Raw genomic sequence first — 52,427 nt, forward strand, 5'->3', positions numbered from 1 at the left:
TCATTGACTGAACCACAAAGAGAGTCGAACTCATCATTTCGTTTGTGATTAATCGCAAGTCTAGCCGTCAAATCACCGCTCTTAACTTTACCAAGGTCACGTATGATTTGGCTTAATGTTTTATTCACGCTGCGGCCAATTCCCATCATCATCATGCCGGCAATGACAGCAACAATCACACTTACCACAATAACGCTGATGCTTGCTTGTTGAGATTGAGAGGCTGCTTGTACTCGAGCATTAACCACTGCTTTCTTCAGCAAGTCTTGTGCTTCATTGGTAGCGTTGTTGTATTGAGTTCGTAACTCATCGAATGTAGTTTGCAGTGAATATAAGTTTGAAATGAGGATGCCGTACTCTTGAACCTTATCGTAGTAAGCTTTAACGACATCTCCAAAGCGATCTTCTAAGCCAAAGTTCACCACTCTCTGGTAGAAGTTATTGTAGCGTTCTTCAAATTGAGCTTTATTTTCTTCAGTCGGCTCAAACATGAAGTTCTTTTCAGCTTCACGTACTGGTAAGAACTCCTGTTTTACCAAGCTTAAGAATGAAACTTTTTCAATTACATCTTCACCCAGTACATTAATGTCACCTTTCATACCAGAATTGGCCGTGAAGCCAAGTGTCTGATTGAGCTTTACAAGCTCAGCGAGGGACACTGAATATTGTTTAAGCAGTTCACCGATATTGGTCAGAGCTGCGACGGTTTCTGTTTCATTAACGGCTTGAGCATCTTGCTCAATGATTGCAGAGAACCTTGATTCGTTTGAGCTAAGTGTTTCGAGGAACGAAGGGTAGGTTTGATCATCAAGTCTGTCTAACTGTTGATAAAGCTCCATATTGGCAATAACCAAAGAAGAAAGGTCATTTTGAACTTTGGTCATCACTTCAAATCGTTCAGATGCCGCGGTTTGGGCACTCATTCCGTTCAGTGCCACAAATGTGACCACTACGAAGCCCAACAAGCCACAGGCAAGTAATATCGATAATTTGGCTCTAAAACTTAAATTTGCCAGCATTGTGTCCACCTAAGGTTGCATTGTATTTATAATTGTTCTTAATACTTTAGTATCATTTTCGTAATTAGAGTATTTAACCTTATGTGGCTTTTGTAAATAGAAAAAAAGCAGGTTTATGTGATGTTTTTATATGCTTTGTATATAAATAATACAATTTAAAGCGGGTGAGGGTCGAAATACGTACTCATTTGTTGCATGCCTAGCATTTCTATTTTGCCTTGGTAGCGGCCTTCTCCAGTCGAGGTAAAGTAGAAGTTATAGTGTCTGATAACTTTAAATTGTCCATGTGTGTAAGTAGGTCGCCAGTAGATGCCATGAATTGCGCCGTCGAGTAGCTGTAAGTCCAGTTTCTTGCATTGAGCTCTTACGCATCTGAGGGTGTGTTCTCGGACCTTTAAATGAAGCCAAACGAAGTAGGCGACCGCAAGTGAAATGAAGATCAAGAAAATATCAAAAAGAGAAATGTTCATTCAGCAATAATCGTGATGTATTTATTGCAAGATTACAAAAATGAGAGAAAAAAGAAAACACGCTTCCCCAAAAGCAGGAGAGAGAAAGGGGAAGCGCGTTTTATGCAGAAATTTAACCCTTGGTTAATCACTATTTACACTGATTTGGTCATTCGGGGCAGCGAATGAGTGGAAGCCAAACGAGTCGTGCGTAAAATCGTGAGCCAGTCTATCTAACCTTAGGCGGCTGCCAGTGCCTGCTCTGCATAAAGTTGTATAACCCACTGTTCTACCCTTTGATCAGTTAGGTCAAATTGTTGGTCTTCATCGACAGCTAGGCCTACAAATTCCGTTTTGTCAGCGTTCGCTCCACGAGAAGCCTCAAAGTCGTAGCCTTCAGTTGACCATTGGCCGATAAAGGTTGCGCCTGTATTCATGAGTTTTTCATGTAACCATCCCATAGCGTCCACGAAATAGTCACCGTATCCGAATTGGTCACCTAGCCCATAAAGCGCAATCACTTTGCCGCTAAGGTCTAATTCAGATAAGGCATCACCAACTTCTTCCCAATCACTTTGGATGCCACCAAAGTCCCAAGTTGGGATACCAAGAATCAAAAAATCGTATTCTAATAGTGTGCTGATATCAGAGTCCTTGATGTCATGTAATTCAACAGCTTGATCCAGCTCAGCAAATTGTTGTTGAATTTTTTGGCCCACCATTTCGGTATTAGATGTGTCTGTACCGTAAAAAAGGCCAATCATATTTGTGTTGCTCATATTTTCCTCAAAATTACTGCATGCTGCCTAGTTGGTGGCTCATGACACCAAACCTTTTAAGGCAGGCTTTTTCGATATCTTGTTTTGTCCAGCCAGTGTCAGCAGTGAGTCGATTTGCTAACGACAATCCTGAACTAGGTTGTGCCATGGCTTTACGGAAAGCGACTTCAATTTGATACTCGCCAACTGTCATACCAGTGATTGCATTGAAACCGATTTCTAAAGCGGTTTGAGTTAAGCCGATAGATTTGGCCATTTCTTCGCTTGATGAATAATGGTTTGCTTCAATCTGATTTTGCGCTGTAAACAGTTTCTTTTGGCAATCATCACATTGGTTAATGTGGTGTTGGATCTGTATGTGCTCGACCGTTTGTAGCACAACATCATACAGCTTGCCGACTAGCACCAGTTGCTTACCTTGGCGGTGAATCAACTGATTAAAATCATTGATCAGAGCTTGAGTCAGAGTCAGGTTAAGTGGAGCGCCTGTTTTATTACTGACATGGCGCTGAAAAAAGTTCTGAACGTGCTCAACTTTTTCACCCGTTATCGCTGCTAGCTGATCCCAGCTGATATAAATTTGAGTCCAGCTGAAACAAGTCTTGCGGGTAACTTCCCAATCAACCAATGCATCTTCGTAGACAGGTAAAATCTGTACTGGCGATGCTTCTTGCAATTTGTGGTGAGTCGTTGCTGTGTCAAAGGTGATGTAAACACCTGCCTTCACTTGCTCTTGAATCACAACAGGTTGTAGAACGTGTAATTGTTGTTGGATGAAGTGCAGATCCTGCAGAGGCTTTAAAAGTTTCTGCTGGCCAGCAAGGTAAGAAGCGTAGATTGCATTAACGCAACCTGTCTCTTCAAATAAGTCTTTGGCCTGTAAGATCATGAGTAATCACCCGTTCATCGTGAGAATGATTACTATTTAAATGCCAATTGCAATTAAATGCAAGTGCTTCTCATTTAAAAAATGAAAAATTTACATTAAATTGAAGGCTTTTAACAATGTAACCCCAAGGCTGGTAGTTAATAGCGAAAATATAGTGGTTAGGACAATAATGTTTGCGGCTAGAACTGCATTGCCGTTCATTGCTCGCGCCATGATGTATCCTGCTGATGCGGATGGGGAAGAAGACAATAGAAATAAGATGCCCAGTTCGATGCCTCTAAACCCCCATATATAGCCACCTAGTGTCATCAGAAAAGGCATGAAAGCAAGTTTACCAACCGTAGCAATCATTGCTGGAGTGATATCGTTTTTTAAGGCGTTAAAGCGTAAGGATGCTCCCGCACATAATAAGGCAAGTGGTAATGTCATTCTGGCAAAGTAATTGCCGGCTTGTGTGACGACATCAGGCAGGGTTAGGTTCACTTGGGTAGCAGCATAGGAAACAACAATTGCTATGATCAGTGGGTTTTTGGCAATTGCTTTTAAAGAATCCGCCACACTCTTTTGTGCGTTCATTGAGCGATTAATCGTTATGACGGCTAAAACATTGTAGAGCACCATAACGCCACCAATATAGATTGAGGCAACGGCGAGAGCATCATCGCCATAGGCGTTGAGACAATAAGCCAGCCCAATGATCGCCATATTTGAACGAAAAGCACCTTGTACAACAATGCCACGGTCACTCTTTTGTGGCACGGTTTTACTGACTATCCACTCGAGTATGAGATACCCGATGACAGTGGCAATAAGAGCGTAAATAAGAAGGGGGAGGTGTGCCCCTGGGTCTTTACTGTTTTGTGTAATGCTAATAAAAATTAAGGCAGGCATGGTAACGTTGAATACGAGCTTTGACGCTACTTCAACGAAGTTGTCGTTGATCATACCAATGCGTTCCAGTATGACCCCAACAATCAGTACCAAAAATATGGGGGCAGTAATGGAAATAGAAAATTCCACCACTGCTAAGAAATCGTCCATGTCACCTGCCTAATTTTTAAAGAGTGTACTGAGTTGTCGCGTTATTTAGTCGTTGTTTTCGAAACGGTAGCCAGCACCGTAAACAGAATGAATAACGTTAAGCTCAGGTGCCACAGCTGCGATTTTCTTACGTAGTTTTTTGATGTGGCTATCAATCGTTCGGTCACTTACGACACGGCTATCTGTGTAGATACTCTTCATGATCAAGTCACGGCCAAATACACGACCTGGCTCTTTGATCAAAAGTTGTAGTAGTTGGAATTCAACTGTGGTTAGGTCGATTAGCTCGCCTTTGTATGTTGCACGTAGGCGGTCTGCATCTAAATCGAAGCCGTCAGTTTTTGGTGCCTCTGTTTGGTCAAGCTCAACACGACGCAGGTTCGCTTTAACGCGAGCAACGATTTCGCGAGGGCTAAATGGCTTACAAACGTAGTCGTCAGCGCCCATTTCCAGACCAATTAGGCGGTCGATCTCTTCTGCTTTCGCTGTTACCATGATGATTGGCATGCCGCTAAATTGACGCACTTGTTTACATACTTCAACACCATCAAGGCCAGGAAGCATAAGGTCAAGTAGCATCAGGTCAGCTTGATTGTTTTTTAAATAGTCAATTACTTGGTCACCACGATCAATATGGTGATGTTCATATCCCGCTTGTTCTAGGTAGGCAGCCATTAACTCGGCCAATTTCGGTTCGTCTTCTACAATCAGTACTTTACTCATAGTTATCGATTCCATATCAATTTAAAGGAAATTCTACACGTATCCCCAACCCACCATTAGGAGAGTGGTAAGCGGTAATCGAGCCTTGATGTCCATCGACAATATTCGTGCAGATAGCTAGACCAAGGCCACGTCCGCCGGTTGCACGATTGCGTGAATTCTCCACGCGGAAAAATTGTTCGAAAATGTGTTGGATGTCTTCATCACTCACGCCTGGAGGCGTGTCTTCTAAGAGAACAACCGCTTTTTTACCTTCGCGAGTTAATGTAACAGTAAGTTTACCCGGTGCATTAGTATATTTAAGGGTGTTGTTCATTAAGTTTGCAAATAGCTGATGTAAACGATCATCATCACCGTTGATTATGATGGGTGCTTTTTTGGTAATTACAAGTTCTAGGTCAAGACCCGCTTCATCATAGGGAAGTTGCATGGAGCTTACAGTCTGTTCAAGTATCTCGTTTAGATTCGCATCTTCCATGCAGTAATTTAAACTGCCCATGTCATGCATAGATAGCTGATTTAGGTCGTCAATTAAGCGAGCAATATGAACAGCTTCTTGTTGCAAAGAGGCTAAGGAGTTGTCATTAACTTTGATGATGCCATCTTGCATTGCTTCAATTTCTCCGCGAAGTATTGCTACGGGTGTGCGCAGCTCATGTGCGGTATCAGCAACCCATTTTTTTCGTGCATCACGCATGTGTTCAAGCGTGGACGCTAGATGGTTAAAATCACGCCCTAGGTCTGCTAATTCGTCTGTTCCCTTGATCTTGATTCGTGTTTCGAATTCCCCTGCAGACAGCCGCTTAGTTGCTTGCCTAACAGTACAAATCGGACGGCTAAGCCATTGAGCTAAAGGCCATGTTAATAAAGCAGCAATGGTTAACATGAAGGCTGAAATTAACAGAAATGCTTCGCCTTGCTGGCGCACAAAACGTAAGGTTTGATCTTGAACTAAAGCCCTCATAGACCTCAACCCAACATAACCAACCAGCTGTTCATCAACTATCACGGCATGAGTTTCTGCATCAGCAAACTTTATATCACCGATTAACGGTTGCTTGTCCTTATTAAATAATAAGAATCTCTGTCGGTAATATTGCGAAGGGTAAATAAGGTCCAAGTTTGGTGTGCTTGGAGGTGGAATTAGATCACGAATGTTTTCTAGCTTAGCTTGTTGCCACTCTTTTTCTAAACGGCTTTCCTGTACTAGAAAATACCAATCATCATAATAAATGTAGAGGTTAGCGGTTCGGTTTGCCATCTGTTGCAAAAAATCACGATCTCGCTCAGTTGCATAGGTGACAAAGCCTCGGTCAAAGCTCCACTGAAAAACTTGCCACATAGACACAATTAGTAAGATGTTACTAAGAACAAAGACTAAAAATAATTTGTGTCGTATCTGAAAACCTTTCATGTTTACCATAATCGCCTATGCAGCTGCTTGCTCATCCAAATATAATTAACTATTCATTCAGATATACTATATTGATATTGTTCGCCTGACTATTCATCACCTCAGCAAATAATGTGGAGCAACTATTAATATTTATATACTAATAGCTCTCTTTTTTAATCATTGCTTCGCCCTCTTTCTTCCGTCGCACACATTCATCGAATACAGAGTACTCACATCGAGCACACTGGGATAAATCCATATCTCTTTCAATCTGCTTAATAGCAATCCCTTTACCGGGGTAGGTGTGTCGTGCTCCCACTTTCTCTAGTACTCCAAAGCGCTCTAAGCGTTCGAGCTGCCATAAATAGCGAACAACAAGATGCACCTGAGTTCCGGCCGCTTTTCGCTGATCAACCAGTTGCTTCAAAAAATGGGCTCCTTGCATGTCAATAGCAGACAATCCTCGACACAAGATAATCCAGTGATCTTTGTGCGGATAGTCACTTTCCAGCAATTGAAATTGCTTATTCATGTAGTCAACGGAGCCGAAGTAAAGCGGTCCATCTAAGCGAATGAAATGGATCTGAGGGCAAGTGTCTAGGTTGAAGTGCATGATATTATGAAAATAACGGCCTTCGTCTGTGGTCATGGGGGCAAGCAATCTGACATTAGGCTTTGCAGTTTGGTTTAAGAACAATGCCAAACTTAATCCAACACCTACAAGAATGCCGAATTCCAAACTGATGCCAATAGTGCTGAATAACGTGACCAGAGCTATGCTCAATTCAGCTCGACTGGTTTTTGCATAATGAATTAACTCTTTGAACTCGATTAGCCTCCAGCCGACCAGAATAATAATGCCTGCCATAGCTGGGATCGGAAGATGTGAAAATAAGGGGGCAATGAGACTTAGGATCAGCAGCAAAATAACGCTTGAGAAGATAATCGCTAGGGGCGTGCGAGCTCCGGCTTCGACATTAATACCGCTGCGGGTAAATGAGCCTGAACTCATGTAATTTGAAAATAAGCTGCCTACCATATTGGACATCCCTTGACCAACAAACTCACGGTTGGTATCGATTTCTTGTTGGGTTTTCAACGCGATGGCTTTTGATATTGAGGCCGCTTCTAGCAGTCCGATGAGTGCAAGTACTACTGCGCCGGGTGCTAACTCTCTAAGTGTGTCGCCAGATAGCTCAATAAGTGCAAACGGCGGAATGGCTTCATGCAGCTCTCCAACCAGAGGTACGTTATGCAGATCAGCTTGTACTAAGTAGCCAAAAATGCTCCCCAAAATTAATGCCATCAGATAGTGAGGTAGCTTGCCAGAAATACGCCGAATAAGAATGGCTGAGACAATGGTTACTGCGCAAATAGACAATGAATAAAAGTTCATTTGCGAGCCGACATGAAGCAGTGCGTTAAAAAAACTAAGTAGATTTTCCGGCCTAGGTAGGTTGGCGGTTAAAGCGTGTTGTACTTGGCTTAGCATGATGAGAAATGCCGCGCCTGTAATAAAACCTACCATAACAGCATGCGAAACAAAGTTTGTGAGGTTGCCCAGTTTGGCAAGCCCCAGTGCAAGTTGAATGACTCCGGCCAAAAAAGTGATAGCCAAGGCAGCTTGAATAAATTCTGCTGACCCAGGTGTGTATAAACCTGATAAAGAAGAAAACAAGAGTGCTGAAATAGCAGTTGCTGGCCCACATACCATGTGCCATGAAGAACCAAATAAAACGGCAATAATGGGGGCTACCATCGCACTGTAAAAACCGTATTCGGCTGGCAGTCCTGCAATGGCTGCAAAAGCGATCCCTTGCGGGATCGACATAGACGCACAAGTAATTCCTGCAATGAAGTCTGCCTTTACGTTTGAGCTGTTGATCAAGGTAACCCAAGGCAGCCATTTATGCAGAGTTCGTGACATCATTGGTCTCCAGTCATTTTGCTTGATAATGTCTTTTTATTAAACGATCGTTTAGTAAAAGCAGATTAACACGTTAGGGGTGAAATATATAATTGGTCCGAAAATATGGTCGCTATTGTAATGGGATTGAGTGAATTTTGTCTCAAGTATGCTGTTTTGAAAATGAAATCTTGCTTAGGGAGTTTCCTATCGCAGCGCTAAGCGTTAGAATTTCGGCTTTCTAAACGACTTAATAGAGTAGGAATATCTAATGGGCAGAGCCTTTCAGAACCGAAAAGAGTCCATGGCGAAAACCTCGGATCAAAAAGCCAAGGTTTACAGTAAGTACGGACGTGAAATTTATGTATGTGCGAAATCTGGCGGTATTGACCCGGCGGGTAACCTAGCACTACGTAGCATGATCGAACGCGCTAAGAAGGACCAAGTACCAACGCACGTTATCGAAAAAGCCATCGACAAAGCGAAAGGTGGTGGTGGTGAAGACTTTGATACTGCACGTTACGAAGGTTTTGGCCCAGGCAACACCATGGTAATCGTAGACTGTCTGTCTGATAACCCGAACCGTACTTTTGGTGATGTTCGTACTTGTTTCAACAAAGTTAAGAGCAAGATCGGCACGCAAGGCAGTGTGTCTCACATGTTTGACCATTCTGCTATTTTTGTCTTCGCTTCAGAAGATGAAGATGCGGTGATGGAAGCATTGTTAGAGGCTGATGTTGATGTGTCTGATATTGAATCAGAAGACGGCAAAGTTTCTGTGTTCACACCAAACACAGAATACGGTAAAGCGCGTCAAGCGATCATTGATGCTTTCGGTGAAGTGGACTTTGACGTGGATGAAATTCAATTTATCCCACAAATGACAACGGAAATTTCAGGTGAAGATGTTGAGCAATTCGAGCGCTTCCTTGATCTACTGAACGATCTAGACGACGTTCAACGCGTATACCACAACGCTGAATTCTAAAATTCTATAAATCCCTCGTTTTAGGTGGTGGTCATCTGACTCATCCTTTATGACGAGGGATTTTTATTTTAGAGATTTAGAGTTTACTGAGAAGAGCAATGAAAAATACGAATCGTCAGAAAGCGTCAGCTAAACAAAAGGCAGTACGCTCCCCTTGTATTAATGTCTGCAGCTTAGATGAGAACGACCTGTGTATTGGTTGTTACCGTACTGGACGAGAAATCAGTTACTGGGGGCGTATGACCTATAAAGAGCAACTGGCAGTCATGGAAAAAGTCCGCCAGCGTGAAAGCGATAGTGGGTTTGTAAGTTAGCCTTATTATTCTGTCTCAGTATTAGCCTGTTTGTTTTTAAGGGTAATCCACTGAGACATATATTGAGTACTTTTCATAGAATGGTGGCGCACTAACTTCCCTAAAAAGAAATTGTTTCTTAACTGCTCTTTAAGCTGTTGTTGAATGCTTAAGCGAGTTACCAGCTTGTCTATCCATTCATCTTTTTCGTATCGCTGTTTGATAATAGCGTGGCCATTTTTCTGCATTAATTCAAAGCTTTGTTGGTCCTGATAAAGACTGACAGATGCATTAACAAACTCTTCATCATCATCGGTAATAATGCCATTCCATGGTAGGTTTCCATGCATGGCTTCTGCTCCAACAGACTTAGTAATGCTAGGTGTGCCGACTTGCATTGCTTCTGCCAGCTTTCCTTTGATGCCTGCGCCAAAGCGAATAGGGCTTAACATAATGCGAGCGCTTTCAATCACAGCCAAGGCATCTTCAGCCCAGCCTTTTACTAGGAACCCTTCTTTTTCATTATGGAGCTGAGTTGCCTTTGGTGGCGGGTAGGCACCGTAAATATTCAGTTTTGCATCAGGCAATTGTTTGCGGATCTTGGGCCAAAAAACTTGCTTTAACTGAAGCACGGCATCCCAATTAGGGGCATGACGGAAGTTGCCAATAAAAACAAAATCTTGTCGTTGTTCGAAGGGAGCAGCTCGGAGGGTTTGCGTATCCAGCATAAATGGCAGGTGCATAACGTGCGTTTCAGGAACGTTAAACTCTTGCTTTAAAAGTTCTGTCTCGTATTCAGAAACCATCAATGTCAGATCGCTTCGATAGATGGCTGCTATTTCTCGAATACCAAGATCGCTGTACATGTCTGACTGAGTGAAAGGGCGACCTTGTTTGATTGCGGTATGGCGTGCATCCCTTAGAGAATGCAGGTCTTCCGTATTTAAAACGCGTAAGGCTTTCGGAGCAAATTTCTCAACACGCCACCCAAATTGCTCCTCCATCATAAAGCGATCAAACATTACCATATCTGGATTGTAAGCTTCGAGATAGTCATTAAAACTATCATTGTTAAGTTTGATATTGGTGGTGCTGATGCCATATTGGGAAAGGTCTTCCATGTGGTCTGTTGTTTGCGCTGGGGAGGCAAATTCAACCTTCCAGTTCTGCTGGCAAAAGGTTTTGATGAGTTGCATCATGCGGCTGCCTGCAGCAGAAGAGTTCGGCTCAGGCCAAACATAACCAATGATTAAAATTTTCATAGAGGCTGAGTGATTGATCTATCTAGAAATAAAGAAAAGGGACAAGTTTTGCTAGGTATTGTATCATGTGCGCCAACTTTGTGTTGCTGCACAGTCATTGGACGCAGCAACATGCTATGGAAACATGACGTTGAGACTTAACTATGATCATTAAGCCGAAAATTCGTGGATTTATTTGTACGACGACTCACCCAACAGGTTGTGAGAAAAACGTTTTAGATCAAATTGCTAAAACGAAAGCCAACGGCGAAATCAAAAATGGCCCTAAAAAAGTATTGGTGATTGGTTCATCAAGTGGTTACGGCCTTTCATCTCGTATTGCTGCGGCGTTTGGCTCAGGCGCAGCAACTATAGGTGTATTTTTCGAGAAGCCTGCTACTGAGAAAAAGCCTGGCACAGCGGGTTGGTACAACGCTGCGGCATTTGACAAAGCGGCGCACGAGGCAGGCTTATATGCGAAGAGCATTAACGGCGATGCATTCTCAAATGAAGCGCGTGATAAAGTTATCGAGCTAATTAAAGAAGATCTTGGTGAGATCGACCTAGTGGTCTACTCACTAGCATCACCTGTTCGTAAACTGCCTGAGTCTGGTGAAGTGATTCGTTCAGTGCTTAAGCCAATCGGCGAACCATACCGCTCAACTGCCATCGATACTAACCGCGATGTCATCATCGACGCAGAAATTGAGCCTGCGACGGAAGAAGAAGTTGCGCAAACGGTTACGGTAATGGGTGGCGAAGATTGGGAACTTTGGATGTCTGCGCTTTCTGAGGCGGGTGTTCTTGCTGAGGGTGCACGTACGGTTGCTTACTCTTACATTGGTTCCGACATCACTTGGCCAATCTACTGGCACGGTGCCCTAGGTAAGGCAAAAGAAGATTTAGACCGCGCTTCTCAAGCAATCAATGCTGATCTTGCTAAGCAGGGTGGTGGTGCGAACGTAGCGGTACTTAAATCAGTTGTGACACAGGCTTCTTCTGCGATCCCAGTGATGCCGCTTTACCTATCTATGGTATTTAAAGTGATGCGTGAAAAAGGTCTTCACGAAGGCTGTATGGATCAAATTTACCGTATGTTTGCTGAACGCTTATACAACGACAATAACCCAGCTGAGTTGGTAGATGATAGCAATCGTCTTCGTCTAGATGACTGGGAGCTTCGCGAAGACGTGCAGCAGGCTTGTCGTGACCTTTGGCCACAAGTCACAGACGAAAACCTATTTGCTGAAACAGATTACCAACTTTACAAAGATGAGTTCTTGAAGTTGTTTGGTTTCGGTGTTGAAGGTGTGGATTATGAAGCTGAGGTTGATCCTCAAGTTGAGTTTGATGTAATTACACTTTAAGACATTCGTTAACATGACGATAAACAAAGGAGACCAATGGTCTCCTTTTTTTTATTTTGAGATTCTTCTATAGTGGTGAAAGTTGTTTGGGAGTTTAATGATGTTGCCTTTGAAATTCACATTGATAGGTTATGCGGTACTACAGGTGAGTGTATCATTGGCTCAGACCATTACTAGCCAGCCGGTTGAGGTTTTGTATGGTAATCAAGTCTATCGTGGAGAACATCAAGTTGTGCTGAACTCGCCAGAATCCGTAACGATTATCCCAGCTGAGCAGCCTAAGAATATTAATTTGCCGAACATGGTTGTCTCGGCCAATCCAAATAAACTCTCTTATCTAGAAGAGTCTGCAATTGCCAAACGTGAGCAAGAAATCTATCGAGAAGTGAATAGACGTACAGAAGAGTCGCCATTCACCGTTTTGTTTACTGGCCACATTCCAGAAGAGATACAGAAAAAGCGCCTCAGTATGATGCCTGAAATAGGTATTTTTGGTGATCAGAAAGACAAGCTGGATCAGGATCAGAAGGAGCTTCATGGTGAAAGCGACGTTATGCCTGATGAAGGCGAGTTTAGTGAAGTTAACCCCGGGAACCTCGTTCAGCCTGCTGATTCACAAGAAGAGCCTCCGGTGAATCAGGCAGAGTTAACAGATGAGCAAAAATTAGAGCAGCTAATAGGCGGTTAATCCTCGATTTGAGTTTACTCGATGTTTAGAGGCTGCCAGTTCTGAGTGTCTTGCCATTGGTTGGTCACTAATAATCTCGCCGCTTGGTTGTTTTCAACTTTCTCCTGCATATACGATAAAAACTCTTTCTTGGTCATGGTTTCTAGAGCGTTAATCCAGTTTTGGCGATCTGCAAAATTATGTTCTGGTTCAACAATATGTGGCCACTCTTCAAGGGCTTGTTCTTTGATGCTAGTCGGCTGCTTTTGATAGGCTCCCAAAACGGCCGCGCGAGCTTTTTCAAACTCATCGTCTGATATGTCATTGTTTCCCCACTTTCGAGCTTTAATAAAACGCTCAATTTCCGCGACCAGTTTTTCTGTAGAGGTATTGGGAGATTGCACCAAAAAACCAATAGAGGGCGTTTTTTCAATGGTTTGATTGGTGACGGCTACGATGTAGCCAAACTGTTTCTCTGTTCGAAACTCATTGTAAAATTGAGCACCGAGTAGTTGGCTTAGTACTCTAATGTAGCACCGCTCCAGATAAGAGGCATTATTGTTGTCGGTGGCGATCAGTGAGTAAAGTACAACGCTGTCAGCACTCTGTGTGCTGAACTGGTAAAGGTAATGTTGTCTTGCTTGAAAGTTTTTGAGTTCCACATGACGGTATTTATGGTTGTAAAGGCATGTGACAACTGCATTTTTGACACGTTTAGAAAGGCTTTGAGCATCTTTTAGTACAAAATTACCTGTCATGTACCCAGAGAACTCAAAGTGTTGCGAGTGTCTCTCTATGAAATTGTTGACATCATTAAGTGAGATTTGAGTAACCAGCTCTTGAAGGGTGTGTGTTGGAGCGTTTCCTTTGATAGCAACTTGGCTAAAGTAGTGTCTTGCAAGAGCATAAGGCGGCTGGCTTTCTAGGTTGCTAAGGCCTTTTAAAACGTCTTTTTTAGCGATAGATAAGCGCTCCTTAGTAGCTCTAAACTCTAATAAATATTCTACCAAGGAATAAAAAAAGTCATCTTGCTTGTCGTTATAACCGCTGGTGCGCAAGGTTAAGCCATTGCCATGGGCGTACAGTTGATAGCCAAGGCCTGCCATATATGGTTGATAGGTTCGTTCACTGGCTGCATCGTTAAACAGCTTCGCCCATAGTTGAAGTAAGAGTCGATCTTTAGTTGATGGGTTCTCAAGAAAGCCAAAGTAGCCAAAAATCATTCCCGTCGGTTTTTGAAAGTGAGTGTTCTGCTTAAACCAAAAATTGAACCCTTGGTCTTGTTCTATCGATGTGTTTTCTTGCACATCAGAAGGTGGCAGTAAATCCAAATTATCTGGCATGAACGGATTGGCTTTTGGTAAGCCAAAGTGACTATCTAGTTCGCTGTGTTGAACGATTTGATTGATATTAAATGCAATATTGCCATTTGCATATTGGCCGTTGTAAAGAGGCTCATGAGTCCACTCAATACTCTCTTTGAGCCAGTTCTCTGGAAAGTGCTCTGGGTTTAACCATTGAATGATTAGATTTTCTTGGGTAAGTGTGTTGAGCAGTGACTTGATGCTTTCGCTGTTGGCGTTTTGACTGATGTGAAAGCTGGATAGCAATGACTCTATACCAACGTCTAGGGCTCTACTAGAAAGAATCTGAGACAGCTTTATCGGCTGAATGTAGTCATGAAAATTATAATTTAAGGCGCTGAGTGTCTTGGTTTCATTGAGATACTGTTTGGAAATAGGGGATGACTTTAGGTTGTCAATGGTTTTGAACAGTGCCTCAGAAATTTTATCTCGTTGAGCGATGCCCTCATCAGTTAATTTGATGGTGATGGTAAATAAGGCATGGGTGCCATCGTCTTGATTTATGCCCGCATGTAGAGCTTGCGCCCAGTGCTGTTTCTTCAAGTATGCAAATAAGGAGTTTTCAGATTCATCACCTAATACGTATGAAATGTATCGTATAGGTTGTGAGCTATAACTGTTTATTTGACTCGGTATTTGAAATGAGAATTTTACAATGCTTTTCTCAGTGTTGGTCTTAAAGAGCTGAATTTTACCATCTGCGTTAGATGTGAACTGCTTTGGAAGTGTAAGGTGAGGTAAGGGCTGGTGTGACTTTATGCCTCCAAAGTGCTTCTGGGCGATTTTAGCTAAGGCATCCGTTGACTCATTTGCTGTAAGCGTCAGAACCATATTACTAGGGTTGTAGTAGTGTTGATAAAGTGTAACTAACTTCGAACGTAATTCCTCGGCCGATGTGTTGGCTAGGGTATCTTTATTGCCAACTGTAAATCTACTACCGGGGTGGTCAGGGTTAAGAAGAGTTTTGAATGCTTGATTGCTGCGCCTTTGCTCGTCACTTAGTTTTGCTCGATACTCAGAGTCTACAGCGTTGATTTCTCTTGCAATGTACTGCGGGTCTAGTTTCGGGCTAATAAAGAATTGAGCAAACCGGTCTAGGGCTTCTGAGTAGGCGCTTGGCAATATATCAAAGTAATAGTTTGTGACTTGTCCGCTAGTGTAGGCATTGTGCGAGCCACCATGCTGGCGAATGAACTCTTGATAAGCATTTGCTTCAGGGTATTTTTCTGTGCCAAGAAAGAGCATGTGCTCCAATAAATGCGCTAAGCCCAAATGATCGTCGGGATCTTGGTAGCTACCGACTTTGATAGCAAGTGCTGCAGCTGGTTTCTCAGCTTTGGGGTCACTGACTAATACGACGTTAAGGTCATTATCAAGTTGAATGTGTGCATATGTGTTTTGGTCGGACTGACCTTTACCAGAAATAATTTGCATAGGGGTTGCGAAGGCCTGAAGGCTAAAGAAAAGTGCCCAAACAAAGAGTGGGGTAAGTATTGGTCTTTGATGAAGACGGTAAGATATGTTCAGCATAGGAACAGGTTAGCGTGATCCCATGCTGAAATTCAAGATGCTCCAGATTATTTAGGTTGGGCGTCTAAGGATTGGCCGTTAATATTTGCACTATCGTTGCCAATTAAGTAAAGGTAGAGTGGCATTATGTCTAAAGGTGTTTTGAGTGTATTTGGGTCTTCCGCTGGGTAAGCGTGCGCTCGCATGTTTGTTCTTGTGCCACCTGGGTTGATGGCGTTGACTCGAATGTTGGAAATGTTTTCCAACTCATCGGCCAGTAATTGCATCATGGCTTCGGTTGCAAATTTTGAAACAGCATAGGCTCCCCAATAGGCTTTGGCTTTTCTGCCAACGCTTGAGCTTGTAAAGATAATGGAAGCATCAGGTGCCTTTTGTAACAAAGGTATAAGGGCTTGGTTTAATAAAAATGCTGCAGTGACATTGACGCGCATAACCCGTTCAAACGTACTCGGCTCAAAGTTTGCCAGTGGCGTTCGGTCTCCGAGGATGCCAGCATTATGAAGGATGCCGTCAAGCTGTCCAAACTCACTCTCAATGGTGTTGGCAAGCTCAATGTAGTCATGCTCGGCAGCTGTGTCTAAGTTAAGAGGAACAATGGCTGCTTGTGGATAGCCGAGATTCTCTATCTGGTCATAGACTTCTTCAAGTTTCTTAGTGGTTCGGCCCAGTAAGATGACGGTCGCACCATGTTCAGCATAGCTAAGGGCTGCCTGCTTTCCTATGCCATCACCAGCGCCAGTTACTAGGATTACTTTGTCTTTTAATAGATCTTTGGGTGCTTGATAGTTCAGCATCACAGACCTCCTAGTTTTGTGTTGGTTTTTGCGTGTGCATCAAATAGTTTACGGATACATCGCGCTCGTTTAACTTGTATACTTTAGTCAATGGGTTGTAAGTCATGCCAGTCATGTGCGTCACATCTAGGCCTGCTTGACGTGCAAAATTGCTTAACTCGGCGGGTTGAATGAATTTTGCGTAGTCGTGAGTGCCTTTTGGAAGCATTTTTAATACGTATTCAGCCCCTACAATTGCAAATAAGTAGGCTTTCGGATTGCGGTTAATCGTTGAGAAGAATACGTGGCCACCAGGCTTGCAGAGCTTCATGCACGCCTGAATAACAGATGCAGGATCTGGGACATGCTCAAGCATTTCAAGACAGGTCACTACATCGTATTGTTCAGCTTCTCGCTCGGCAATCTCTTCCGCAGTAATGCGTTCGTAATCGATGTTTAAACCGCTTTCTTCTTTGTGGAGATTGGCAACTGCAAGAGGGGCCTCGCCCATGTCAATGCCTTTCACATCGGCGCCCATTTGAGCAAGTGCTTCCGACAAAATGCCGCCGCCACAGCCGACGTCTATTGCTTTTTTGCCGCTTAGAGATGCTCTCTCGTTGATATAGTTGGCGCGTAGAGGGTTAATGTCATGTAGAGGTTTGAACTCACTTTCTTTGTCCCACCAGCGACTTGCAAGCGCTTCAAATTTTGCGACTTCGTCTAAATCTACATTGGTGCTGTTGGTTTGCTTAGTGGTCATCTCTTAATCCTATTCGGTTAGGGCTACTGCAGTAACGTGTGGTTACTTACTAGTATTCGTGCAAGTGTTGTTCTTTGGATCAACGCATTATAGCGATTATGCTCATGGCAACAAACTTTGCATGATCAAAGTTTGATGTATCAAGGTTTTTTCTAACGATAAACCTTAAGAGAGGTTAACAACTTATTGGGGAGTGAGTGCATCGAAAGACGGCAAATAAAACCTCTACAGATGATGGGTGTTCGCTAAATGCTTGTGGTATAATGCCGCGCTTACAAAAAGATGGCCGGAGCAGTCGTATTGTTATCTCGCTCCAAACATAAGGAACGGTAGTATCTATGGGTGAATTAGCCAAAGAAATTATTCCCGTCAGTATCGAAGATGAGCTGAAAGGTTCTTATCTTGATTACGCGATGAGTGTAATCGTTGGGCGTGCATTGCCTGATGTTCGAGATGGTTTGAAACCAGTTCACCGTCGTGTTTTATACGCGATGAATGAGCTTAAGAACGATTGGAATAAGCCCTACAAAAAATCGGCGCGTATCGTCGGTGATGTGATCGGTAAATATCACCCTCATGGTGATTCAGCTGTGTATGAAACCATCGTTCGTATGGCGCAGCCATTTTCAATGCGTTATATGTTGGTTGACGGCCAAGGTAACTTTGGTTCAGTAGACGGTGACAGCGCAGCTGCAATGCGTTACACCGAGATCCGTATGGCGCGTATGTCGCACCATATGCTAATGGATCTGGAAAAAGAGACGGTTGATTTTGTACCAAACTATGATGGTACAGAGTTTATGCCGGATGTGTTGCCAACTCGTATCCCGGGCTTGCTGGTAAACGGCTCTGCGGGTATTGCTGTAGGTATGGCAACCAATATTCCTCCACATAACCTAGGTGAAGTCATCGATGGCTGTTTAAACGTTATCGATAACCCAGAAGTGACCATCGATGAATTGATGGAGCATATCCCTGGACCAGACTTCCCAACAGGTGCTTTTATTAATGGTCGTGCAGGCATCGTTGAAGCCTACAAGACTGGTCGTGGTCGCATTTATATGCGTGCTCGCCACCATGTTGAAGACATGGAAAAAGGTAATCGACAAGCGATCGTCTTTACAGAGATTCCTTACCAGCTAAATAAGGCAAAAGTGATTGAAAAAATTGCTGAGCTGGTTAAAGAAAAGAAAATCGAAGGTATTAGCGAGCTACGTGACGAGTCTGATAAAGATGGTATGCGTATCGTGATTGAGCTACGTCGCGGTGAAAATCCAGATGTGGTGGTGAATAATATCTTTACTCAAACTCAGCTTCAGTCTGTGTTTGGTATCAACATGGTTGCCCTAGTGGATGGTCGTCCAGAGCTGTTGAACTTGAAACAAGTTCTTGAGTGCTTTGTGAAACACCGTCGTGAAGTGGTGACTCGCCGTACTATCTTTGAATTGCGTAAAGCACGTGAGCGTGGGCATGTTCTGGAAGGTTTGGCGGTAGCGCTTGCTAATATTGATCGCGTGATCGAGTTGATTCGTCAATCGCCAACGTCTGCAGAAGCAAAAGAAAAGCTAATCTCAGAAACGTGGCAGCCTGGTAATGTCATGGCGATGCTTGAGCGCGCAGGTGCGGATGCATGTCGTCCTGATGATCTGGATGCTGCGTATGGTTTCAATGATGGCGTTTACCGTTTGTCACCTGAGCAAGCACAAGCGATTCTTGACCTTCGTTTACACCGCTTAACAGGTCTTGAGCACGAGAAACTGTTGGGTGAATACAAGTCTTTGATCGATTTGATCGCTGAGTTGTTGGAAATCCTAGGTAACCCTGATCGCCTAATGGAAGTGATTCGTGAAGAGCTAGAAGAAGCGCGCGATCAATTCGGCGATGCACGTCGTACCGAGATCCTGACATCTAAGCAAGATCTAACCATTGCAGACTTGATCGATGAAGCACCAATGGTCGTGACGATTTCTGATACGGGTTATGCGAAAACACAGCCTCTAGAAGAATACAAAGCTCAACGTCGTGGTGGGCGTGGTAAATCTGCATCGGGAATGAAAGATGAAGATCATATCAGTCACCTGCTGGTGACCAGCAGTCACGACACCGTCATGCTGTTCAGTAACTTCGGTAAGGTTTACTGGTTGCGTGTGTTTGAGATTCCTGTCGGGAGTCGTGCATCAAAAGGCCGCCCAATTGTTAACTTGCTGCCATTGGCAGAAGGTGAGCATATCTCGGCGCTGTTGCCTTTGACTGCACCGGAGAAAACCGATGCGGACAGTGATGTTGATACGGATGTTGAAGAAGCAGAAGACGTTGCGGCGAGTAGCTACATCTTTATGGCAACTGCGAACGGTACCGTTAAGAAAACGGCGATGGAGCATTTCGCTCGTCCGCGTTCAAGCGGTTTGATCGCGCTGAAGCTGGATGAAACAGATGCGTTGGTGGGTGTTGCGCAAACATCTGGCAATGATGACATTATGTTGGTTTCAAGCTCAGGTAAGACTATTCGCTTTAAGGAAACTGACGTTCGCCCAATGGGTCGAACTGCAGCCGGTGTTCGCGGTATCAAGTTAGCTGAAGAAGCAAAAGTCGTTTCTTTGATCGTGCCAAGTGCAGAGCAAGAAACGGCTGTGTTGATGGCCTGTGAAAACGGCTACGGTAAGCGCACTATGATCAGTGAATTCCCTGTTTACGGTCGTGGTGGTCAAGGCGTTATTGGTATTCAGGTGTCTGAGCGTAATGGTCCTGTGGTGGGTGCTACGCAGGTTGAAGATACCGATGAGGTTATCTTGATTACCGACATGGGGACTTTGGTGCGAACTCGTGTTTCAGAGATTTCATGTCAGGGTCGTAACACACAAGGCGTTACGCTTATTCGACTATCGAACGAAGAGCGTTTAGTGGGTGTGGAACGTGTCGTAGAGGATGACGATGCAGAAGTTGAAGCCGAACTGGTGGATGCTGATGTTGAGACAGTCGATACAGCAGACGAGCTTCAGAGTAATCCCCCAAGCTCTGAAGAGTAAAGTTCTAGGCGCACCTTGAGTGCGCCTTCTTTTGTGCCATAAGGTACATTTTTAAATGAGGTTTTAGGCAGAATGAGCCGCGTTTACAACTTTTGTTCTGGTCCCGCCGCGCTTCCAGAAGCCGTATTGGAAAAAGCGCAAGCAGAGTTACTTGATTGGCACGGTAAAGGCGTGTCGGTCATGGAGATGAGTCACCGTAGTGAAGAGTTTATGTCGATTTTGGCATCGACCAAAGCTCGTTTAACGCGCTTGTTAAACATTCCTGACAATTATGAAATTGTGTTTGCTCAGGGTGGTGCGTCAGCGCTGTTTGCTCAAATTCCAGCAAACCTAACAAATGGCTTTGATTCCGCTTGTTATTTAGATACCGGTGCATGGTCGACGAAAGCGATTAAAGAAGCTAAGAAATACACAAATGTTGTATTGGCTGGTTCAACAAAAGATGTGAGCTACACGTCAGTGCCCGATTTTTCTTCTTTGAATCTTGATGAAAAGGCCGCTTACTTACACTTAACGCCTAATGAAACCATTGGCGGTTTAGAGTTTGCAGACTTGCCTGAAACCAATCTTCCTATCGTGGCAGATTTATCTTCGACCATCCTTTCTCGTGAAATAGATGTGTCGAAGTACGGCTTGATCTATGCTGGTGCGCAAAAGAACGTGGGGCCAGCTGGTGTTGTGATCAACATTATTCGCAAAGACTTGTTGGCGCGTAGCAACAATGATGCGCTGCCGAGTGTATGGTCTTTCGAGAATCTTGCGAAGAACGACTCCATGATCAATACGCCGCCTACCTTTGCAATTTACCTAGCTGACTTGGTGTTCGAGTGGTTGGAAACACAAGGTGGCGTAACAGCCATGGAAAAAGTAAATGTTGAAAAAGCAGAAATGCTTTACAGCGCGATTGATAACAGTGGCTTCTATTCGAATCCAATTGATGTACGTTACCGCTCGCGAATGAACGTGCCATTTGTGTTGGCAGATGAATCACTTGAAAAGACTTTCCTAAAAGAGTCTGAAGAGGCCGGGCTTCGCACTCTTGCTGGACACCGTTCAGTGGGTGGTATGCGTGCAAGTATCTACAATGCTATGCCAATTGAAGGCGTGAAAGCATTGATCGATTTCATGCAAGCATTTGAGAAACGCTACGGTTAATTGTAATTAGGAAACACGCTCTATGACGACTAAAAACGATACAACAACGATCACGCTGCCAATGCTTCGCGATCGAATTGATGCGATTGACGCGCAAATTCAAGACTTGATAAATGAGCGCGCAGCCTGTGCGCAAAAGGTAGCTGAGGTGAAGCTTACCGAGCAGGGCGACCAGAATGTTGTGTTTTATCGTCCGGAGCGTGAAGCCCAGGTGTTACGACGTGTAATGGAGCGTAATAAAGGGCCTTTGGGTAATGAGGAGATGGCCAAAATCTTTCGTCAGGTCATGTCTTCCTGCTTAGCTCTTGAGCGCCCAATGCGCATTGCCTTTTTGGGCCCTGAAGGGACGTTTACACAACAAGCTGCGTTAAAGCATTTTGGGCAATCCATCATCAGCGCGCCAATGGCTGCTATCGATGAGGTGTTCCGTGAAGTTGAGTCTGGTGCGGCAAATTATGGTGTCGTGCCGGTTGAAAACTCCACAGAGGGTGTGGTGAATCACACGCTGGATAGCTTTAGAAACTCACGCTTGAAAATTTGTGGTGAAGTAGAAGTGCGTATTCACCATAACTTGCTGGTTGCGCCTAATATCAATCCAGATGATGTGACACATATCTACTCCCATCAACAGTCATTGGCACAATGTCGAGCTTGGCTTGATCGCTATTGGCCGCATGCTGAGCGCGTGGCGGTAAGCTCCAATGCTGAAGGTGCTCGTTTGGCTGCTGAAGCTGGTAAGAATGGTAAAGCTGTAGCAGCCATTGCCGGTGACATCGCTAGCCAACTGTATAATTTAGAAGTTGTTTCCGCGAATATTGAGGATCAGCCAGACAATACCACTCGATTCCTTATTATTGGTAACGAAAAAGTGCCTCAAAGTGGCAAGGATAAAACATCGTTGCTGGTCAGTGCCAAAAACGAGCCAGGTGCTTTGTACCGTCTACTAGAGTCTTTTGAGCGTCACGGTGTTGATATGACACGCTTAGAGACTCGTCCCTCGTTAATTAGCAAATGGGGCTATGTCTTCTATATCGATTTCTGGGGGCATTGTGAGGATGAGGCATGTCGTGCAGTGATTGATGAATTGCGTGAGAGAGCATCGGAAGTAAAAGTTCTGGGTTCTTACCCAGTCGCAGTTCTTTAGGTGAAAACTCAAGAAAAAGGCACTTGCGATGCAAGATAATAAAAAAGAATTTGGCAATGTCTTAATTGTCGGCTTAGGTATGATAGGTGGTTCTTTTGCTAAGAGCCTTAAGCTTCAAGGCTTGGCAACGCTTTATGGGGCAGATCGTCGAGCAGGGGAGTTGACCCTAGGGGTTTCTACAGGGGTGATTGATTATCCTGCTCAGTTGGACGAAGCAACTATTTCCAATATGGACATCATTATTCTAGCGACGCCAGTGCGTGCTATGGAATCCGTATTGACGGAAATTAAACCTTTTATTAAGCCAACAACCTTAATTACGGATGTGGGGTCAACTAAGGGTAGTGTTGTCGCCGCTGCAAAAAAAGTATTTGGTGAGGCGCCGGCTAACTTTATTCCGGGGCATCCTATTGCAGGCGCTGAGAAAAGTGGTGTGTTGGCTGCGAATCCTCATCTATTTGAAAAGCATATGGCTATTGTTACGCCATTACCTTATTCCGATCCTGAGTTGTTAGATCGACTGCATCGTTTATGGCGTGCTGTTGGTGCGGATGTGGTTAGCATGGATGTGGATCACCATGATCATGTATTGGCTGCTTCAAGTCATTTACCTCATTTGCTGGCTTATACGTTGGTTGATGCGCTGGCAAATGCTGAGCGTAGCCAAGATATTTTCCGCTTTGCTGCAGGTGGTTTTAGGGATTTTACTCGAATTGCGTCAAGTGATCCGGTTATGTGGCGGGATGTATTTCTTGCAAATAAGGATGCCACTCTGGCCACTCTGGACTTATTTACTGAGCGTTTAGATGAAATGCGTCAAGCAATCGTTGAAGCTGATGGTGCTTCCATGTATGGCGTATTCACTCGAGCTAAATCTGCCCGTGATCATTTCCTGCGACTGTTAGAGCAGCGAACGTTAGGAAAACCTCAAGAAAAGGCGGTCGCTATCAGTGTAAGTCCTGCTTCGGCCATCAATGGTGAAGTCAAATTGATCGGTGACAAATCTTTGTCACATAGAGCGCTTATAATGGCAGCCCTTGCCAAAGGGGTCAGTGAATTAAGTAATATTGATCTTACTGGCGACGTCAAAGTGACCATGCAAGCTCTCAAGGATATGGGGGTTGTCATTGAAGAGTTTGGCTATGGTGCGGTTAGAGTTCATGGTGTTGGAAGGCGAGGGTTGAGAGCACCAATCGCACCAATCAATGTGCATAATTCTGCTACATCATTATATTTGCTTGCACCTGTTTTATCTGGTCAATCATTCAGTGTGGAAGTGATTGGTGAAGATGCGCTTCTTAATACTCCGTTTACACATTTGCTTGCGTTGATGAGAGCTGCGGGGGCTTCTGTTAACAGTGCATCAGCCGATTGTTTGCCATTCAAGTTTACGCCAGCTGAGTTGTTACCTGTGAATGTTGTGCTGCCTGGCCCACCATCTTCACGTTTGATGTCAAGTGCCGTGCTGTTGAGTTTGTTTGCTGAAGGGCACAGCCAGTTCTCTGCTGCATTAAGCTTTGATGATCAGGTTCGTGCCTTGTTTGCGAGTTTTGGTGTTGTTGTGAATGGAGAGCAGGATATTGCTGTTTCAAGTCCGGAGCTCAACGGGTCAACATTAGATCTGCCGGCAGATATGCAACAAACGCTGTGGTCGGTATTGATGGCGACACTTTTGCCGGGCTCATCGCTACGACTAGAGGGTGTTTCTACTCAAGGGCGCATGATGAAGGTGCTCACTTTGTTGCAAAGCTCCGGGGCAAAAATTGACTGGATAGATGAACCTATAGGTGTGTTTGCTGCTCAAAGTGTTCAAGTAAGTTTTGCGAAACTCTCGTCTTTTAACTTGAGTACAGAGCAATCTTACGAGATGAGAGAGTTTTTAACTCAGCTGGCGACTGCCGCGGTGTATGCGGATGGTAATAGCCAGTTCGAGGGAGTTTCACATTTACCCTACTTCTATGAAGATCGTATCACTACGCTTGTGGATGGGGTGAATCATATTGGTGGCGTCGCTGAGTGGCGTGCCGGAACATTATTAATAAAAGGATGTACCCCTCAGGGTGGGGACTTGGACAGTGCAGGTAACGAGTTGGTGGCGTTGGCATTTCTATTGCTAGCAGCCCGTTGCCGCAACGGTGCGACAGTCAGGGATTGTCAGAAATTGTTAGCGCAAATTCCAAACTTAGAAGAAATTGCTGCGCAGCTGGGTTTAAAGTGCTCAGTGCAAAGCTAAATAAGAGGAACAGATATGATGAATCAAGCCCCAGTTATTACGATTGATGGCCCAAGTGGTGCTGGTAAAGGCACAGTAAGTCAATTAGTCGCCGAGAAGCTGGGTTGGCATTTGCTTGATAGTGGTGCGCTTTATAGGTTGCTAGCGTTGGCTGCGTCTCACCATGGAATTGAGCCAGATGATGTTGAAGCTTTGAAGGTTTTGGCAGAGCATTTGGATATTCAATTCCAGCAGTCTGAAGAAGGTAAAGTTGAAATTATTTTAGAAGGTGAAGTTGTTACGCAGGCAATACGTACAGAAATCGTCGGCAATCAGGCCTCTAAGTTGGCTGCGATTCCTGATGTGCGTGAAGGCTTGCTATTGCGTCAACGAGCTTTTGCCCAAACGCCTGGTTTAGTTGCCGATGGTCGTGATATGGGGACGGTCGTATTCCCTGAAGCCAGCATTAAAGTATTTTTGACTGCTTCGCCAGAGGAGCGTGCTCAGCGTCGTTTATTGCAGTTAGAGCAAAAAGGCGAAAGCGTGAATTTCAAGGAGTTGGTGCAAAGTATTAAAGAGCGTGATGAACGTGATGCGAATCGCCCAATTGCTCCATTGGTACCCGCTGTTGGCGCACTGGTCATTGATAGTACTGACATGTCAATTGATCAAGTTGTTGAAGTTGTGCTGGCTGAAGCGGCAAAAGCTTCCTACATTTAAGTAGGAAGCTGTATTAATGCTCATTCTTTGTGCTAAAATACCGCGATTAAAATTTTAGTCGGCTTGGTGCCAGCAACAGCCAAGTCGCATTCAATGTAAATTAGCCCCACATAGGCTGGCGATGTGGCAGGGAACATTTAGTTGTTCCGTATATATAGGAATCACAATGACTCAAAGCTTCGCAGAACTGTTTGAAGAAAGCCTAAAAAGCGTAGAAATGGCGCCTGGCTCAATTGTTACTGGTATCGTTGTTGACATCGATAGCGACTGGGTAACTGTTCACGCAGGTCTTAAATCTGAAGGCGTTATCCCACGTTCTCAATTCCTAAACGAGAGCGGCGAATTCACTCTAGCAATTGGCGACGAAGTTAAAGTTGCTCTTGATGCTGTAGAAGACGGTTTCGGTGAAACTAAACTTTCTCGTGAGAAAGCTAAGCGTGCTGAAACTTGGTCTGTGCTTGAAAAAGCCTACGAAGAAGGTGAAATCGTTAAAGGTATCATCAACGGTAAAGTTAAAGGTGGCTTCACTGTTGATATCGCTAACATCCGTGCTTTCTTGCCAGGTTCTTTGGTAGATGTTCGTCCTATCCGTGACACATCTCACCTTGAAGGTGTTGAACTTGAGTTCAAACTTATCAAGCTTGATCAAAAACGTAACAACGTTGTTGTTTCTCGTCGTGCTGTTATGGAAGCTACTAACAGTGCAGAGCGCGAAACTCTTCTTGCTAACCTTGAAGAAGGTCAAGAAGTTAAAGGTATCGTTAAGAACCTTACTGACTACGGTGCATTCGTTGACTTGGGCGGTGTTGATGGTCTTCTACACATCACTGACATGTCTTGGAAGCGTATCAAGCACCCAAGTGAAATCATCGCTGTAGGTGACGAGATCGACGTTAAAGTTCTTAAGTTCGATCGTGAACGTAACCGTGTATCTCTAGGTCTTAAGCAACTAGGTGAAGATCCATGGGTAGCAATCAAAGCTCGTTACCCAGAAGGTACTAAAGTTACTGCACGCGTAACTAACCTAACTGACTACGGCTGCTTCGCTGAGCTAGAAGAAGGTGTTGAAGGTCTTGTTCACGTTTCTGAAATGGATTGGACTAACAAAAACATCCACCCTTCTAAAGTTGTTCAAATCGGCGACGAAGTAGAAGTTATGATCCTTGATATCGACGAAGAACGTCGTCGTATCTCTCTAGGTATCAAGCAGTGCACTCCAAACCCATGGGAAGAGTTCGCAACTTCATTCAACAAGAACGACAAGATCTCTGGTGCAATCAAGTCTATCACTGACTTTGGTGTGTTCATCGGTCTTGACGGTGGCATCGACGGCCTTGTTCACCTATCTGACCTATCTTGGGACGAAACAGGTGAAGAAGCTGTACGTAAGTACAAGAAAGGTGACGTTCTAGAAACTGTTGTTCTTTCTATCGATGCTGAGCGCGAGCGTATCTCTCTAGGTGTTAAACAACTAGAGCAAGATCCATTCGTAGCATTCGTTGCTGAAAACGACAAAGGTGCCATCGTAACTGGTACAGTTGGCGAAGTTGATGCGAAAGGTGCTGTTGTAGTACTTGCGGAAGGTGTTGAAGCTTACTTGAAAGTTTCTGAAATCAGCCGTGAGCGCGTAGAAGATGCTTCTACTGTATTGAAAGAAGGCGATTCTGTTGAAGCGGCGATCACTAACGTTGATCGTAAAGCTCGTACAATCGCTGTTTCTATCAAAGCTAAAGATGCAACTGAAGAGAAAGCAGCTCTTAAATCTCATGCTGAGAAGCAGCAAGCTGAAGTTAGCGGTCCGACTACAATCGGTGACCTAATCAAAGCTCAACTTGAGAACCAAAACTAATTTCGACTAAGCGATAGCTGAAAGAATAGTTTATGAAAAAGCGGACCTATTTAGGTCCGCTTTTTTTATGTTTTTTATGAGATCAGATTGACAAATAAACTATACACAGAAGATGTGGATAAATGTGGGTATAGCTATTGGGTTAGCGAAAAGTGGCGAGTAACTTTTGTATATCATCTTCATCCCATTCGCTTTTCTCAAGTAATTCTGCAAGCTCGGGGCTGTTCTGTATTAGGTCTAAATTCTTTTTAAACTTCGCAAAATGATATTCTTTTATTAGCTTTTCATCGTAATCTGAGCGATAAAGTGGCTTGGCTTGATCTTGCGGGTTATCAGCTTCAGTCGCTTCTTTCCTGAAGTTATTCACAGTCTTGTATGCGCTAAGCATTTTTGACTTGTTCATGTTGCTCACCTATCGGAAATTCTATTTGCATAACAAGAAAGTGATCTTGTTTGGCGGTCCACTTAATGTTCGCATTCCATAGTTGGTTGCCGTGATCTCTGTTCTCAGATCCAATTAAATACGATGGACGTGGATCCTGACCGATCACTTGTTCAATCAAGGGGACTAAGTCTCTATCGTAGATTGTTTTGTACGATTTTGCCTGCTTTAGTGCGGCTTCAGAAAAAATGACTTTTTTTAAAGTCGTTGGTAAAGGCGCAAAACCACCTTTTGCATTAGGAAGTGCATCGGCATAAGGTAGGTAGGGTTTAATATCGACAATTGGGGTTTGATCAAGTAGATCTGCACCAATGATGTCAATGAAAACGCGATTGCCTTCTTTTCTTACGCCTTTGACTTCTACAACAGATAAGCCTAATGGGTTAGGGCGATGTGTTGCTCGTGTAGCAAAAATCCCCATCTTTTCTTTGCCGCCTAAGCGTGGCGGTCGAATTTTTGCTTTCCAGTTTTCGGTGATGCATTCATGAAAAATAAAATGTACCCAAATGTGCGAAAACCCTTCCAGTCCATCAAGTACATCAAGACGATTAAAAGGCGGGAGAAGCTCAATGGATGCCGACGCCTCGGTAACCAGCCCGGGCTGTCTGGGAATGCCGAACTTTTGTTTATAGCAGGAATGTACAAGACCTATTTGTTGAAATTGAAAGGTTTGGCTCATGATTATTTCGTTGGTAAGTAATGAATAATACGGAATCAGAAAGAACAAGATGTGTTAGTATAACGCGTATCTATTTTTATAGCGTCCCATTAACGGAATTGATATCGCTGGATAAAGAAGAGAGAAAATAATGTCCTTAGAATCTTATATGAACGAAGTTGGTCAAAAGGCACGCGCTGCGTCGCGTCTTTTGACTCGTGCGACCACTGAGCAAAAGAACAAAGCATTGTTCGCAATGGCTAATGCTTTGGAGAGCGCGCGACCTCGACTGAAAGAAGAGAATGCTAAGGACATTGAAAACGGCAAGCAAAAGGGCTTAGATGAGGCGTTGCTGGATCGCCTTGAGCTAAACGATGCTCGCATCGATGGCATGATTGAAGGGCTGAAGCAGGTTGCAACGCTGCCTGATCCAGTTGGTGAAATCACCGATATGGTATACCGTCCTTCTGGTATTCAACTTGGTAAAATGCGAGTGCCATTAGGTGTTATCGGCATTATCTATGAGTCTCGCCCAAATGTGACTATCGATGCTGCGAGTCTGTGTTTGAAGTCTGGTAACGCAACCATTCTTCGTGGTGGTAGTGAAGCGTTTTACTCAAATCAAGCAATCGCACAAGCCGTGCAGTCAGGTTTGGCGTCAGCAGGTTTACCTGAAGATGCGGTACAGGTAATCAACACCGTCGACCGTGCGGCGGTTGGGTTGTTGATCACAATGCCCGACTACGTTGATGTGATTGTGCCACGAGGAGGAAAAGGCTTAATTGAACGCATCAGTAAGGATGCTCGTGTACCCGTTATTAAGCATTTAGACGGTAATTGTCATGTTTACATTGATGATGAGGCTGACCTAGAGAAAGCATTCAACATTGCAATGAATGCTAAAACTCGTCGTTACGGTGTTTGTAACGCAATGGAATCATTGCTTGTGAACGCTCGTGTGGCTAAAGATATTCTACCGCGCTTAGCTGATGCTTTGTCAGAGAAAGGGGTAGAGCTGGTTGGCTGTGATTTAACGCGTGCAATTATTGAAGCAGCTCCTGCAACGGAAGACGATTGGTACACAGAGTACCTAGCGCCGAAATTGTCTATTAAAGTAGTAGATGATATGGATGATGCCATTGCGCATATTAATCAATATGGCTCTCATCATTCGGATGCCATCGTATCGCAGAACTATTCGAAAACACGTGCTTTTATGACTGAAGTCGATTCTTCATCTGTCATGGTCAATGCTTCAACGGCCTTTGCCGACGGCTTTGAATACGGTCTTGGTGCAGAAATTGGTATCTCTACTGATAAGATTCATGCTCGTGGCCCTGTTGGTCTGATTGGTTTAACTAGCCAAAAATATGTGGTGTTAGGGGATGGTCACACCCGTGACAACTGAGTTTTCTCAAACACTAAAGAAAGGGACGGTCGTGATGGGAGGGACTTTTGATCCTATCCATCACGGTCATCTGCGATCAGCCGTTGATATCCTTGATTACTTTCAATTCCAAACGCTGCGTTTGATTCCTTGCTACCAGCCTGTCCATAAAGGCGAGCCAACGGTCAGTGCCGCACAAAGATTGAAAATGGTAGAACTCGGCATTGCCGCAGATCACCGTTTAAGTGTCGATGCCCGTGAAATTCTGCGGGCTGGCCCTAGTTACACCTTTGATACTTTGATTCAGCTTCGTGAGGAGCTTGGGCAAGAAGAACCTCTTATTATGGTAGTAGGAATGGACAGTTTTCTTTCTCTACCAACCTGGGCTCACTGGCAGAAGTTACTAGATGTTGCGCATATACTGGTGATTTCAAGACCCGGATGGGAGCCTGATTTTATCTCTACCTTAGAGTCTTTTTATGAAAAACATCGAGCCGAGAGCGCGACTGAGTTACAATGCGCGCCCGCTGGTAAGATTTGGATGCAAAGCTTCACGCCATTAGCGATTTCATCCAGCCAAGTTCGAAACCTTTGTCGCAAAAATGCGTCTATTGCTTACTTGGTCCCAGAAACAATACAACGCTTCATTGAAGCACATTCTTTATATAAATAGGGTTATCCAAAACTATGAGCCAAAACCAATTATCTGCTGATCAAATTCTCGACATTGCTGTTGAATCACTTGAGGATGTGAAGGGCGATAACATCACTGTACTAAACGTCAGTGAATTAACAGACATGATGGACTTTATGGTCATTTGTACGGGTACGTCAAAGCGACATGTGAACTCATTAGGACAAAATGTTGTCGAACACGCTAAGAGTAAAGGTCTACAGCCTCTAGGTAGTGAAGGTCGTGATATGGGCAGTGACTGGGTATTGGTCGACCTTTATGATGTCGTTGTACACGTTATGACCGAAGAAGCTCGCTCATTCTATGATCTTGAGAAGCTTTGGGACATCAAACCTGAACAACGTTAAGGTTAAGTAATGCGTGTAAGGTTAATTGCAGTTGGTACAAAAATGCCAAAGTGGGTAACCGAAGGCTACGAAGAGTACGCTAAACGGTTACCTAAAGACTTTGCTCTAGAGCTGGTTGAGCTGCCAATGTCACCACGAGGAAAAAACACGGATATCGCCAAGGCAGTTCAAAAGGAGGGCGATGCAATGCTAGCCGCCATTCCTGCCGGAGATAAAGTGATTGCACTCGAAGTACTTGGTAAGTCATGGAGTACTGAAAATCTGGCTGAGCAAACAGCCAGTTGGCGTATGGATGGTCATAATATTTCGCTTCTTGTAGGCGGTCCTGATGGATTAGACCCCCGCTGTACTGCGCGTGCAGATCAAGCTTGGTCTTTGTCAAAATTAACCTTGCCACACCCCATGGTGCGCATTTTGCTGGCAGAGCAAATTTATCGAGCTTGGACGCTGATGAATAACCACCCTTACCATCGTTAGGATTCAGTTTTGGGTAAACACCACCAAGTCTTTCGTAATTATCGTCAAGAGCATGCCCTAACAAAACGTAGAGTTGTCGTTGCAGCAGTTTTTGTTTTGTTGATGGTCGGTGTGCTAATGGCACGTTTATTTTACCTTCAAGTGATGGAGTACGAGCTCTATCAGACGAAGGCGAATGATAACCGAGTGATGCTGGTAACTGAGCCACCCCCACGTGGCTTAATTTACGATAGGAATGGTGTTGTACTGGCGGATAATAGGCCCATCCATAGTCTAACTGTCATTCCAGAGCGAGCTGCAAAACTGCCTGAGCTAAAAGCCTCGCTGTCCTCAATTGTGGATATTACTGAAGAAGATTGGGCTGAATACGAAAGTAAGCTTAAAGAGTACAGACGCCCGTATCAATCCATTACATTGAAGTCACAACTAACCGATGACGAGTGGTCAAAAGTATCTGTTGATCTTTACAAACTTGATGGTGTTCAAGTTGAAGCCCAATTAACGCGCTACTACCCTTATGGCGAAGCATTTGCTCATGCTATTGGTTATGTGGGGCGTATTACTTCTCGAGATCTTGAGCGCGTTGATCGCTTAGCCTATCAAGGCGCTTTGTTTATAGGTAAAACAGGTGTCGAAGAGTATTACGAATCAACTTTGTTTGGTAAACCGGGCATATCTAAGGTTGAGGTGAATGCTCGTGGACGTATCATGTCTGAAATTGAGCGTCAAAATCCTACTCCAGGTAAAGACCTTCATTTGTATATGGATGCACGTTTACAACAATACGCTTACGACTTATTGGGTAATTACAAAGGGGCTGTTGTCGCTATTGATCCTAATAACGGCGGTGTCTTGGCTATGGTATCTAAGCCGGGCTTTGATCCTAATTTGTTCGTAAGAGGCATATCAATCAATCAATACGCTGAGCTTCGCGATGATAAGCGTTTGCCTTTGTTTAACCGAGCACTTCGTGGCGGTTACCCACCAGCCTCAACAATAAAACCGTTTATGGGGTTGGCAGGCTTGGAGTATGGCTTTTCTTCATGGTCTGAAACCTATTATGCACGCGGTTACTACCAGATTAACCCTAATGGTCGTCGCTATCGAGACTGGAAACGGGGTGGTCATGGGTGGATCGACTTAGAGCGCTCCATTATTGAGTCGGTTGATACCTATTACTACCAGTTGGCCCATAAGATGGGTATCACCCCTATACATACTTTCCTTTCAAAATTTGGCTATGGTAAGTCATCAATATTGGATTTGAATGGTGCCAGCTCAGGGCTTTTGCCATCGAATGAATGGAAAAAAGCTCGTTATAAAGAACCTTGGTACCCAGGTGACTCGGTCAATGTGGGAATAGGTCAGGGCTTTATGGTGGCGACGCCTATTCAGATTGCTACAGCAAATGCTGCGATGGCCGCTCGGGGGCATATGTACTATCCAAGGATGGTCGATAGAGTTGATGGCAATCCAGCTGTATTTGAAAATGATGATGGTGTTGAGCATGAAATTAAGCTGAAAGATCAACGTAATTGGGAAAAAATGGTTCGTGCTATGGAAAAAGTTGTCTCAGACTCAAGAGGTACTGCGCGACGCTTGCAAGGAACGGAATACAAAATAGCAGGTAAAACCGGAACTGGGCAGGTATTTAGTTTGGCTGATGATCAAGAGTACGATGCAGATAATCTAGATAAACGCCTTCACGATCATGCTTTATTTATCGGTTTTGCTCCATCCGATGCCCCTAAGATTGCAGTATTTGCCATTTTTGAAAACGGCGGAAGCAGCTCTAAGCCTGCTGACCTAACTAAAGCGCTCTTTGATGCGTATTTATACAATAAATACCCAGAAAAATATGACTATTTCGAGGTGCAGCGAAGATGAGTTGGCAGGTGTACCACCGCTTTATTGCATTCACCAATGCTCGTTTATGGCGTTTGACTCACGTTGATGTGTTGCTATTGGCCGCATTATTAATTTTGATGTCAGGCGGTTTATTCATTCTATACTCTGCTTCTGGGCAAGATGTAGCGATGGTTGAGCGACAGGTTCTTCGCTTGGGCATTGGCATGGTAACTTGTCTTGGGCTGGCACAATTACCGCCTAAGTATATGCGTCGCGCTTCGCCATTTTTATTTGCTGTATTAGTGGGGCTGTTGATATGTGTGTTGCTATTTGGTGTTGGCGCTAAGGGTGCGCAAAGGTGGCTTGCGCTACCTGGAGGACTTCGTTTCCAGCCATCCGAGTTTATGAAGATCGTCATGCCAATGATGGTTGCTTGGTATTTTGCAAATCGTCCTCTGCCACCAAAACTGAAAGAGATTATAACCGTTTTAGTCATTATTGCTGTTCCATCTCTGATGGTGGCGAAGCAGCCTGATTTAGGGACAGCATTGTTGGTTGGCGTGTCAGGGATATTTGCCTTATTTCTTGCAGGGTTGGGTTGGCGCTATATTTTAGGTGCTGCAGCGGCCGTACCGGTAGCGGCATATGGCCTTTGGCAGGTTATGCGTGATTATCAAAAACAGCGAGTATTGACGTTCTTGGACCCCGAAAGTGACCCCTTAGGTTCAGGTTGGAACATTATTCAATCTAAAACAGCGATTGGCTCCGGTGGTTTGCATGGAAAGGGTTATCTTGAGGGTACACAGGCCCAGTTGAACTTTTTGCCTGAGAGTCACACGGACTTCATTATTGCAGTATTGGCTGAAGAGTTTGGCATGATTGGGTGTGCCATGCTGATGTGTGCGTATTTATTGGTAATTGCCAGGGGATTGTACATAGCTGCATACGCAGAAGATAACTATGCACGTCTACTTGCAGGTAGTGTGACGCTGACATTCTTTGTCTACATGTTTGTAAATATTGGTATGGTTTCTGGGATATTGCCCGTGGTCGGTGTACCGTTACCCTTGGTAAGCTATGGTGGTACTTCCATCATTACCATTATGGCGACATTTGGGATTTTAATGTCGATACAGACACATAAAAGGGCAAGGTAATGATTTCAAGAATTTTAACCCTAGGATTGATGCTGGGGTTGTATGGGTGTTCAACGGCAGGGAGTAAAGTTGAGGCTCAGCCTGCTTTAGATTCCGTTGAGGCAGTGCCTTATATTCAACTTCCAGAAGTTCGTCAGTTCATCGGTGATATGGAAGCGAAGCATCATTATGACCGATCATTGTTAACGTATATGTTCTCAAATACCTACAAACGAGAACAGGTCATCACTAAGTCTGATAATCAACCAGAAGTATTGGTGCCTTACCATAAATATCGTGCGAACTTTATTGCCCCTTCACGTGTCAAACAAGGTGTTGTATTTGCTAAGCGCAACAAGCAATGGCTAGATCAAGCTGAAAAAGATTATGGCGTCGACTGGCAAATTATTGTTGCGTTGATAGGTGTTGAAACCGCTTATGGTAAGGTGACGGGTAATCGAGATGTCTTTACGTCTCTAACAACTCTGTCTTTTGACTATCCGCGTCGAGGTGCTTATTTCCAAAGTGAATTGGAGGCGTATCTCCTGTTGGCTCGCAATCAGGGCTGGCAGCTAGGGAAGACAAAAGGGTCCTACAGTGGGGCGTTAGGGATGGTGCAATTCATGCCAAGTAACTACATGAAATTATCAGTAGATTACGATCGTGATGGCCGCGTTGACTTATGGGGCTCTGAAGCAGATGCGATTGGTAGTATTGCTAACTATCTTAAGCATCATGGTTGGCAGTATTTAAAGCCAGCTGCTATCACGGCTCGTGTAGACAGCAAAGAAAGTGTCGATGAGCTTGTAAATAAGGGGCGTAAACCCCTGTACGAAATGAGTGAGTGGAGTGAAAAAGGCGTGTGGGCAACTACGGGTTATACGCCAGGTAAAGCTGGGTTAATAGGTCTACGTGAGAGTGAATCCCAAGTAGATTATTGGTTGGCTTTCGAAAACTTTTTCACCATCATGGATTATAACCCTAGCCGACGTTATGCCATGTCGGTTCTTGAGCTTGCAAACAGGATAAAACAGCATGCAGACAGCTAAGTGGCTGGGCTTACTATCTTTCTTAGGCTTAACCGGTTGTATGAGTACTGATCATATAAATGGTGGCCAGAGTGGTTCCATTGATTATGAAAAAGCCTCTGGTGGAGGTCGCTATTCAATTCTTCAGGATCATGCTCCGAGCGGAGATATTAAAGTCGACCATTTGCCTGATTTGGTGCCGAAATATGAACCTAAGAGTCGTGGTGGTAATAAATCGCCTTATAGTGTGTGGGGTAAAAGTTATTACGTCATGGATTCCGCTGATGGATATACGGCTGAAGGTACCGCTTCTTGGTATGGACAAAAGTTCCATGGTCACAAAACCTCAAATGGTGAAACCTATGACATGTATTCTTTTTCCGCAGCTCATAAATCGTTGCCTTTGCCAACCTACTTGAAAGTAACCAATCTAGATAACCAAAGAAGTGTCATTGTGCGTGTTAACGATCGTGGACCTTTTCATGGGAATCGACTAATTGATTTATCTTATGCAGCGGCGGCGCGCCTGGGTTACCACAAAAAAGGCTTAGCTAGGGTTCGCATTGAGGCAATAACGCCTAAGCCTGGTGAGCGTTATGAAGCAAATAGGGTGCCCTTAGCTGCCGAAAAGAGTAATACTTCAAAGGTGTCTAGCGTCCCTGCTCAAGCTCCGGCAAACGACTTATTGTTCACCCATTTGCAATTAGGCGCTTTCTCGCAACAAGCTTCTGCTTTGAGACTAAAACAAAGACTGTTTGAACAGTTTGATACTCGCATTAATATTGATGTGATTCATGCTGAAGATGGATTGTATAAAGTGTTAGTGGGGCCTTATGAAAACGATGCAATATTAGAGCAATGGCAACAAAATCTAGAAAGCGCTGGTTATGGCAAAAGTGTAAAAGTAGCGTTAGCGCCCTAGTGAACTTTATATAGGCTAGAGATTCAAAGCTCCCTCTAGTATCATTCTCGCCTCACGGATTAGACTAAGACGTTTAAAACTATGAAACGACTGTTATCACTTGTTATTTTTGTATTTACCTTTGTGTCCACTCATGCCTTCGCGGCACCGTCATTGATTCCGGCACCACCTCAGTTATCTGCGAACAGTTATGTACTGATGGATGCTTACACTGGAGATGTGTTGGTCGAACACAATAGTCGTGAAGAGTTACCGCCGGCTAGCTTAACTAAGCTAATGACGGCTTATATTGCTGAATACGAGCTTGCGAAAGGGAATATCTCTTTTAATGATCAGGTGACGATCAGTGAAAAAGCTTGGCGCATGGAAGGCTCACGAATGTTTATTCGTGAAGGCACTCAAGTGCGTTTAGAAGATTTAATGCGCGGCATTATTATTCAGTCTGGTAATGATGCAAGCGTTGCTGTAGCTGAGCACATTGCTGGCGGTGAAGCTGCGTTTGCTGATCTGATGAATCAACACGCCAAGCTACTAGGCATGAACAATTCGCATTTTGTTAACTCTACAGGCTTTCCCGCAGAGGGGCATTACTCCAGTGCCTATGATATAGCACTACTGTCTCGTGCCACCATTGTTCATTTCCCTGAAAATTACAAAATGTATTCAGAGAAGTATTTTACTTACAATGATATCCGCCAACCAAATCGCAATAAGCTGCTATGGCGTGACAAAACCGTTGACGGTCTAAAAACTGGTCACACGGAAGCAGCTGGTTACTGCTTAGCTGCATCTGCAGTTCGTAATGGCACTCGATTGATCGCTGTTGTCATGGGAACTAACTCCGATGAAGCGCGTGCTTCTGAAACTCAAAAGCTGCTGAATTATGGGTTCCGATACTACGAAACTCGTAAGCTATACAGTGCAGGCCAAGTTCTGAGTGATGCACGAGTTTGGGGCGGGGATGCCGACACAGTAAAAGTAGGATTTGCTGATGATGTACTGGTTACCATGCCACGTCAAAATGCAGACTCTATTCCCGCTTCATTAGAGTTAGTACCTGAAATCGAAGCACCTATCGCTGCGGGTGATGTATTAGGTAAAATTATTGTAGGTACAGCTGATAATGTACTGCTTGAAAGAGAAGTGGTGGCATTAGAGCCTGTAGCAGAAGGCGGTTTCTTTAAGCGCCTGTTCGATAAAGTTAAATTGTTCTTTATGAACTTATTTTAAGTGATGGTATAGCAAAGAATGGCTTTAATTAATAAGCAAGGTGTTGTTGCAACGGATGCGCCAGATGCCCCGAAAATCGAGTTTCCCTGCGACAATTATGTGATTAAAGTTGTCGCGATGGATGAGGTGGATATTCAAGCAACAGTGGTTGCTCGTGTACGTTCTCATGCCCCTGAGTTTGACGAGTCGTCGATAAAGAAGAATGTCTCTTCGAAAGGACGTTTTGTAAGCTTTAGTTTGCGAATTCGTGCTCAAAGTGAGACACAATTGGCTCGTTTACATGAAGATCTTATGGCAGTTGAAGCCATCAAAATGGTTATGTAATTCATGCCAAATGCAATTCTATGCCGTGATCTTGGGGTTGTTCCATATGAGTCCACTTGGGAAGAAATGAAGCAGTTTACCCAGACTCGTACGAAGCAAGACCAAGATCAGATTTGGCTCTTAGAGCACCCATCGATTTTTACGCAAGGACAAGCAGGCAAGGCGGAGCATCTTTTGGATGCTGGTGAAATTCCTGTTATTCAAGCGGACCGTGGCGGGCAGGTCACGTATCATGGGCCAGGCCAGTTAATCGCTTACATCATGATCGACCTTAAACGCTTAGGGATTGGTGTTCGTGATCTGGTGACGCTGATCGAAAACTCAATTGTAGATGTCTGCAAACTGCATGGCATTGAGTCTTACCCCAAGCCGGATGCACCGGGTGTTTATGTGAATGGAATGAAAATATCCTCTTTAGGTCTACGAGTCCGTAGAGGGTGCTCATTTCATGGCGTGGCATTAAATGTAGACATGGATTTAAATCCATTTTTGCGAATCAACCCCTGCGGTTACCAGGGGCTACAAATGATAGATATGAAGCGCTTGCAGCCACAGACCAGCATGGCGCAAGTTAAAGTTCAGTTAGCCAACATACTGGCTGAACGTCTCGGATATCCTCATCCGATTATCCAACAAGGGTGAATATAAGAATGACTACTCAGCAAAAGCGAGTTGTGCAGGGTGAAAAACTGCGCGGCGCAGATAAAATGGCCCGTATCCCTGTAAAAGTTATCCCAACGGAAGAAATTCCACGCAAGCCAGACTGGTTGCGCGTACGTATGCCAGCTTCTCCAGAGATCGCTCGTATTAAGAGCACACTACGTGAGCATAAATTGGCGTCCGTGTGTGAAGAAGCGAACTGTCCAAACCTTGGCGAATGTTTCTCTAACGGCACCGCGACCTTTATGATCATGGGCGATATTTGTACTCGCCGCTGTCCATTCTGTGATGTGGCACATGGTCGTCCGAATGCTCTAAGCGAAGACGAGCCAAAAGAGCTAGCGGTAGCGATCCGTGATATGCGTTTGAAATACGTGGTCATCACCTCAGTTGACCGTGATGATCTTCGTGATGGTGGTGCGCAACACTTTGTTGACTGTATCCGCGAGACTCGAGCGCAAAGTCCAAATATTGAGATTGAAACCCTAGTACCAGACTTCCGTGGTCGTATGGACGTGGCATTGGATATTCTTGAAATTGCGCCACCAGATGTCTTCAACCATAATCTAGAGTCGATCCCACGTTTGTACCGTCAGGTTCGCCCAGGTTCAGACTACCAGTGGTCGTTAGATCTGTTGAAGAAATTTAAAGAGCGTTGCCCAGACGTACCGACTAAATCAGGTTTGATGGTCGGTATGGGTGAAACCTTTGAAGAAATCGTCGAAGTGATGAAAGACCTGCGTGCTCACAACGTTGACATGCTAACGATTGGTCAGTACTTGCAACCCTCAAAGCATCACTTCCCAATGGATCGCTTTGTGCATCCTGAAGAGTTCGAACGCTACGAGCAAGTGGCGAAAGAACTTGGCTTTAAACACGCAGCCTGTGGCCCATTGGTACGCTCTTCGTACCATGCGGACAAACAAGCCCACGGTGAGCGTGTTTCGTAACACATCAAACTTGGTTATCTAAAATAGTTTGTTTATCAATAAACGAGAAGTGTGTTGAGCACTTCTCGTTTTTTTATAAAAAAAGCCCGCCGAAGTAGGCGGGCTAAGCTGTCCATATCAGACGCAAAGGGGGATGCGTCGAATGCATGTTGGAACTAATATGTAAATGGGCATTGCTAAAAGGTGTACGCTGCAATGACCGAGTTAAGATCTAGCTCACTGTCCTTAATCTTAACTGGTTATATTATAGACAATGGCTGCTGTGCTTGGTTCCGATATTGTGAATTTTTTTATGAGTATTGTATATGGAAGTTGATTTCGACACGCCGTATTACGCTGTATGCATTGAGACATCTGCGTTACGTGACGATGTAATGTATCGAGTGATGACTGAGAAGGTTTTAGAGCTGGCCGCTGATCAAGAGGGATTTTTGTACTCTAGCTGGGTGGCAGAAGAGTCGTCCAAGGTCATGTTCTACTGGGCTGAACTGCATCAAGCCGAGGCTTGGATGAACCACTCCATGCTGACTCGCACTTTATCAATTGGTGTTCAGTTTTGGTTTGAGCGATACAGTCTAAAGCTATTGGTTGTACAAAAGGAGAATGTGGTGGTAAATCGTCAAAGCTGGCAAGACGCTGGTAGGTTTCCCGTCATCAAGACGCCTCGCGGCGTGTTAAAGTTGCTTGCTGTGGAAGATATGCCTCTGTTAAAAGCTTACGTAAATGAGCAGCGTGAACATTTACAACGTTGGGAGCCTTTGCGGGGGGAAGACTATTACACAGACGATACTTGCTATCTGCGCATTAAAGAAATGAGAAGGGACTTTTTAGAGGATCGTGGCTGTGTATTGTGTTTATTGAATGCTGAGCAAGATCGTATATTAGCGTATAGCAATTATTCACAATTCGTACGAGGGGTGTCCCAATCGTGCTTCTTAGGTTACAGCTTGGCAGCAGACCTTCAAGGCCAAGGCTATATGCATGAATGTTTATCAGCAGGTATCGAATACATCTCAAAAGAGTTAAACATCGATCGGATTCAAGCGTGCTATATGCCGAGAAATCAAAAAAGTGCCAATGTACTCACTCGATTAAAGTTTGAGAAAGAGGGGATGGCGAAGAATTACCTGAAAATTAATGGGCAATGGGAAGACCATATTCTCACTGCACTGACTCTGCGTTAATTTTATCTATTTATACTTTCAGTACTCTGCTTCTTGAAGGGTAAGGGCTAATAATGCTGAGGTACGTGATCGGTTTTGAAGAGCGGTTGATTAAGCTACGTGAACAGCTTTTTTCAATGACAATGCCTGACTTATCAATCGCGTAGGCCGTTTTTTGATCATAGGTAATGCTCAAAGCGCCGTTATGGTTGAGCGGTAAAATGTATTGTTCAGACGCTTTTAGATAATAAGCAGGCTCTTTATGTAGTGCGGGTAACATCACCCATTCTATTTTACCTAGATCTTTGCTTTCTACTGTCCAATGGGTAATGCCACTGCTTAGCTGGTGCTTATGCTCAGTGCCACTTGCAAAACGTTCACAGCGTTTTCTGTCTCGTTTTGTCTGGCCGACAAATACCACGATGAATAATCTTACGCTGTCTGACAGAGCAACACATTTAAGAGGTTGGTTATGGCTAAGCCATGCGGCTTGGTTCGCTTTAAGAGATGTTTCTTCACCCTCTGATTCTAAGAAAATTTGCCCCTCAGTGACGGTCAATAAGCTATCGAAAGGCAGGGCAATGTTATGATTGGCGTGCTCATTCATGCTGAGCTGGATTTCGTAAATGCTTAACAAATCGGAATGATGAACTATGTTTTGCCAACTATCTTGTCCTAATGTTGCTTTCATCCCCGCGTTACCTGCATCAGCTTGTTCTTAAGATAGTTTACATCGGAAAGAAAAAAACAACTAATGTCGATTTAGTGTGGGGTTTCGGTTGCAGGTGAAATGGTGCCTGATTATAGTAGGTGGCAATAATTAAGTTACAGATTTACTTAGTCTTTTTCTAAGTAAATCTTATTTTGAAAGGACAATGCTTTTGAGTGAGTTAACCAACTTCGAAGCCAATGAAACGCTTTCTTTGAAAGACTACACTGAAAAGGCTTACTTGAACTATTCAATGTACGTCATTTTGGATCGAGCCTTGCCACATATAGGTGATGGGCTAAAGCCTGTCCAGAGACGTATTGTCTATGCTATGAGTGAGCTTGGCCTGAAAGCGACGGCAAAGTACAAAAAGTCTGCGAGAACGGTCGGTGATGTATTGGGTAAGTTTCACCCGCACGGTGACAGTGCTTGTTATGAAGCAATGGTGCTGATGGCACAGCCGTTTTCTTATCGCTACCCACTTGTAGACGGTCAGGGGAACTGGGGTGCACCCGATGACCCGAAATCTTTTGCTGCGATGCGATACACAGAATCTCGTTTATCCAAATATGCCGATGTACTACTAAAGGAAGTCAATCAAGGTACGGTAGATTGGGTGCCAAACTTCGATGGTACATTGGAAGAGCCTGCTGTTCTTCCTGCTCGATTGCCCAACCTTTTGCTAAATGGTACGACCGGTATAGCGGTCGGTATGGCGACAGATATTCCTCCCCATAACCTCCGCGAAGTGGGGGAAGCCTGTATTCATATGCTTAAGCATCCGAAAGCGGACTTGGATGAACTTTTAGAATATGTGCAAGGCCCAGATTTTCCGACTGGTGGTGAAATTATCACTCCGCGAGAAGATCTGCGTAAGTTGTATGAGACAGGTAAAGGGCAGGTGAAGGCTCGTGCTCGCTACAGTGTTGAAGAGGGCGAAATCGTTGTTTACGAATTGCCTCATCAAGTTTCTGGAAGCAAAATCCTAGAGCAAATGGCCGCCCAAATGCAGGCGAAAAAACTGCCAATGGTGGTGGACCTTCGTGATGAATCGGATCACGAGAACCCAACGCGCTTAGTAATCGTACCGAAATCCAATCGAGTAGATATTGAAGGGGTAATGACACATCTGTTTGCGACTACGGACTTAGAAAAATCCTATCGTGTAAACATGAATGTGATTGGCCTTGATGGTCTGCCTCAGGTGAAAAGCCTACCAGTGTTTATTAGTGAATGGTTACGCTTTCGTATCGGCGTGGTTCGTAAAAGGCTAGAGTTTCGCCTTGATAAGGTTCTGAAAAGGTTGCACATCTTAGAAGGTTTGCTGATTGCCTTCCTAAACATCGATGAAGTCATTGAGATTATTCGAAATGAAGACAAGCCTAAGCCTGTATTGATGTCGCGCTTTGATCTGACAGATACCCAAGCCGAGGCAATTCTTGAATTGAAATTGCGTCATTTAGCGAAGCTTGAAGAGATGCGGATTCGTGGTGAGCAAGATGAGCTTGAAAAAGAACGTCAGCTTTTAGAAGGTTACCTTGGCTCAGATTCTAAGCTTAAAAAACTCATCATTAAAGAAATTGAAGAAGCAATCAATGACTTTGGTGACGATCGTCGTACTCCTATTGTTGAGCGTAAAGAAGCACAGGCCTTTAGTGAAGAAGACTTGTTGTCTAATGATCCGATCACAGTGGTGCTCTCTAAGCAGGGGTGGATTCGAGCGGCTAAAGGCCATGAAATTGATGAACGCGGTCTCAGCTATAAATCTGGTGATGAGTTCCTGTTGTCTAGCAAAGGACGCTCCAATCAGACGTTAGTTTTGTTGGCCTCTAATGGAAGAACCTATTCCATCAAGGCGCACACATTACCATCGGCACGTGGTCAAGGCGAACCGATTACTGGACGAATTACATTAGAGAAAGATGCACAGATTGTCGCTGCAGTTTTGGATACTGATGATTCGTATTATTTGATTGCTTCAGATGCTGGCTATGGGTTTGTTGCGAAGCTGGCTGACCTACACGCCAAAAACAAAGCGGGCAAAGCGACGTTAACATTACCGACCAATGCTAAAGTCCTGGCGCCTGTAAAAGTGGCGGATCCAGAGCGATCACGAGCGGTCGTGGTATCAAATGAAGGGCGTATGCTGGCATTTAATGTGGCGTCATTGCCACAAATGGCTAAAGGCAAAGGAAATAAACTCATTAGTATTTCGTCTGCGAGAGCGAAGGATCGTGAAGAGTGGGTCTGTGCTCTAGCAACATTGTTGCCTGAAGACCTTCTTTACGCGCACAGTGGTAAGCGTTTTATGACCTTTACTGAAAAAGAAATGACGGACTATATTGGTGAGCGTGGGCGAAGAGGTCTGAAACTACCGCGAGGTTTCCAGCGAATAGATCAGCTAGAGGTAAAAGTGGGAGAAGGGAAACCTTCTAACTAGGTTTTTAATTCAGATTTAGTATTGAAACAAAAAAGTGCTATTTTTAAAGCACTTTGAATTAAGGGGTATAGACTTATGAAAGGCAGTCAAAAAGTAATCGATAGCATGAATGCACTTTTAGAGAATGAGCTGGCCGCAATTGACCAATATTTTATTCATTCTCGTATGTATGACGATTGGGGTTTAAGCAAACTGTATGATCGTTTGAACCATGAAATGGATGAAGAGAAGGATCACTGTGACTGGCTGATTAAGCGTATCTTGTTCTTAGAAGGAACGCCATGTTTAACTAAACGCCGTGATTTGCTTGTTGGCAATGATGTTCGTTCCATCATGCAGAATGATCTGACGCTTGAATTAGAAGTTGTTGCAGCGGTGCGTGATGTCATTGCAATTTGTGAAGAAGAAGGTGATTACCAAACACGCGAAATGCTTGAGAAACTTCTGTTTGATACAGAAGAAGACCATGTGTACTGGCTGGAAAAGCAATTGCGTTTGATGGATACCATCGGTGAACAGAACTACATTCAATCGCAAATGTAATAGGAGTTGATATGAAAGGTGATAAGCAGGTTGTTGCAAGCCTAAATAAAGTATTAGCGAATGAATTGGTTGGTATCAACCAATATTTTTTACATGCGCGAATGTTTAAAGATCAAGGTTTTGAGTTGCTTGATAAAGCTGATTACAAGACTTCTATTCAAAAAATGAAAAATGCCGATCGTTTGATCGAGCGTATTTTATTTTTAGAGGGGCTACCTAATTTGCAAGATTTAGGTCGACTTCGTATCGGTGAAGATAGTGAGGAAATGATTGCCTCGAACTTGTCTTTCGAATTGGCAACGCTACCTGATCTTCAGGAGGGTGTGAAGCTGTGTGAAGAGAAGAAAGACTTTATTAGCCGTGAAGTACTTGAGCACATTCAAGATGAGCAGGAAGAACAAATTGATTGGCTTGAGACGCAGCAGCATTTGATCAAGACAGCAGGCTTGGAGAATTACTTGCAGTCTCAGATGGGAGAATCTTCTGTAGATTAATGGTCGCTATCGTTGATTAAGCGACTTTGACGAGGAGCTCATCTGCAAGTTTCAAGAGCTCCTCATTAAGGATTCCTTTTACGTCCTTACAGCATTTGCCGCATTGGTTGCCTACACAATGCTCGGAGTAAAGCTCACGCATTGTTGTAGCGCCTTCGGCAATAGATTTTTTGATCGCTTTATCAGAAACGGCGTTGCAAAGACAAACGTACATAAAATGAAAATCACTCTCAGTTCGATTTATCTTCGATTTTATTTTCAATGATAATAGTTATCAATAAAATTAAATTTATTTATTGCTTAAAGTTGATAGATTTTAAAAATTGTACGGCTTGTTACAGAATACAAAAGAAAAGGACGCTTAAGCGTCCTTTTCTTTTGTGATGTCGGTTAAGATTTCAGCGAAGGTTTCAGGGGGATGTGCACCTTGAACTAGGTACTTTTCGTTAATGATATAGGTAGGAACTGATTGAATATTGAGTTTTACTAATTTTTCAATCTTCTCTTCTACAAGGTATTCCGCTTCGCGTGAGATGGCATCTTCAATATCTTCTTCTTGAAAGCCAACTTCCTTGGCAATACGCGTAAGGATAGCAATGTCTCCAATATTCTCTCCTTTCGTAAAGTAAGCATAGAAGAGGGCTGTCATCATAGGTGTTGCTAAGCGTATTCGGCTTGCTTGAGCGATAAACTGATGTGCTAACTTGGTATTGGGGATAATGTCTTTGTCGGAAAAATTGAATTCTAGACCTGCTTCATAGCCTACATTCTGAAGGGCGTGAGTCACTTCATTTAATTTTTCTTGGCTACCGAATTTTTTACCCAGATAGCTAGTACGAGGCTCTCCTTGCTTCGATATATCTGGGTGTAATTCAAAGGGTAGCCAGTGTATGTCAAAGCGAAAATCATCCCCTAAATGCTCTATGGCAGCTTTTAAGCGGGTGTAACCAAGGTAGCACCATGGACAGATTGGGTCTGCCACGATATCGATAGTTAAGTCGGCCATTGTTTCTCCGTTAGTTTACGCTGTAGGCGATGCATTGACTAATTTGGCAATAAGGTAAATTAGACTCTTGATGCCAATGATTAAAAGCGGTTTGTGCGGCTTTTAATGCCGCTTGAGTGTCGCGTCCCGTGGTCATGATTTGCTGATTACGTAAGTAGCCTTCCACGTCTTTTGTAAGGATAAACGTATCTTTGCCCATCACTCTGAGGGTATAAGCTCCGGTATTGCCTCCAAGGCGAGCACCATGCTTTTTGAGGTATTGCCACAGTTCAGTAATATTATTGCTAGGAAATTCAGCAACAAATCTAGAAAAGCTTTGATGGTTTGCTTTGACTTCAGCCATCATGATAGCGTTTTCGCGAATCGTCATGACTTTTGCCAAGTGTCTAATAATACTTGGATCTTTGGCTTTCTCTTCCCACATCTCATCATGAATAAGAAGCATTTTTTCAACATCAAATTGAAAAAATGCGGTTTCAAAATTGGGCCACTTGTTGCGAACCACTTGCCAATTCATACCGGACTGAAATATTTTCTGAGAGAAGGCTGAAAGCCATCGATCATCACTAATTTGCAAAAGCTCTATTTGAGTCTTGGGGGTAATTAAATGGCTTTGTAATGCCTGCTCACTACCAAAACGATGTATTGCTCTTTGATAAATATCTGAAAAGGGTTCGTATGAGGACACTGTAGGCTCCTTAACATGAGTTGTGCGATTGTAACATAATCGTGACTATGCCGTTGATTTGGAGCATTTATTTCTTAAAGTTAGGCTTTGCCTTCGCGTATACTTATGCAAGCAATAAAATGACAGGAATGATCATGACCCACCTAAGTGTAAATCTAAATAAAATTGGTTTGTTGCGAAACTCTCGCGGCCGCGATTACCCAAACATGCTAACTATGGCGCAACGAACCCTTGAGCTTGGCGCGTTTGGTATTACTATCCACCCTCGTCCGGATCAACGCCATGCGACTTATCGAGATGCATATGAATTGAAAGAGTTGTTAAAGCAATATCCTGGGCGTGAGCTGAATATTGAAGGTTTTCCTGACGCTAAGTTTTTAGAAGTGGTGCTAGAAGTTGAGCCCGACCAGTGTACTCTTGTTCCTGATGATCCTAATCAATTGACCTCTGATCATGGGTGGAATGTTGCAAGAGATCAAGATGCGCTTCGCCCCGTGATTGCTAAATTAAAAGAAAAGGGAATACGAGTCGTTCTTTTTATGGACCCGGATCCAGACAATATGGCAATGGCGAAAATGGTAGGGGCTGACCGAGTTGAGCTATATACCGAAGCTTATGCCAATGCTTTTCCAACAGATCAGCGTGTCCCCGTTAACCAGCAATATCAAATTGCTGCACAGGCCGCTTTAGACGCTGGTTTGGGTGTGAATGCTGGCCACGATCTTGATCTTGAAAATGTTGCTTTGCTGTGTTCTGAACAACGTATTACGGAAGTCTCTATTGGTCATGCTTTAACTGCAGAAGCATTAGAGTTTGGTTGGGATAATGTAGTCAAACGTTATTTGGAGCAGCTTGGTTGAGCACGGGTAAAGTAGGGTCAGTTCAGCCTTGCAAGAGAAAGAGGGTAATGTGCCCTCGTTGCGATTATCCTGAAAAGCAATGTGTGTGCCGTTTGATCCCTCTGGTAGAGGGGGATATAACGGTCTGGATTTTACAAGATAAAACTGAAGCAAAGCATGCTAAGAATAGCGCTAGGCTGTTTCGGCTTTGCTATGCTAAAACTCACATTGTTTCGTTTTCTGATAATGATGCACTTACGTCATTTTTTAGAAAAGTTAGGGGTGATAATACCGTTTTACTGTATCCAAGTGATGTCTCTGAGCCGATAGAAACCTGTGACACCGATAAAATCGGTTCAATTAGTAATATTGTTCTTTTAGATGGTACATGGCCCAAGGCCAAAAAAATGTACTTAGTGGAGCCGCGATTGCAAACACTCAAAACAGTAAACTTTCAGTCGCCCCCAAGGTCTCATTATGAGATCCGAAAATCACCCAATGCAAACGCTTTATCGACTCTTGAGGCCGCTGCATATGGTTTAGAATGTTTGGGCAATTTGCGCATGAGTAGCGTTCGTCACTTCTTTCATGAAGTGATTAAGATGCAATGGTCCCAACAGCCAGATTCCCATAAACATCGCATATGAACTAGAGGGAAAAAATGGATAAGCAAACTGAAATTGAGCTACAAGCAGAAGTTTTTCGCAGACTGGTTGAGCATCTTGATGAGAGAAAAGATGTTCAAAATATCGAATTAATGAACTTGGCTGGATTTTGCCGCAATTGTTTAAGTAAATGGTACGCTGCGGCTGCATCAGATCGTGGTATTGAACTTTCATACGATGAAGCGCGTGAAGTGATCTACAAAGAGCCCTATCACGAATGGAAAGCTAAGTACCAGAAAGAGGCAACGGCTGAACAAATCGCTCATTTTAACTCACGCGAGCAGAGTGAGTAATTCTTGATGCAGCGGTTGCTCATGCGCTTAGTTCGCTTAACCAGCCAACGATTTCATTCAGGCATTTTAGTCATCCTGTTGATGGCTGGGATAACGACCCCTTTTTTGATTGCTGATGTGTCTCAGAAATACATCAACTTGGCGAAAAAGATTGGTGCCCAGTATGGCAACCGAGCTGAATTGAGAATTATGGCGTGGCGACGCACCGTTGAAGAATCCCGTGGTCTTTCTGTTAGCCTGCAGCTGCAAAACATAAACAACTTTTTTAATATGCTGCAATTTGTGAATGATCAGCAGCATTGGGGAAAGAACGATTATTGGGCTACACCGATCGAGTTTTTAGCGACCGGCGGTGGTGATTGCGAAGATTTTACAATAGCAAAATACTTTGCTTTACGAGAACTCGGGGTTCCGGATGAGAAACTGAGGCTTGTCTATGTAAAAGCACTCAGTTTGAATCAGCACCATATGGTTTTAGCGTACTATCACACGCCAACATCCGTGCCTGTGATTTTAGATAATTTAGATAAAACGATTAAGCCAGCTATTCAGAGAAATGATTTACTGCCGATTTACTCTTTTAATGCTGAAAACCTGTGGTTGGCGAAAGAGAAAGGGCGAGGTCAACTCGTTGGAGGCTCGTCTAGGTTGAGCCTTTGGACTGACCTAAATAATCGATTAACGGATTTAGAAGGCTAGGAGACAAATTTTGACTCTTTTTAGACAGTTATTGATCACGATTGTACTGCTCTTGTCTCTGATGCTAATGGTGGTAATGGCCATTAATTTTCAGACAACGAAAAGCTATTTGATCGATCAATTACGCTCTACGACGCAAGATTCAGCGACCACTTTAAGTATGCAGATATCTGACTTTATGGCGCTGGAGGATTACACCTCAGTAGAGAGCTCCGTCAATGCAGTTTTTGACAGCGGTTACTTTTCCCGTGTCAGGGTGCATGTTTATGCTAATGATCAAGACATCGTTCGCAGCAACTCTACCGTTATTTCTGGTGTACCACAGAGTTTCATTGATTTAATTGATTTTGAAGTCCCTACTGCCAGTGCAGTCATTTCTAATGGCTGGAACGAGCTTGGTCAAGTTTATGTTACCGGCAGTGCAGGATATGGCTACTATCAGCTTTGGATGGCTACACGAGATTTGTTGATCTCATTCCTAGCAATTGGTGCAATCTCCGTTTTGTTGGGCGGATTGCTACTACGATGGTTGTTTAAACCTTTGGCAGAGGTTGAAAAACAAGCCGAAGCAATTCAACAACGTCGTTTTATTCAAATGAAAACCTTGCCAAAAACCCGAGAGTTAAAATCGGTCGTTGAGTCCATGAACCGTATGGCTGCAAAGCTAGAGCGTGAATTTGCTGCAGAAGCGCAAACTGCCCAATGGTTACAAGCAAAAGCTTTCAAAGACCCTGTAAGTGGTCTTGGAAATCGTAATTTTTTTGAAAGTCAGGTTTCGGCTCATTTTGCCGAATCAGATCGAACCTATGATGGTTTAATTCTTATTAGCTTATTGGATTTAGCTAAAATAAATAATGAAATGGGTTATGAGGCAGCGGATAACTTTATAAGAAGTTCTGCAGAAATCTTAGAAAAGCATGTCAATGTTTTTCAGAACTCCACCTTAGCTCGTTTAAATGGTGCGGATTTTGTTTCCTTAGTTCCCAATATTGAGACAGGTAGGCTAAAAGAGCTAGTGGCTGCCATTATGTCTGATTTACATGACTTAGTTGGGGCAAGGGTAAGTTATTCTGAGGCGGTAGCTAATATCGGTGCGGTGGTTATAGATGCTTCGGTTGATCGATCAAACGCTATGGCGCAGGCTGATGCAGCACTTCGTTCTGCGAAACAAGCAGGACCAAATAAGTTTAATGTATTTGATTCTGAAACAGGCCAACAAATGGCGATAGGTCGACTGGCTTGGAAAGAGATGTTAGAACATGCGATAAACCATCGTAGTTTTGTTTTGCGTCGTCAGTCCGTCGCCGCCTCTTATGATCGTAACAAATTGTTACAACAAGAATTATTTGCCAGCTTAGAATTTGAAGGTAAGCAATATCACGCGGGTTATTTTATTGGTTTAGCTGAACAGTTTGACTTGGGTGAACAAGTCGACCAAGTGATTATTCAGTTGGTTATTGAAGCAGTTCAGAAGACTCATACTTCCGGTCCGTTTGTAGTGAACTTATCCGCATCAGCCTATGCAAAAATGTCTTTTGTAAGCTGGTTAGATAAGGTACTTCAAGAGCTGTCCGAAGAGGTTAAGAATAACTTGGCTTTTGAGGTCTCAGAGCAAAGTGTATTAGGAACAGAAGATCATGCTTTCCTATTGGCTCAGACCCTAAAAACTCACAAAGTGAAATTTGGGATCGATAATGTAGGTAAGCAATTCTCCGCATTCCAGTATTTGCAGAATTTAATGCCCGATTATGTGAAAGTGGACCCATCCTATACCAAGTTGGCTGTAGGTAAAGAATCAGAGTCATTTTTCATGCATACGCTCTGTAAGATGTTCAATAGTCTGAATATCGATGTGATTGCCACGGGTGTTGAAACCGATAAACAGGCGGAGATTTTGAAGAAATTTGATATAAGTGGTGTGCAGGGTTACGGAGTTGGTCGTCCTGTTCCGTTTAATGACTAGAACAAGGGTGTTTTGATGATGCTTTAAATTAAAGCATCATCATCTCTGATTTCACCAATCAACGAGTCGCTGTTTCCGGTATGAATGCCTCGAACGAATTTTCGACTGAGTAGTTTTTTCTGGGCCGCCATAGGAAGCTCTGTAAATTGAATCAGACGCTTTTCGGTAAGTAAATCTATTAAATCCTCTAAGACACGCATCATATCTTGGTCTGAGGATGTTAGTAATTCTTGAGAAGATTCTTGGTCGAGCTTTTTGGCAAGAATTTCGGCAACAAATGGGTCATTAGGTGCCACGAGTTGGGTAAACTCATTGTTTTGATATGGTGCCACATCGATGATATCTCCTTGCTCATCGAGTTTTGCATAAAGCATACTTTTACCCCCAAGTTGTTATGTAATCGTCTTAAAATAATAATAGTATTATTTTTTGTGATTTTATAACCTAGTTCATCCACATCAACAATGAATTAAGTAGTACATAGAGCTTCTTTATATGGCATTATTCTGGAAAAAGAAACACGCTACGGAAAGTGACAAGGAATTGTCACGTGAAGATAGAGTCAAGGAAAGCGTGCACGCTTGGTTAGCGCAAGAGGAAGAAAAGCTTGAACCAGACTTTACCATTGACGAACAAATAAGCTCTAAGAATGAATTGTTGAATGAAAGCAAACCGGTCGAGTCACCTGAAACTAGTGAAAATTCCTCCTCTTCAATTGTAAACGAAGTCACTGAACGGTCAGAAGAACCCTCAAAAGTTAGACCGTCAGAGGAAAAAAGTACATCTGCTCCAGAAAGCCATTTAGGACAAGCGCTGACTCATTTAGAGTCTCTTGTTCAGAGCTCGTCAAAGAATGCTGAGTCACCTGAAAAAACGACCAATGAGCTCTCGACTAAAACCGCTAAGCTTGATCCTTCTCTTGTTGAAAAAGAACTTTCAGAGTTAACCCCCTCGATTACTCGCCTTTCAACTGATGTAAGCTCTAATTCGGATAACGAGAGTATTTTTAAAATTTCAATAAGTGATGTTAAAACAAATAACAGTGTTGCATCTCTCGATTCGAAACAAGATGAAGAACATTCCGCTACAGATTTAGAAACACAGGAAAGCTTTGAAAGCGCCATTTCTGTCAAAATGCTTACTGAAGTAAAAGACCTCGAAAGTGATGAAGTGTCTACACCACCAAGACAAGCGTTTTCATCCTTATTAAGTGAAAGTAAGACCGATCACTCGGATGAAAAGAGTGTAGAAACAGTCGAGCAAATACCTGAAGCCAACTTGTTTAATCGATCATTTGAACAATCAAAGGAAGATCATGAAGAGAATTTTTCTGAGCAAGTAGAGAAGCAGCTGTTTGATCCTCATACGGTTGCCGAGCCTGCAACGGAAGTTAATACATCGGCTGATCAAACTGAATCAAATGAATTAGATCCTTTTTCAAAAAAACTCTTGAATTTAAGCGAGTCGAATACATCCTTTAAGCCAGAGCCAGAGCCAGAGCCAGAGCCAGAGCCAGAGCCAGAGCCAGAGC

At 43.7% G+C, this 52,427-nt stretch carries 50 protein-coding genes and 1 pseudogene (1 of these 51 only partly in view); 32 read left to right on the forward strand and 19 right to left on the reverse strand.

Annotation, left to right across the window (positions count from 1 at the left end):
• The 8 genes from JHD44_RS05500 to JHD44_RS05535 all read right to left on the reverse strand — a co-directional run.
• Positions 1-1,019: the 5' portion of a methyl-accepting chemotaxis protein gene (locus JHD44_RS05500; protein ID WP_199461764.1), read on the reverse strand. 868 nt of this gene lie to the left of the window's left edge; only the first 1,019 of its 1,887 coding nucleotides appear in the window; it begins with the start codon at positions 1,017-1,019; its stop codon lies beyond the left edge, outside the window.
• Positions 1,020-1,174: 155 nt separating this feature from the next.
• Complete coding sequence (locus tag JHD44_RS05505) at positions 1,175-1,489, reverse strand: DUF3301 domain-containing protein (RefSeq protein WP_199461765.1); 315 nt, start codon at positions 1,487-1,489, stop codon at positions 1,175-1,177.
• Between the two features lie 218 nt (positions 1,490-1,707).
• Positions 1,708-2,247 (reverse strand): flavodoxin FldB, encoded by a 540-nt coding sequence (gene fldB, locus JHD44_RS05510; RefSeq protein WP_199461766.1) that lies wholly within the window; start codon positions 2,245-2,247, stop codon positions 1,708-1,710.
• Between the two features lie 13 nt (positions 2,248-2,260).
• The gene (locus tag JHD44_RS05515) at positions 2,261-3,136 is read right to left on the reverse strand and encodes a hypothetical protein (protein ID WP_199461767.1); all 876 of its coding nucleotides are present in this window, start codon (positions 3,134-3,136) and stop codon (positions 2,261-2,263) included.
• Positions 3,137-3,226: 90 nt separating this feature from the next.
• Positions 3,227-4,177 carry an AEC family transporter gene (locus tag JHD44_RS05520; RefSeq protein WP_199461768.1) on the reverse strand — a complete coding sequence of 317 codons (951 nt, stop codon included), beginning with the start codon at positions 4,175-4,177 and terminating at the stop codon, positions 3,227-3,229.
• A 45-nt stretch (positions 4,178-4,222) separates the two neighbouring features.
• Positions 4,223-4,900: a response regulator gene (locus JHD44_RS05525; protein ID WP_055461375.1), complete on the reverse strand. Its 678-nt coding sequence runs from the start codon at positions 4,898-4,900 to the stop codon at positions 4,223-4,225.
• Between the two features lie 16 nt (positions 4,901-4,916).
• Positions 4,917-6,314, reverse strand: coding sequence for an ATP-binding protein (locus JHD44_RS05530; protein ID WP_233401769.1), 1,398 nt, complete (start codon positions 6,312-6,314; stop codon positions 4,917-4,919).
• A 139-nt stretch (positions 6,315-6,453) separates the two neighbouring features.
• The gene (locus JHD44_RS05535; RefSeq protein ID WP_199461770.1) at positions 6,454-8,226 is read right to left on the reverse strand and encodes a SulP family inorganic anion transporter; all 1,773 of its coding nucleotides are present in this window, start codon (positions 8,224-8,226) and stop codon (positions 6,454-6,456) included.
• A gap of 247 nt (positions 8,227-8,473) precedes the next feature.
• Between JHD44_RS05535 and JHD44_RS05540 the strand changes: the two genes are divergently transcribed.
• Together JHD44_RS05540 and JHD44_RS05545 are read left to right on the forward strand one after the other, a co-directional pair.
• Complete coding sequence (locus tag JHD44_RS05540; RefSeq protein WP_133564088.1) at positions 8,474-9,190, forward strand: YebC/PmpR family DNA-binding transcriptional regulator; 717 nt, start codon at positions 8,474-8,476, stop codon at positions 9,188-9,190.
• 98 nt (positions 9,191-9,288) lie between these two features.
• The gene (locus JHD44_RS05545) at positions 9,289-9,504 is read left to right on the forward strand and encodes a DUF1289 domain-containing protein (protein WP_199461771.1); all 216 of its coding nucleotides are present in this window, start codon (positions 9,289-9,291) and stop codon (positions 9,502-9,504) included.
• A gap of 5 nt (positions 9,505-9,509) precedes the next feature.
• Here the strand turns inward: JHD44_RS05545 and JHD44_RS05550 are convergent, their stop codons facing one another.
• Positions 9,510-10,745, reverse strand: coding sequence for a glycosyltransferase family 4 protein (locus JHD44_RS05550; protein ID WP_199461772.1), 1,236 nt, complete (start codon positions 10,743-10,745; stop codon positions 9,510-9,512).
• Between the two features lie 143 nt (positions 10,746-10,888).
• Here JHD44_RS05550 and fabV point away from each other — a divergent pair, with 143 nt between their 5' ends.
• Positions 10,889-12,091, forward strand: a complete 1,203-nt coding sequence (gene fabV / locus JHD44_RS05555; RefSeq protein WP_199461773.1) for an enoyl-ACP reductase FabV — start codon at positions 10,889-10,891, stop codon at positions 12,089-12,091.
• A gap of 97 nt (positions 12,092-12,188) precedes the next feature.
• The gene (locus JHD44_RS05560; RefSeq protein WP_233401772.1) at positions 12,189-12,779 is read left to right on the forward strand and encodes a hypothetical protein; all 591 of its coding nucleotides are present in this window, start codon (positions 12,189-12,191) and stop codon (positions 12,777-12,779) included.
• Positions 12,780-12,793: 14 nt separating this feature from the next.
• Here the strand turns inward: JHD44_RS05560 and JHD44_RS05565 are convergent, their stop codons facing one another.
• The 3 genes from JHD44_RS05565 to ubiG all read right to left on the reverse strand — a co-directional run bounded on the left by JHD44_RS05565 (position 12,794) and on the right by ubiG (position 17,185).
• Entirely contained in the window at positions 12,794-15,556 is a 2,763-nt protein-coding gene (locus JHD44_RS05565) for an insulinase family protein (protein WP_199461774.1), read from the reverse strand.
• 143 nt (positions 15,557-15,699) lie between these two features.
• On the reverse strand, positions 15,700-16,446 hold the full coding sequence (locus JHD44_RS05570; protein WP_199461775.1) for a YciK family oxidoreductase: 747 nt from the start codon (positions 16,444-16,446) through the stop codon (positions 15,700-15,702).
• Between the two features lie 10 nt (positions 16,447-16,456).
• A complete protein-coding gene (gene ubiG / locus JHD44_RS05575; protein WP_199461776.1) occupies positions 16,457-17,185 on the reverse strand; it encodes a bifunctional 2-polyprenyl-6-hydroxyphenol methylase/3-demethylubiquinol 3-O-methyltransferase UbiG in 729 nt (242 codons plus the stop codon).
• Positions 17,186-17,523: 338 nt separating this feature from the next.
• Here ubiG and gyrA point away from each other — a divergent pair, with 338 nt between their 5' ends.
• The 6 genes from gyrA to rpsA all read left to right on the forward strand — a co-directional run bounded on the left by gyrA (position 17,524) and on the right by rpsA (position 27,291).
• Entirely contained in the window at positions 17,524-20,211 is a 2,688-nt protein-coding gene (gyrA, locus tag JHD44_RS05580) for a DNA gyrase subunit A (protein WP_199461777.1), read from the forward strand.
• A gap of 72 nt (positions 20,212-20,283) precedes the next feature.
• Positions 20,284-21,366, forward strand: a complete 1,083-nt coding sequence (gene serC / locus JHD44_RS05585) for a 3-phosphoserine/phosphohydroxythreonine transaminase (protein WP_199461778.1) — start codon at positions 20,284-20,286, stop codon at positions 21,364-21,366.
• Positions 21,367-21,388: 22 nt separating this feature from the next.
• The gene (gene pheA, locus JHD44_RS05590) at positions 21,389-22,510 is read left to right on the forward strand and encodes a prephenate dehydratase (protein WP_199461779.1); all 1,122 of its coding nucleotides are present in this window, start codon (positions 21,389-21,391) and stop codon (positions 22,508-22,510) included.
• A gap of 28 nt (positions 22,511-22,538) precedes the next feature.
• Positions 22,539-24,743 carry a prephenate dehydrogenase/arogenate dehydrogenase family protein gene (locus tag JHD44_RS05595; protein ID WP_199461780.1) on the forward strand — a complete coding sequence of 735 codons (2,205 nt, stop codon included), beginning with the start codon at positions 22,539-22,541 and terminating at the stop codon, positions 24,741-24,743.
• A 15-nt stretch (positions 24,744-24,758) separates the two neighbouring features.
• Positions 24,759-25,442, forward strand: a complete 684-nt coding sequence (cmk, locus tag JHD44_RS05600) for a (d)CMP kinase (RefSeq protein ID WP_199461781.1) — start codon at positions 24,759-24,761, stop codon at positions 25,440-25,442.
• 166 nt (positions 25,443-25,608) lie between these two features.
• A complete protein-coding gene (gene rpsA, locus JHD44_RS05605) occupies positions 25,609-27,291 on the forward strand; it encodes a 30S ribosomal protein S1 (RefSeq protein ID WP_199461782.1) in 1,683 nt (560 codons plus the stop codon).
• 142 nt (positions 27,292-27,433) lie between these two features.
• On the opposite strand, the gene JHD44_RS05610 is transcribed toward rpsA, so the two are convergent.
• Positions 27,434-27,694 carry a hypothetical protein gene (locus JHD44_RS05610; RefSeq protein ID WP_199461783.1) on the reverse strand — a complete coding sequence of 87 codons (261 nt, stop codon included), beginning with the start codon at positions 27,692-27,694 and terminating at the stop codon, positions 27,434-27,436.
• Positions 27,672-28,412, reverse strand: a complete 741-nt coding sequence (gene tsaA / locus JHD44_RS05615) for a tRNA (N6-threonylcarbamoyladenosine(37)-N6)-methyltransferase TrmO (protein WP_199461784.1) — start codon at positions 28,410-28,412, stop codon at positions 27,672-27,674. The genes JHD44_RS05610 and tsaA overlap by 23 nt, the downstream gene beginning before the upstream one ends.
• Before the next feature lie 130 nt (positions 28,413-28,542).
• On the opposite strand from tsaA, the gene JHD44_RS05620 reads away from it, so the two are divergent.
• The 13 genes from JHD44_RS05620 to JHD44_RS05680 all read left to right on the forward strand — a co-directional run bounded on the left by JHD44_RS05620 (position 28,543) and on the right by JHD44_RS05680 (position 40,578).
• On the forward strand, positions 28,543-29,799 hold the full coding sequence (locus JHD44_RS05620) for a glutamate-5-semialdehyde dehydrogenase (RefSeq protein ID WP_199461785.1): 1,257 nt from the start codon (positions 28,543-28,545) through the stop codon (positions 29,797-29,799).
• Positions 29,789-30,451, forward strand: a complete 663-nt coding sequence (nadD, locus tag JHD44_RS05625; protein ID WP_325097051.1) for a nicotinate-nucleotide adenylyltransferase — start codon at positions 29,789-29,791, stop codon at positions 30,449-30,451. Before JHD44_RS05620 ends, nadD begins: the two co-directional genes overlap by 11 nt.
• Before the next feature lie 14 nt (positions 30,452-30,465).
• Positions 30,466-30,819, forward strand: a complete 354-nt coding sequence (gene rsfS / locus JHD44_RS05630; RefSeq protein WP_199461787.1) for a ribosome silencing factor — start codon at positions 30,466-30,468, stop codon at positions 30,817-30,819.
• Between the two features lie 9 nt (positions 30,820-30,828).
• Positions 30,829-31,296: a 23S rRNA (pseudouridine(1915)-N(3))-methyltransferase RlmH gene (gene rlmH / locus JHD44_RS05635; RefSeq protein WP_199461788.1), complete on the forward strand. Its 468-nt coding sequence runs from the start codon at positions 30,829-30,831 to the stop codon at positions 31,294-31,296.
• A gap of 9 nt (positions 31,297-31,305) precedes the next feature.
• Entirely contained in the window at positions 31,306-33,183 is a 1,878-nt protein-coding gene (mrdA, locus tag JHD44_RS05640) for a penicillin-binding protein 2 (RefSeq protein WP_199461789.1), read from the forward strand.
• Positions 33,180-34,301: a rod shape-determining protein RodA gene (gene rodA / locus JHD44_RS05645; protein WP_199461790.1), complete on the forward strand. Its 1,122-nt coding sequence runs from the start codon at positions 33,180-33,182 to the stop codon at positions 34,299-34,301. Before mrdA ends, rodA begins: the two co-directional genes overlap by 4 nt.
• On the forward strand, positions 34,301-35,329 hold the full coding sequence (gene mltB, locus JHD44_RS05650; protein WP_199461791.1) for a lytic murein transglycosylase B: 1,029 nt from the start codon (positions 34,301-34,303) through the stop codon (positions 35,327-35,329). The genes rodA and mltB overlap by 1 nt, the downstream gene beginning before the upstream one ends.
• The gene (locus JHD44_RS05655; protein ID WP_199461792.1) at positions 35,316-36,230 is read left to right on the forward strand and encodes a septal ring lytic transglycosylase RlpA family protein; all 915 of its coding nucleotides are present in this window, start codon (positions 35,316-35,318) and stop codon (positions 36,228-36,230) included. The genes mltB and JHD44_RS05655 overlap by 14 nt, the downstream gene beginning before the upstream one ends.
• An 81-nt stretch (positions 36,231-36,311) precedes the next feature.
• Positions 36,312-37,460: a D-alanyl-D-alanine carboxypeptidase family protein gene (locus JHD44_RS05660; RefSeq protein WP_199461793.1), complete on the forward strand. Its 1,149-nt coding sequence runs from the start codon at positions 36,312-36,314 to the stop codon at positions 37,458-37,460.
• 18 nt (positions 37,461-37,478) lie between these two features.
• Positions 37,479-37,784, forward strand: a complete 306-nt coding sequence (locus JHD44_RS05665; protein WP_199461794.1) for a YbeD family protein — start codon at positions 37,479-37,481, stop codon at positions 37,782-37,784.
• Positions 37,785-37,787: 3 nt separating this feature from the next.
• Positions 37,788-38,426 (forward strand): lipoyl(octanoyl) transferase LipB, encoded by a 639-nt coding sequence (gene lipB / locus JHD44_RS05670; RefSeq protein ID WP_199461795.1) that lies wholly within the window; start codon positions 37,788-37,790, stop codon positions 38,424-38,426.
• A gap of 8 nt (positions 38,427-38,434) precedes the next feature.
• Positions 38,435-39,394, forward strand: coding sequence for a lipoyl synthase (gene lipA, locus JHD44_RS05675; protein WP_055461344.1), 960 nt, complete (start codon positions 38,435-38,437; stop codon positions 39,392-39,394).
• Positions 39,395-39,699: 305 nt separating this feature from the next.
• Positions 39,700-40,578: a GNAT family N-acetyltransferase gene (locus JHD44_RS05680; protein WP_199461796.1), complete on the forward strand. Its 879-nt coding sequence runs from the start codon at positions 39,700-39,702 to the stop codon at positions 40,576-40,578.
• A 10-nt stretch (positions 40,579-40,588) separates the two neighbouring features.
• On the opposite strand, the gene JHD44_RS05685 is transcribed toward JHD44_RS05680, so the two are convergent.
• Positions 40,589-41,248: a hypothetical protein gene (locus JHD44_RS05685; RefSeq protein WP_199461797.1), complete on the reverse strand. Its 660-nt coding sequence runs from the start codon at positions 41,246-41,248 to the stop codon at positions 40,589-40,591.
• Between the two features lie 190 nt (positions 41,249-41,438).
• Between JHD44_RS05685 and parC the strand changes: the two genes are divergently transcribed.
• The 3 genes from parC to bfr (JHD44_RS05700) all read left to right on the forward strand — a co-directional run bounded on the left by parC (position 41,439) and on the right by bfr (JHD44_RS05700) (position 44,743).
• Complete coding sequence (gene parC / locus JHD44_RS05690; protein ID WP_233401774.1) at positions 41,439-43,706, forward strand: DNA topoisomerase IV subunit A; 2,268 nt, start codon at positions 41,439-41,441, stop codon at positions 43,704-43,706.
• A 75-nt stretch (positions 43,707-43,781) separates the two neighbouring features.
• Positions 43,782-44,249: a bacterioferritin gene (bfr, locus tag JHD44_RS05695; RefSeq protein ID WP_199461799.1), complete on the forward strand. Its 468-nt coding sequence runs from the start codon at positions 43,782-43,784 to the stop codon at positions 44,247-44,249.
• 11 nt (positions 44,250-44,260) lie between these two features.
• Positions 44,261-44,743: a bacterioferritin gene (bfr, locus tag JHD44_RS05700; RefSeq protein ID WP_199461800.1), complete on the forward strand. Its 483-nt coding sequence runs from the start codon at positions 44,261-44,263 to the stop codon at positions 44,741-44,743.
• Between the two features lie 16 nt (positions 44,744-44,759).
• Here bfr (JHD44_RS05700) and JHD44_RS05705 read toward each other — a convergent pair whose 3' ends face one another.
• The 3 genes from JHD44_RS05705 to JHD44_RS05715 form a co-directional block, all read right to left on the reverse strand.
• Positions 44,760-44,957, reverse strand: coding sequence for a (2Fe-2S)-binding protein (locus tag JHD44_RS05705; protein ID WP_199461801.1), 198 nt, complete (start codon positions 44,955-44,957; stop codon positions 44,760-44,762).
• A gap of 147 nt (positions 44,958-45,104) precedes the next feature.
• Positions 45,105-45,749, reverse strand: coding sequence for a DsbA family oxidoreductase (locus JHD44_RS05710; protein WP_199461802.1), 645 nt, complete (start codon positions 45,747-45,749; stop codon positions 45,105-45,107).
• A gap of 10 nt (positions 45,750-45,759) precedes the next feature.
• Positions 45,760-46,437, reverse strand: a complete 678-nt coding sequence (locus JHD44_RS05715; RefSeq protein WP_199461803.1) for a DNA-3-methyladenine glycosylase I — start codon at positions 46,435-46,437, stop codon at positions 45,760-45,762.
• Positions 46,438-46,571: 134 nt separating this feature from the next.
• On the opposite strand from JHD44_RS05715, the gene JHD44_RS05720 reads away from it, so the two are divergent.
• The 5 genes from JHD44_RS05720 to JHD44_RS05740 are packed head-to-tail and all read left to right on the forward strand — an operon-like array spanning position 46,572 to position 50,896.
• The gene (locus JHD44_RS05720; protein ID WP_199461804.1) at positions 46,572-47,297 is read left to right on the forward strand and encodes a pyridoxine 5'-phosphate synthase; all 726 of its coding nucleotides are present in this window, start codon (positions 46,572-46,574) and stop codon (positions 47,295-47,297) included.
• A 47-nt stretch (positions 47,298-47,344) separates the two neighbouring features.
• Positions 47,345-47,923: a tRNA-uridine aminocarboxypropyltransferase gene (locus JHD44_RS19205; protein ID WP_418903728.1), complete on the forward strand. Its 579-nt coding sequence runs from the start codon at positions 47,345-47,347 to the stop codon at positions 47,921-47,923.
• Between the two features lie 14 nt (positions 47,924-47,937).
• Positions 47,938-48,234 carry a DUF1244 domain-containing protein gene (locus JHD44_RS05730; RefSeq protein ID WP_199461806.1) on the forward strand — a complete coding sequence of 99 codons (297 nt, stop codon included), beginning with the start codon at positions 47,938-47,940 and terminating at the stop codon, positions 48,232-48,234.
• 6 nt (positions 48,235-48,240) lie between these two features.
• Entirely contained in the window at positions 48,241-48,933 is a 693-nt protein-coding gene (locus tag JHD44_RS05735) for a transglutaminase-like cysteine peptidase (RefSeq protein WP_233401776.1), read from the forward strand.
• A 10-nt stretch (positions 48,934-48,943) separates the two neighbouring features.
• On the forward strand, positions 48,944-50,896 hold the full coding sequence (locus JHD44_RS05740) for an EAL domain-containing protein (protein ID WP_199461807.1): 1,953 nt from the start codon (positions 48,944-48,946) through the stop codon (positions 50,894-50,896).
• Between the two features lie 23 nt (positions 50,897-50,919).
• Here JHD44_RS05740 and JHD44_RS05745 read toward each other — a convergent pair whose 3' ends face one another.
• Positions 50,920-51,270 (reverse strand): hypothetical protein, encoded by a 351-nt coding sequence (locus tag JHD44_RS05745; RefSeq protein ID WP_199461808.1) that lies wholly within the window; start codon positions 51,268-51,270, stop codon positions 50,920-50,922.
• 121 nt (positions 51,271-51,391) lie between these two features.
• Between JHD44_RS05745 and JHD44_RS05750 the strand changes: the two are divergent.
• Positions 51,392-52,427: pseudogene (locus JHD44_RS05750) on the forward strand (hypothetical protein); the annotation flags it as partial.

The organism is Marinomonas ostreistagni (genome assembly GCF_016461785.1).
Lineage (GTDB): Bacteria > Pseudomonadota > Gammaproteobacteria > Pseudomonadales > Marinomonadaceae > Marinomonas > Marinomonas ostreistagni_A.

Coding starts and splice junctions, on each gene's coding strand:
- JHD44_RS05505 (WP_199461765.1), bottom strand. CDS start 1,489: ATGAACATTTCTCTTTTTGATATTTTCTTGATCTTCATTTCACTTGCG.
- fldB (WP_199461766.1), bottom strand. CDS start 2,247: ATGAGCAACACAAATATGATTGGCCTTTTTTACGGTACAGACACATCT.
- JHD44_RS05515 (WP_199461767.1), bottom strand. CDS start 3,136: ATGATCTTACAGGCCAAAGACTTATTTGAAGAGACAGGTTGCGTTAAT.
- JHD44_RS05520 (WP_199461768.1), bottom strand. CDS start 4,177: ATGGACGATTTCTTAGCAGTGGTGGAATTTTCTATTTCCATTACTGCC.
- JHD44_RS05525 (WP_055461375.1), bottom strand. CDS start 4,900: ATGAGTAAAGTACTGATTGTAGAAGACGAACCGAAATTGGCCGAGTTA.
- JHD44_RS05530 (WP_233401769.1), bottom strand. CDS start 6,314: ATGAAAGGTTTTCAGATACGACACAAATTATTTTTAGTCTTTGTTCTT.
- JHD44_RS05535 (WP_199461770.1), bottom strand. CDS start 8,226: ATGATGTCACGAACTCTGCATAAATGGCTGCCTTGGGTTACCTTGATC.
- JHD44_RS05540 (WP_133564088.1), top strand. CDS start 8,474: ATGGGCAGAGCCTTTCAGAACCGAAAAGAGTCCATGGCGAAAACCTCG.
- JHD44_RS05545 (WP_199461771.1), top strand. CDS start 9,289: ATGAAAAATACGAATCGTCAGAAAGCGTCAGCTAAACAAAAGGCAGTA.
- JHD44_RS05550 (WP_199461772.1), bottom strand. CDS start 10,745: ATGAAAATTTTAATCATTGGTTATGTTTGGCCTGAGCCGAACTCTTCT.
- fabV (WP_199461773.1), top strand. CDS start 10,889: ATGATCATTAAGCCGAAAATTCGTGGATTTATTTGTACGACGACTCAC.
- JHD44_RS05560 (WP_233401772.1), top strand. CDS start 12,189: ATGATGTTGCCTTTGAAATTCACATTGATAGGTTATGCGGTACTACAG.
- JHD44_RS05565 (WP_199461774.1), bottom strand. CDS start 15,556: ATGCAAATTATTTCTGGTAAAGGTCAGTCCGACCAAAACACATATGCA.
- JHD44_RS05570 (WP_199461775.1), bottom strand. CDS start 16,446: ATGCTGAACTATCAAGCACCCAAAGATCTATTAAAAGACAAAGTAATC.
- ubiG (WP_199461776.1), bottom strand. CDS start 17,185: ATGACCACTAAGCAAACCAACAGCACCAATGTAGATTTAGACGAAGTC.
- gyrA (WP_199461777.1), top strand. CDS start 17,524: ATGGGTGAATTAGCCAAAGAAATTATTCCCGTCAGTATCGAAGATGAG.
- serC (WP_199461778.1), top strand. CDS start 20,284: ATGAGCCGCGTTTACAACTTTTGTTCTGGTCCCGCCGCGCTTCCAGAA.
- pheA (WP_199461779.1), top strand. CDS start 21,389: ATGACGACTAAAAACGATACAACAACGATCACGCTGCCAATGCTTCGC.
- JHD44_RS05595 (WP_199461780.1), top strand. CDS start 22,539: ATGCAAGATAATAAAAAAGAATTTGGCAATGTCTTAATTGTCGGCTTA.
- cmk (WP_199461781.1), top strand. CDS start 24,759: ATGATGAATCAAGCCCCAGTTATTACGATTGATGGCCCAAGTGGTGCT.
- rpsA (WP_199461782.1), top strand. CDS start 25,609: ATGACTCAAAGCTTCGCAGAACTGTTTGAAGAAAGCCTAAAAAGCGTA.
- JHD44_RS05610 (WP_199461783.1), bottom strand. CDS start 27,694: ATGAACAAGTCAAAAATGCTTAGCGCATACAAGACTGTGAATAACTTC.
- tsaA (WP_199461784.1), bottom strand. CDS start 28,412: ATGAGCCAAACCTTTCAATTTCAACAAATAGGTCTTGTACATTCCTGC.
- JHD44_RS05620 (WP_199461785.1), top strand. CDS start 28,543: ATGTCCTTAGAATCTTATATGAACGAAGTTGGTCAAAAGGCACGCGCT.
- rsfS (WP_199461787.1), top strand. CDS start 30,466: ATGAGCCAAAACCAATTATCTGCTGATCAAATTCTCGACATTGCTGTT.
- rlmH (WP_199461788.1), top strand. CDS start 30,829: ATGCGTGTAAGGTTAATTGCAGTTGGTACAAAAATGCCAAAGTGGGTA.
- rodA (WP_199461790.1), top strand. CDS start 33,180: ATGAGTTGGCAGGTGTACCACCGCTTTATTGCATTCACCAATGCTCGT.
- mltB (WP_199461791.1), top strand. CDS start 34,301: ATGATTTCAAGAATTTTAACCCTAGGATTGATGCTGGGGTTGTATGGG.
- JHD44_RS05655 (WP_199461792.1), top strand. CDS start 35,316: ATGCAGACAGCTAAGTGGCTGGGCTTACTATCTTTCTTAGGCTTAACC.
- JHD44_RS05660 (WP_199461793.1), top strand. CDS start 36,312: ATGAAACGACTGTTATCACTTGTTATTTTTGTATTTACCTTTGTGTCC.
- JHD44_RS05665 (WP_199461794.1), top strand. CDS start 37,479: ATGGCTTTAATTAATAAGCAAGGTGTTGTTGCAACGGATGCGCCAGAT.
- lipB (WP_199461795.1), top strand. CDS start 37,788: ATGCCAAATGCAATTCTATGCCGTGATCTTGGGGTTGTTCCATATGAG.
- lipA (WP_055461344.1), top strand. CDS start 38,435: ATGACTACTCAGCAAAAGCGAGTTGTGCAGGGTGAAAAACTGCGCGGC.
- JHD44_RS05680 (WP_199461796.1), top strand. CDS start 39,700: ATGGAAGTTGATTTCGACACGCCGTATTACGCTGTATGCATTGAGACA.
- JHD44_RS05685 (WP_199461797.1), bottom strand. CDS start 41,248: ATGAAAGCAACATTAGGACAAGATAGTTGGCAAAACATAGTTCATCAT.
- bfr (WP_199461799.1), top strand. CDS start 43,782: ATGAAAGGCAGTCAAAAAGTAATCGATAGCATGAATGCACTTTTAGAG.
- bfr (WP_199461800.1), top strand. CDS start 44,261: ATGAAAGGTGATAAGCAGGTTGTTGCAAGCCTAAATAAAGTATTAGCG.
- JHD44_RS05705 (WP_199461801.1), bottom strand. CDS start 44,957: ATGTACGTTTGTCTTTGCAACGCCGTTTCTGATAAAGCGATCAAAAAA.
- JHD44_RS05710 (WP_199461802.1), bottom strand. CDS start 45,749: ATGGCCGACTTAACTATCGATATCGTGGCAGACCCAATCTGTCCATGG.
- JHD44_RS05720 (WP_199461804.1), top strand. CDS start 46,572: ATGACCCACCTAAGTGTAAATCTAAATAAAATTGGTTTGTTGCGAAAC.
- JHD44_RS19205 (WP_418903728.1), top strand. CDS start 47,345: ATGTGCCCTCGTTGCGATTATCCTGAAAAGCAATGTGTGTGCCGTTTG.
- JHD44_RS05730 (WP_199461806.1), top strand. CDS start 47,938: ATGGATAAGCAAACTGAAATTGAGCTACAAGCAGAAGTTTTTCGCAGA.
- JHD44_RS05735 (WP_233401776.1), top strand. CDS start 48,241: ATGCAGCGGTTGCTCATGCGCTTAGTTCGCTTAACCAGCCAACGATTT.
- JHD44_RS05745 (WP_199461808.1), bottom strand. CDS start 51,270: ATGCTTTATGCAAAACTCGATGAGCAAGGAGATATCATCGATGTGGCA.